47 protein-coding genes and 3 pseudogenes (2 of these 50 running past the window's edge) are annotated in these 57,671 nt (G+C 60.6%); 31 read left to right on the forward strand and 19 right to left on the reverse strand.

The window, feature by feature from the left end; translation table 11 throughout:
• Window positions 1-38 carry the 5' portion of a type VI secretion system Vgr family protein gene (locus AC1D2Q_RS10230; RefSeq protein WP_477813116.1) on the reverse strand. The gene continues 1,981 nt to the left of window position 1, outside the view, so the window shows 38 of its 2,019 coding nt (coding positions 1-38); its start codon is at window positions 36-38; the stop codon falls past the left edge of the window.
• A 252-nt stretch (window positions 39-290) separates the two neighbouring features.
• Complete coding sequence (gene putP / locus AC1D2Q_RS10235) at window positions 291-1,775, reverse strand: sodium/proline symporter PutP (protein ID WP_477813117.1); 1,485 nt, start codon at window positions 1,773-1,775, stop codon at window positions 291-293.
• Between the two features lie 460 nt (window positions 1,776-2,235).
• On the opposite strand from putP, the gene putA reads away from it, so the two are divergent.
• Both putA and AC1D2Q_RS10245 read left to right on the forward strand, forming a co-directional pair.
• The gene (putA, locus tag AC1D2Q_RS10240) at window positions 2,236-6,189 is read left to right on the forward strand and encodes a trifunctional transcriptional regulator/proline dehydrogenase/L-glutamate gamma-semialdehyde dehydrogenase (protein WP_477813118.1); all 3,954 of its coding nucleotides are present in this window, start codon (window positions 2,236-2,238) and stop codon (window positions 6,187-6,189) included.
• A 176-nt stretch (window positions 6,190-6,365) separates the two neighbouring features.
• Window positions 6,366-8,168: an acyl-CoA dehydrogenase gene (locus AC1D2Q_RS10245; RefSeq protein ID WP_477813119.1), complete on the forward strand. Its 1,803-nt coding sequence runs from the start codon at window positions 6,366-6,368 to the stop codon at window positions 8,166-8,168.
• Window positions 8,169-8,266: 98 nt separating this feature from the next.
• Here the strand turns inward: AC1D2Q_RS10245 and AC1D2Q_RS10250 are convergent, their stop codons facing one another.
• Window positions 8,267-8,983 carry a hypothetical protein gene (locus AC1D2Q_RS10250; RefSeq protein ID WP_477813120.1) on the reverse strand — a complete coding sequence of 239 codons (717 nt, stop codon included), beginning with the start codon at window positions 8,981-8,983 and terminating at the stop codon, window positions 8,267-8,269.
• 193 nt (window positions 8,984-9,176) lie between these two features.
• Between AC1D2Q_RS10250 and AC1D2Q_RS10255 the strand changes: the two are divergent.
• Window positions 9,177-9,278: pseudogene (locus AC1D2Q_RS10255) on the forward strand (hypothetical protein); the annotation flags it as partial.
• Window positions 9,279-9,402: 124 nt separating this feature from the next.
• Here AC1D2Q_RS10255 and AC1D2Q_RS10260 read toward each other — a convergent pair.
• The 3 genes from AC1D2Q_RS10260 to AC1D2Q_RS10270 all read right to left on the reverse strand — a co-directional run bounded on the left by AC1D2Q_RS10260 (window position 9,403) and on the right by AC1D2Q_RS10270 (window position 11,970).
• Window positions 9,403-11,340 carry a methyl-accepting chemotaxis protein gene (locus AC1D2Q_RS10260; RefSeq protein ID WP_477813121.1) on the reverse strand — a complete coding sequence of 646 codons (1,938 nt, stop codon included), beginning with the start codon at window positions 11,338-11,340 and terminating at the stop codon, window positions 9,403-9,405.
• A gap of 100 nt (window positions 11,341-11,440) precedes the next feature.
• The gene (locus AC1D2Q_RS10265; RefSeq protein WP_007936757.1) at window positions 11,441-11,743 is read right to left on the reverse strand and encodes a cell division protein ZapA; all 303 of its coding nucleotides are present in this window, start codon (window positions 11,741-11,743) and stop codon (window positions 11,441-11,443) included.
• Window positions 11,740-11,970 carry a hypothetical protein gene (locus AC1D2Q_RS10270; protein ID WP_018928577.1) on the reverse strand — a complete coding sequence of 77 codons (231 nt, stop codon included), beginning with the start codon at window positions 11,968-11,970 and terminating at the stop codon, window positions 11,740-11,742. Before AC1D2Q_RS10270 ends, AC1D2Q_RS10265 begins: the two co-directional genes overlap by 4 nt.
• 290 nt (window positions 11,971-12,260) lie before the next feature.
• Here AC1D2Q_RS10270 and AC1D2Q_RS10275 point away from each other — a divergent pair.
• The 5 genes and pseudogenes from AC1D2Q_RS10275 to selO all read left to right on the forward strand — a co-directional run.
• Window positions 12,261-13,016: pseudogene (locus AC1D2Q_RS10275) on the forward strand (MCP four helix bundle domain-containing protein); the annotation flags it as partial.
• Window positions 13,008-13,871 (forward strand): methyl-accepting chemotaxis protein, encoded by an 864-nt coding sequence (locus AC1D2Q_RS10280; protein ID WP_477813155.1) that lies wholly within the window; start codon window positions 13,008-13,010, stop codon window positions 13,869-13,871. The pseudogene AC1D2Q_RS10275 and the gene AC1D2Q_RS10280, both read left to right, overlap by 9 nt.
• Window positions 13,872-14,114: 243 nt before the next feature.
• Window positions 14,115-15,857: a potassium/proton antiporter gene (locus AC1D2Q_RS10285; RefSeq protein ID WP_018928579.1), complete on the forward strand. Its 1,743-nt coding sequence runs from the start codon at window positions 14,115-14,117 to the stop codon at window positions 15,855-15,857.
• Window positions 15,858-15,891: 34 nt separating this feature from the next.
• Window positions 15,892-19,242 carry a mechanosensitive channel MscK gene (mscK, locus tag AC1D2Q_RS10290; protein ID WP_477813122.1) on the forward strand — a complete coding sequence of 1,117 codons (3,351 nt, stop codon included), beginning with the start codon at window positions 15,892-15,894 and terminating at the stop codon, window positions 19,240-19,242.
• A 48-nt stretch (window positions 19,243-19,290) separates the two neighbouring features.
• Window positions 19,291-20,754 carry a protein adenylyltransferase SelO gene (selO, locus tag AC1D2Q_RS10295; protein WP_477813123.1) on the forward strand — a complete coding sequence of 488 codons (1,464 nt, stop codon included), beginning with the start codon at window positions 19,291-19,293 and terminating at the stop codon, window positions 20,752-20,754.
• A 6-nt stretch (window positions 20,755-20,760) separates the two neighbouring features.
• Here the strand turns inward: selO and AC1D2Q_RS10300 are convergent, their stop codons facing one another.
• Together AC1D2Q_RS10300 and AC1D2Q_RS10305 are read right to left on the reverse strand one after the other, a co-directional pair.
• Entirely contained in the window at window positions 20,761-21,162 is a 402-nt protein-coding gene (locus AC1D2Q_RS10300; protein ID WP_018928582.1) for a helix-turn-helix domain-containing protein, read from the reverse strand.
• Window positions 21,159-21,455, reverse strand: a complete 297-nt coding sequence (locus AC1D2Q_RS10305) for a type II toxin-antitoxin system HigB family toxin (RefSeq protein ID WP_477813124.1) — start codon at window positions 21,453-21,455, stop codon at window positions 21,159-21,161. The genes AC1D2Q_RS10300 and AC1D2Q_RS10305 overlap by 4 nt, the downstream gene beginning before the upstream one ends.
• Window positions 21,456-21,650: 195 nt before the next feature.
• On the opposite strand from AC1D2Q_RS10305, the gene trxC reads away from it, so the two are divergent.
• Window positions 21,651-22,085 (forward strand): thioredoxin TrxC, encoded by a 435-nt coding sequence (gene trxC / locus AC1D2Q_RS10310; protein ID WP_477813125.1) that lies wholly within the window; start codon window positions 21,651-21,653, stop codon window positions 22,083-22,085.
• Between the two features lie 21 nt (window positions 22,086-22,106).
• Here the strand turns inward: trxC and AC1D2Q_RS10315 are convergent, their stop codons facing one another.
• The gene (locus AC1D2Q_RS10315; protein ID WP_477813126.1) at window positions 22,107-22,877 is read right to left on the reverse strand and encodes a ParA family protein; all 771 of its coding nucleotides are present in this window, start codon (window positions 22,875-22,877) and stop codon (window positions 22,107-22,109) included.
• Between the two features lie 356 nt (window positions 22,878-23,233).
• Here AC1D2Q_RS10315 and AC1D2Q_RS10320 point away from each other — a divergent pair, with 356 nt between their 5' ends.
• The 21 genes and pseudogenes from AC1D2Q_RS10320 to AC1D2Q_RS10420 all read left to right on the forward strand — a co-directional run.
• Window positions 23,234-23,959 (forward strand): beta-ketoacyl synthase chain length factor, encoded by a 726-nt coding sequence (locus AC1D2Q_RS10320; RefSeq protein ID WP_019581883.1) that lies wholly within the window; start codon window positions 23,234-23,236, stop codon window positions 23,957-23,959.
• Window positions 23,935-24,747 (forward strand): lysophospholipid acyltransferase family protein, encoded by an 813-nt coding sequence (locus tag AC1D2Q_RS10325; protein WP_305410890.1) that lies wholly within the window; start codon window positions 23,935-23,937, stop codon window positions 24,745-24,747. The genes AC1D2Q_RS10320 and AC1D2Q_RS10325 overlap by 25 nt, the downstream gene beginning before the upstream one ends.
• Window positions 24,725-25,000 (forward strand): phosphopantetheine-binding protein, encoded by a 276-nt coding sequence (locus AC1D2Q_RS10330; protein ID WP_018928588.1) that lies wholly within the window; start codon window positions 24,725-24,727, stop codon window positions 24,998-25,000. The genes AC1D2Q_RS10325 and AC1D2Q_RS10330 overlap by 23 nt, the downstream gene beginning before the upstream one ends.
• A gap of 9 nt (window positions 25,001-25,009) precedes the next feature.
• Window positions 25,010-25,264 (forward strand): acyl carrier protein, encoded by a 255-nt coding sequence (locus tag AC1D2Q_RS10335; RefSeq protein WP_007936741.1) that lies wholly within the window; start codon window positions 25,010-25,012, stop codon window positions 25,262-25,264.
• On the forward strand, window positions 25,261-25,806 hold the full coding sequence (locus AC1D2Q_RS10340) for a COG4648 family protein (protein ID WP_019581882.1): 546 nt from the start codon (window positions 25,261-25,263) through the stop codon (window positions 25,804-25,806). The genes AC1D2Q_RS10335 and AC1D2Q_RS10340 overlap by 4 nt, the downstream gene beginning before the upstream one ends.
• Entirely contained in the window at window positions 25,803-27,485 is a 1,683-nt protein-coding gene (locus AC1D2Q_RS10345; protein WP_477813127.1) for an ApeI family dehydratase, read from the forward strand. The genes AC1D2Q_RS10340 and AC1D2Q_RS10345 overlap by 4 nt, the downstream gene beginning before the upstream one ends.
• A complete protein-coding gene (locus AC1D2Q_RS10350; RefSeq protein WP_477813128.1) occupies window positions 27,478-28,212 on the forward strand; it encodes a glycosyltransferase family 2 protein in 735 nt (244 codons plus the stop codon). Before AC1D2Q_RS10345 ends, AC1D2Q_RS10350 begins: the two co-directional genes overlap by 8 nt.
• A complete protein-coding gene (locus tag AC1D2Q_RS10355) occupies window positions 28,209-29,156 on the forward strand; it encodes an LpxL/LpxP family acyltransferase (RefSeq protein WP_477813129.1) in 948 nt (315 codons plus the stop codon). The genes AC1D2Q_RS10350 and AC1D2Q_RS10355 overlap by 4 nt, the downstream gene beginning before the upstream one ends.
• Window positions 29,137-30,681 (forward strand): HAL/PAL/TAL family ammonia-lyase, encoded by a 1,545-nt coding sequence (locus AC1D2Q_RS10360; RefSeq protein ID WP_477813130.1) that lies wholly within the window; start codon window positions 29,137-29,139, stop codon window positions 30,679-30,681. The genes AC1D2Q_RS10355 and AC1D2Q_RS10360 overlap by 20 nt, the downstream gene beginning before the upstream one ends.
• Window positions 30,674-31,099 (forward strand): acyl-CoA thioesterase, encoded by a 426-nt coding sequence (locus AC1D2Q_RS10365; RefSeq protein ID WP_477813131.1) that lies wholly within the window; start codon window positions 30,674-30,676, stop codon window positions 31,097-31,099. The genes AC1D2Q_RS10360 and AC1D2Q_RS10365 overlap by 8 nt, the downstream gene beginning before the upstream one ends.
• Window positions 31,096-31,698, forward strand: a complete 603-nt coding sequence (locus AC1D2Q_RS10370; protein WP_477813132.1) for an outer membrane lipoprotein carrier protein LolA — start codon at window positions 31,096-31,098, stop codon at window positions 31,696-31,698. Before AC1D2Q_RS10365 ends, AC1D2Q_RS10370 begins: the two co-directional genes overlap by 4 nt.
• The gene (locus AC1D2Q_RS10375) at window positions 31,682-34,021 is read left to right on the forward strand and encodes an MMPL family transporter (protein ID WP_477813133.1); all 2,340 of its coding nucleotides are present in this window, start codon (window positions 31,682-31,684) and stop codon (window positions 34,019-34,021) included. Before AC1D2Q_RS10370 ends, AC1D2Q_RS10375 begins: the two co-directional genes overlap by 17 nt.
• Window positions 34,021-35,178: a sodium:proton antiporter gene (locus AC1D2Q_RS10380; protein WP_477813156.1), complete on the forward strand. Its 1,158-nt coding sequence runs from the start codon at window positions 34,021-34,023 to the stop codon at window positions 35,176-35,178. The genes AC1D2Q_RS10375 and AC1D2Q_RS10380 overlap by 1 nt, the downstream gene beginning before the upstream one ends.
• Complete coding sequence (locus AC1D2Q_RS10385) at window positions 35,165-36,412, forward strand: NAD(P)/FAD-dependent oxidoreductase (RefSeq protein ID WP_477813134.1); 1,248 nt, start codon at window positions 35,165-35,167, stop codon at window positions 36,410-36,412. Before AC1D2Q_RS10380 ends, AC1D2Q_RS10385 begins: the two co-directional genes overlap by 14 nt.
• The gene (locus AC1D2Q_RS10390; RefSeq protein WP_477813135.1) at window positions 36,409-37,134 is read left to right on the forward strand and encodes a class I SAM-dependent methyltransferase; all 726 of its coding nucleotides are present in this window, start codon (window positions 36,409-36,411) and stop codon (window positions 37,132-37,134) included. Before AC1D2Q_RS10385 ends, AC1D2Q_RS10390 begins: the two co-directional genes overlap by 4 nt.
• Entirely contained in the window at window positions 37,134-37,631 is a 498-nt protein-coding gene (locus tag AC1D2Q_RS10395) for a hypothetical protein (RefSeq protein WP_477813136.1), read from the forward strand. The genes AC1D2Q_RS10390 and AC1D2Q_RS10395 overlap by 1 nt, the downstream gene beginning before the upstream one ends.
• Window positions 37,628-38,824, forward strand: a complete 1,197-nt coding sequence (locus tag AC1D2Q_RS10400; protein ID WP_477813137.1) for a beta-ketoacyl-[acyl-carrier-protein] synthase family protein — start codon at window positions 37,628-37,630, stop codon at window positions 38,822-38,824. The genes AC1D2Q_RS10395 and AC1D2Q_RS10400 overlap by 4 nt, the downstream gene beginning before the upstream one ends.
• The gene (locus tag AC1D2Q_RS10405) at window positions 38,821-39,279 is read left to right on the forward strand and encodes a hotdog family protein (protein WP_477813138.1); all 459 of its coding nucleotides are present in this window, start codon (window positions 38,821-38,823) and stop codon (window positions 39,277-39,279) included. Before AC1D2Q_RS10400 ends, AC1D2Q_RS10405 begins: the two co-directional genes overlap by 4 nt.
• A complete protein-coding gene (fabG, locus tag AC1D2Q_RS10410) occupies window positions 39,279-40,007 on the forward strand; it encodes a 3-oxoacyl-ACP reductase FabG (protein ID WP_019581870.1) in 729 nt (242 codons plus the stop codon). The genes AC1D2Q_RS10405 and fabG overlap by 1 nt, the downstream gene beginning before the upstream one ends.
• On the forward strand, window positions 40,007-41,233 hold the full coding sequence (locus AC1D2Q_RS10415; RefSeq protein ID WP_477813139.1) for a beta-ketoacyl-ACP synthase: 1,227 nt from the start codon (window positions 40,007-40,009) through the stop codon (window positions 41,231-41,233). The genes fabG and AC1D2Q_RS10415 overlap by 1 nt, the downstream gene beginning before the upstream one ends.
• 15 nt (window positions 41,234-41,248) lie before the next feature.
• Window positions 41,249-41,401, forward strand: a pseudogene (locus AC1D2Q_RS10420) (excinuclease); the annotation flags it as partial.
• Between the two features lie 342 nt (window positions 41,402-41,743).
• Here AC1D2Q_RS10420 and AC1D2Q_RS10425 read toward each other — a convergent pair.
• Window positions 41,744-42,127, reverse strand: a complete 384-nt coding sequence (locus tag AC1D2Q_RS10425) for a type II toxin-antitoxin system PemK/MazF family toxin (protein WP_477813140.1) — start codon at window positions 42,125-42,127, stop codon at window positions 41,744-41,746.
• Window positions 42,128-42,231: 104 nt separating this feature from the next.
• Entirely contained in the window at window positions 42,232-43,128 is an 897-nt protein-coding gene (locus tag AC1D2Q_RS10430; RefSeq protein WP_019650776.1) for a LysR family transcriptional regulator, read from the reverse strand.
• A gap of 118 nt (window positions 43,129-43,246) precedes the next feature.
• Between AC1D2Q_RS10430 and AC1D2Q_RS10435 the strand changes: the two genes are divergently transcribed.
• Window positions 43,247-44,521, forward strand: a complete 1,275-nt coding sequence (locus AC1D2Q_RS10435; protein WP_477813141.1) for an MFS transporter — start codon at window positions 43,247-43,249, stop codon at window positions 44,519-44,521.
• A 68-nt stretch (window positions 44,522-44,589) separates the two neighbouring features.
• On the opposite strand, the gene hemE is transcribed toward AC1D2Q_RS10435, so the two are convergent.
• From hemE to AC1D2Q_RS10475, 8 genes are all read right to left on the reverse strand, one after another.
• Window positions 44,590-45,657 (reverse strand): uroporphyrinogen decarboxylase, encoded by a 1,068-nt coding sequence (hemE, locus tag AC1D2Q_RS10440; protein ID WP_138866669.1) that lies wholly within the window; start codon window positions 45,655-45,657, stop codon window positions 44,590-44,592.
• A 233-nt stretch (window positions 45,658-45,890) separates the two neighbouring features.
• Entirely contained in the window at window positions 45,891-47,309 is a 1,419-nt protein-coding gene (locus AC1D2Q_RS10445; protein ID WP_007936832.1) for an FAD-dependent oxidoreductase, read from the reverse strand.
• Between the two features lie 33 nt (window positions 47,310-47,342).
• Window positions 47,343-51,788: a glutamate synthase large subunit gene (gene gltB / locus AC1D2Q_RS10450; protein ID WP_477813142.1), complete on the reverse strand. Its 4,446-nt coding sequence runs from the start codon at window positions 51,786-51,788 to the stop codon at window positions 47,343-47,345.
• Between the two features lie 353 nt (window positions 51,789-52,141).
• A complete protein-coding gene (locus AC1D2Q_RS10455; protein ID WP_477813143.1) occupies window positions 52,142-53,749 on the reverse strand; it encodes an AAA family ATPase in 1,608 nt (535 codons plus the stop codon).
• A 10-nt stretch (window positions 53,750-53,759) separates the two neighbouring features.
• Window positions 53,760-54,860: a 3-dehydroquinate synthase gene (aroB, locus tag AC1D2Q_RS10460; protein ID WP_019581861.1), complete on the reverse strand. Its 1,101-nt coding sequence runs from the start codon at window positions 54,858-54,860 to the stop codon at window positions 53,760-53,762.
• A gap of 150 nt (window positions 54,861-55,010) precedes the next feature.
• Window positions 55,011-55,529, reverse strand: coding sequence for a shikimate kinase AroK (gene aroK / locus AC1D2Q_RS10465; protein WP_477813144.1), 519 nt, complete (start codon window positions 55,527-55,529; stop codon window positions 55,011-55,013).
• Window positions 55,530-55,533: 4 nt separating this feature from the next.
• Complete coding sequence (locus AC1D2Q_RS10470; RefSeq protein ID WP_477813145.1) at window positions 55,534-57,609, reverse strand: type IV pilus secretin PilQ; 2,076 nt, start codon at window positions 57,607-57,609, stop codon at window positions 55,534-55,536.
• A gap of 13 nt (window positions 57,610-57,622) precedes the next feature.
• Window positions 57,623-57,671, reverse strand: the final stretch of a protein-coding gene (locus tag AC1D2Q_RS10475; protein ID WP_477813146.1) for a pilus assembly protein PilP. 479 nt of this gene lie beyond the right edge of the window; the window shows 49 of its 528 coding nt (coding positions 480-528); its start codon lies beyond the right edge, outside the window; it ends in the stop codon at window positions 57,623-57,625.

A 57,671-nucleotide genomic window follows, 5' to 3' on the forward strand; every position in this document is an offset into this window, starting at 1 on the left:
GTCAACGTGAAACGCGGTTGATTGGCAGGCGCGAACATCCGATGTGTCTCTGCAGAATGAAGGCGGGCGATTCTGCATGAGCGACAAGGGGTGTTGATGGAGGGACAAGGAAATCAGATTTACCCTGCTTTTTTAGGGATTTTTCCTTCAAAAAACTGGATAAAGCACTACAGACATTCCTGTCAGAAGCACCACCGAATAAATGTGGGAGCGCAAAAAAAGGCCCGCCTCCAAAAGGAAGCGGGCCGTTTTCATGTTCGGCGAAAGGTCAGAGCATCAGCTCATCCCCCTCACTGGTTCAGGCGGAAATCCTTTTCGGCCGCAGCGAAGCGCGAAAGCATGCCGCTGGTCGGTGCGCCCATTTTGCTGACGATGTAGATCGCCAGGCTGGCGAAGATGAAACCAGGGATAATTTCGTACAGGCCCAGCAGTTCGAAGTGTTTCCAGACGATCACAGTGATCGCGCCAACCAGGATGCCCGCCAGTGCGCCGTTGCGGGTCATGTTTTTCCAGATCACGGAGATCAGGACAACCGGACCGAACGCAGCACCGAAACCTGCCCAGGCGTAGCTGACCAGACCCAGTACGCGGTTATTCGGGTTAGCCGCCAGAGCGATAGCGATCAGGGCTACCAGCAGCACCATGGCGCGGCCGACCCAGACCAGCTCAACCTGGGAAGCACTTTTACGCAGGAAAGTTTTGTAGAAGTCTTCGGTCAGGGCGCTCGAGCACACCAGCAGTTGGCAGCTCAGGGTACTCATCACCGCCGCCAGAATGGCCGACAGCAACACACCGGCAACCCACGGGTTGAACAGGATTTTCGCCAGTTCGATGAACACGCGCTCGTGGTTCTCGCTCACCGGCATGGCCACGGCGGGGTTTGCCGAGAAGTAAGCAATGCCGAAGAAACCTACAGCGACGGTGCCGCCCAGGCACAGGATCATCCAGGTCATGGAGATGCGACGGGCGTTGGCGATCGACTTGACCGAATCCGCCGCCATGAAACGCGCCAGGATGTGCGGCTGGCCGAAGTAGCCAAGACCCCAGCCCATCAGCGAAATCACGCCGATGAAGGTGGTGTTTTTCAGCATGTCGAAGTTGCTTGGGTCTTGCGCTTCAATGGCCAGGAACGTGGTGTCGATGCCGCCAGTGGCCAGCAGCACGATGATCGGCGTCAGCAATAGGGCGAAGATCATCAACGTGGCTTGTACGGTGTCGGTCCAGCTCACTGCCAGGAAACCACCAACGAAGGTGTAGGCAATCGTCGCCGCAGCACCGGCCCACAGCGCGGTCTCGTAGGACATGCCGAAGGTGCTTTCGAACAGACGGGCACCGGCCACGATGCCGGAAGCGCAGTAGATGGTGAAGAACACCAGGATCACGACCGCGGAGATGATCCGCAGCAGGCCGCTTTTATCTTCGAAACGGCTGGAGAAGTAGTCCGGCAGGGTCAGCGCATCGCCGTTGTGCTCGGTCTGCACACGCAGACGGCCGGCGACGAACAGCCAGTTCAGGTAAGCACCGACGATCAGGCCGATGGCGATCCAGCTTTCGGAAAGACCGGACATGTAGATAGCGCCCGGCAGGCCCATCAACAACCAGCCGCTCATGTCGGAAGCACCGGCCGAGAGTGCGGTCACGACGCTGCCCAGGCTACGGCCGCCCAGAATGTAGTCAGAAAGGTTGTTGGTGGAGCGATAGGCCATGAAGCCGATCAGCACCATTGCTGCGATGTAGATCACGAACGTGATCAGGGTTGGATTGCTTACGCTCATTGAGTTACGCCCTGGCATTGTTTTTATGTAGCGGCGGCTGGTGAACCGCTCGCAAACGATTACGTTTGACAGACGATTCGGGGCCCGCGCATTTATGACTGATGTTTCCCCAGGAAAGCCATCAGCCGGTGCACCGATCTTTTTGACCAGGTTGCACCTTGGCCGCGAATGCTATTCAACAAAGCAAATAAGGTGCAACCAGTTTCGCTCGAAGAAGTTGCACCTAGTCGGATTTTATGGAAATGGGTCGGTTTTTGCTCCTTTTTAGGGCGTTTTTCGGGTTGCGCTAGAAGCAAAAGCACCAAACAGGCGCGGGATGGATGTACCAGAATTTATTTCCTGACGAGCTGCTTATTATTCCGACAAAAAAGGGTTGCACCCGGTTGCACCTCGACCAGAGCAAGGCTAATCTTGCCGCCAGCTGATGCCACTCGGTCGTGGCAAACATGAGGATAAAAATATGGCTACCACCACCCTTGGGGTCAAACTTGACGACCCGACCCGCGAACGCCTCAAGGCCGCCGCGACCTCGATTGATCGCACGCCGCACTGGCTGATCAAGCAGGCAATTTTCAATTACCTGGAAAAACTCGAGGGTGGTGCAACCCTGTCCGAGCTGAACGGTTTGAACGGCAAGGAAGTTGACGAGGTGGGCGAGGTCCACGTCGATCACGCGCACCAGTGCTTCCTGGAATTCGCTGAAAGCATCCTGCCGCAATCGGTGCTGCGCGCCGCGATCACTGCCGCTTACCGTCGCCCGGAACCTGAAGTGGTGCCGATGCTGATCGAACAGGCTCGTCTGCCGGCACCGATGTGCGACGCCACCAACAAGCTCGCCGCCTCGATTGCCGAGAAACTGCGCAACCAGAAGAGCGCCGGCGGCCGTGCCGGGATTGTTCAGGGCCTGCTGCAGGAATTTTCCCTGTCGTCCCAGGAAGGCGTGGCGCTGATGTGCCTGGCCGAAGCGTTGCTGCGCATCCCGGACAAAGGCACCCGCGACGCGCTGATCCGCGACAAGATCAGCACCGGCAACTGGCAGCCACACTTGGGCAACAGCCCGTCGCTGTTCGTCAACGCCGCCACCTGGGGCTTGCTGCTGACCGGCAAACTGGTCGCCACCCACAACGAAGCCGGCCTGACCTCGTCCCTGAGCCGCATCATCGGCAAGAGCGGCGAGCCGATGATCCGCAAGGGCGTCGACATGGCCATGCGCCTGATGGGCGAGCAGTTCGTCACCGGCGAAACCATCGCCGAAGCCCTGGCCAATGCGAGCAAGTTCGAAGCCAAAGGCTTCCGCTATTCCTACGACATGCTGGGTGAAGCCGCCCTCACCGAACATGACGCCCAGAAGTACCTGGCCTCGTACGAACAAGCCATCCATGCGATCGGCAAAGCCTCCCACGGTCGTGGGATTTACGAAGGCCCGGGCATTTCGATCAAGCTGTCCGCCTTGCACCCGCGTTACAGCCGCGCCCAGTACGAGCGCGTGATGGACGAGCTGTACCCGCGCCTGCTGTCGCTGACCCTGCTGGCCAAGCAATATGACATCGGCCTGAACATCGACGCCGAAGAAGCTGACCGTCTCGAGTTGTCGCTGGATCTGCTGGAGCGCCTGTGCTTCGAGCCGCAACTGACTGGCTGGAACGGCATCGGTTTCGTGATCCAGGCTTACCAGAAGCGCTGCCCTTACGTGATCGACTACGTGATCGACCTGGCTCGCCGCAGCCGTCATCGCCTGATGATCCGTCTGGTAAAAGGCGCGTACTGGGACAGCGAGATCAAACGCGCCCAGGTCGAAGGCCTGGAAGGCTATCCGGTCTACACCCGCAAGGTGTACACCGACGTTTCCTACATCGCCTGCGCGCGCAAACTGCTGTCGGTGCCGGAAGTCATCTACCCGCAATTCGCCACGCACAACGCCCACACCCTGTCGGCCATTTACCACATCGCTGGCCAGAACTATTACCCCGGTCAGTACGAGTTCCAGTGCCTGCACGGCATGGGCGAACCGCTGTACGAACAGGTAGTGGGTAAAGTGTCCGAAGGCAAGCTGAACCGTCCGTGCCGCGTGTACGCACCGGTCGGCACCCACGAAACCCTGCTGGCGTATCTGGTGCGTCGTCTGCTGGAAAACGGCGCGAACACCTCGTTCGTTAACCGCATTGCCGACCAGTCGATCTCGATTCAGGAACTGGTGGCCGATCCGGTGGCCAGCATCGAGCAGATGGCGACGCTGGAAGGCGGCTTCGGCCTGCCGCACCCGCGCATCCCGCTGCCACGTGACCTGTACGGTGCCGAGCGCGCCAACTCCAGCGGCATCGACATGGCCAACGAACATCGTTTGGCATCCCTGTCGTGCGCCCTGCTCGCCACCGCTCACAACAACTGGAAAGCCGCGCCGATGCTCGGTTGCGCCTCCAGCACTGAAACCCCTGCGCCAGTCCTGAACCCGTCCGATCTGCGTGACGTGGTGGGCCATGTGCAGGAAGCCACCGTCGAAGACGTCGACAACGCGATCCAGTGCGCCTTGAATGCTGCGCCGATCTGGCAGGCCACGCCGCCGGCCGAACGCGCGGCGATTCTGGAACGTGCCGCCGATTTGATGGAAGGCGAGATCCAGCCGTTGATGGGCCTGCTGGCGCGCGAAGCCGGCAAGACCTTCGCCAACGCCATCGCCGAAGTGCGTGAAGCCGTGGACTTCCTGCGTTATTACGCAGTGCAGGCCCGCAACGATTTCACCAACGACGCCCACCGCCCGTTGGGCCCAGTGGTGTGCATCAGCCCGTGGAACTTCCCGCTGGCAATTTTCAGTGGCCAAGTGGCTGCTGCTTTGGCCGCCGGTAATCCGGTGCTGGCCAAGCCGGCCGAACAAACCCCGCTGGTCGCTGCTCAAGCCGTGCGCCTGCTGCTCGAAGCCGGGATTCCGGAAGGCGTGCTGCAACTGCTGCCGGGCCGCGGCGAAACTGTCGGCGCCCGCCTGGTCGGCGACGATCGGGTCAAAGGCGTAATGTTCACCGGTTCCACCGAAGTCGCGCGCCTGCTGCAACGCAACATCGCCGGTCGTCTGGATGCCCAGGGCCGCCCGATCCCGCTGATCGCCGAAACCGGCGGCCAGAACGCGATGATCGTCGACTCCTCGGCACTGACCGAACAAGTTGTGATCGACGTGGTGTCGTCGGCGTTCGACAGCGCCGGTCAACGCTGCTCGGCGCTGCGGGTGCTGTGCTTGCAGGAAGATTCCGCTGATCGTGTCATCGAAATGCTCAAGGGCGCCATGGCGGAATGCCGTCTCGGTAACCCGGAGCGCCTGTCCGTGGACATTGGCCCGGTGATCGACGCCGAAGCCAAGGCCGGCATCGAGAAGCACATCCAGGCCATGCGCGACAAAGGTCGCAACGTGTACCAAGTGGCGATCGCCAACAGCGAAGAAGCCAAACGCGGCACCTTCGTGATGCCGACCCTGATCGAGTTGGAAAGCTTCGACGAGCTGCAACGGGAGATCTTCGGCCCGGTGCTGCACGTGGTGCGCTACAAGCGCAAAGACATCGACCAACTGATCGGCCAGATCAACGCATCCGGCTACGGCCTGACCCTCGGCGTGCACACTCGCATCGACGAAACCATCGCCAAGGTGATCGACAACGTCAACGCCGGTAACGTCTACGTCAACCGCAACATCGTCGGTGCCGTGGTCGGCGTGCAACCGTTCGGCGGCGAAGGCCTGTCGGGTACCGGTCCGAAGGCCGGTGGTCCGCTGTACCTCTACCGTCTGCTGTCGACGCGCCCTACCGATGCGATCGAACAATCCTTCGCTCGCGGCGACGCCATCGCCGCACCGGACGTGCGTCTGCGTGACGCCATGAGCAAACCGCTGACCGCGCTGCAAGCCTGGGCCGACAGCAACAAGCTCACGGACCTGAGCGCCCTGTGCGTGCAGTTCGCGGCGCAATCGCAAAGCGGGATCACCCGCGTGCTGGCCGGCCCGACCGGCGAGCGCAACAGCTACGCCATCCTGCCGCGCGAACACGTACTGTGCCTGGCGGACGTCGAAGGCGATCTGCTGACTCAACTGGCGGCGGTATTGGCCGTCGGCGGCTCGGCGGTGTGGCCGGACGCGGAACCGGGCAAGGCCTTGTTCGCACGTCTGCCGAAAGAAGTGCAGGCACGGATCAAGCGGGTGGCCGACTGGACCAAGGACGAAGTGGTGGTTGATGCAGTTCTGCATCATGGCCATTCCGATCAGCTGCGCGCGGTGTGCCAGCAAGTGGCCAAGCGGGCGGGGGCGATTGTCGGGGTTCATGGTTTGTCGCAAGGTGAGACCAACATTGCACTGGAGCGTCTGGTGATCGAGCGGGCGTTGAGCGTGAACACCGCCGCGGCCGGTGGTAATGCCAGCTTGATGACTATCGGTTAACTCCCTCGTGATCGTTTCTACGCTCTGCGTGGGAACGATCATCCGTCAGCAACATAAAAATGGGCGCCCTCACCGGCGCCCATTTTTTTGGCCTCTCCATCACCGTTATCAATCATCCTGTTCAGCCTCTATTCCCACGCCTAGACTCGGTCCATCCCAATTAAAGGTAGGCCGCCATGTCCGAGACGTTGCTCAGTTCCCGCAATCTGGCTTTCGAGCTGTATGAAGTCCTTGATGCCGAGGGCCTGACCCAGCGTGAGCGTTTCGCCGAGCACAATCGCGAGACCTTTGATGCCGCCATCAGCACCGCCCGCAGCATCGCCGAAAAGTTCTTCGCCCCGCACAACCGCAAGGGCGACGAGAACGAGCCGCGCTATGAGGACGGCCGGGCGATTCTGATTCCGGAAGTGAAACCGGCGGTGGATGCCTTCCTCGAAGCCGGTTTCCTCAACGCCGCGCGCAGCTTCGATGCCGGCGGCATGCAACTTCCTACGCTGCTGTCCCAGGCTTGCTTCGCGCACTTTCAATCGGCCAACGCGGCGTCGACCTCCTACCCGTTCCTGACCATGGGCGCGGCCAACCTGATTGAAAGCTTCGGCACCGATGAGCAGAAGCAGCGTTTTCTGCAGCCGATGATCGACGGTCGCTTCTTCGGCACCATGGCGCTGACCGAGCCCCACGCCGGCTCGTCACTGTCGGATATTCGTACCCGCGCCGAGCCGGCGTCCGACGGCACCTATCGACTCAAGGGCAACAAGATCTTCATCTCCGGCGGTGATCACCCGCTGTCGGAAAACATCGTGCACATGGTGTTGGCCAAGTTGCCGGACGCGCCGGCCGGGGTGAAGGGGATCTCGCTGTTTATCGTGCCCAAGTTTTTGGTCAACGATGACGGCAGTCTCGGCAAGCGCAACGATGTGCTGCTGGCCGGGCTGTTCCACAAGATGGGCTGGCGCGGCACCACCTCCACTGCGCTGAACTTCGGCGATAACGGCGAGTGTGTCGGTTATCTGGTGGGCAAGCCGCATCATGGCTTGAGCTACATGTTCCAGATGATGAACGAAGCGCGGATCGGCGTCGGCATGGGCGCGGTGATGCTGGGTTACGCCGGGTATCTGTATTCCCTGGAATACGCCCGCGAGCGTCCGCAAGGTCGGGTGCCGGACAGCAAGGATCCGACCACCGCACCGGTTGCGATCATTCAGCACGCCGACGTCAAACGCATGCTGCTGACCCAGAAAGCCTACGTCGAAGGCGCGTTCGACCTCGGGTTGTACGCCGCGCGGCTGTTCGACGACACCACGACGCTTGAAAGCGAAGCCGAGCGCAAGCAGGCCCACGAGCTATTGGATCTGCTGACGCCGATCGTCAAATCCTGGCCGTCGGAGTTTTGCCTGAAGGCCAACGAATTGGCGATCCAGATACTCGGCGGTCACGGCTACACCCGTGAATACCCGGTGGAGCAGTATTACCGCGACAACCGCCTGAACCCGATCCATGAAGGCACCCACGGCATTCAGTCCCTGGACTTGCTGGGGCGCAAACTGGCGCAGAACGGTGGCGCGGGGCTCAAGCAACTGATCCGTCTGATCGCCGACACCGCTGAGCGGGCGCAGGCGCATGAGTCGCTGACTCCATTGCGTGAACCGCTGGAAAAACTGGTGGCTCACCTGCAAACCGTGACCATCGGCTTGCTGACCGATCTGGCCCAGGGCAAGGTCAACAGCAGCCTGGCGAACTCGGCGCTGTACCTGAAAGTGTTCGGTCATACGGTGATCGGCTGGCGCTGGCTGGAACAGGCGATTCGTGCCGAGGAAGGGTTGACCAAGGGTAATGCGGCGGATGTGAGCTTCTATAAAGGCAAGCTACAGGCGGCGCGGTATTTCCTGACGTGGGAAGTGCCGGGTTGCCACCATGAATTGGCGATTCTTGAGGCGCGGGATGATGTCTGTCTGAGCATGCAGGATGAGTGGTTCTAACGCAAATAAATAAGAAATAGCAACAATGAAACAACAAGAACCTTATTAAACAATGCCATTTGACCGTACAAATGGCACTGAAAAAGAAGCAGATCAACTCAAACTACTTGCAAGCTATTTTTAAACACACCACCTACACTAGGAAAATCCTTTAGAGCAACATGACCTCGAGCCTTACCTTCATTTAATATAAGCACATCACCATGAGAAATCACAGCAGCCATACAATCATAATCAACGCCTACGTCACCGATATAATTCCCGGAACCTGTAGCCAAACTTATGTCGTAAGTGCACTCTTCGTTCTCTCTAAATATCCTTTCTAAAACAACCCCCGACAAATCTTGCTCTATAAGTACCGACCCACTCCGGGCTGCCAGAATTACGCCATTGAGGCCTAGAACATGGGAAAACTCGAATTCCAATTTTTCACCAGACGAATCACTGAGTAAAAGAGACGGAATCCAACCTCCCTCTGCCTTTTTGAACTGTTTCCTCAAGACCCTCCACGTTCTTGACTGGTGCCAAAATCCATTGTTATTTTCTATCGCCTCAAATACTTCAGGATTCGACGCAAGCTCAGACAATGCATCTGTATCCGACACCCAGGCAAACACCCTGAAATCCGTTGGCGAGTTCTTTTCATAATTTTTTCGCAATACTCTTAAATGACTTCCATAGTCCCAGAACCAATCGCCCACTCTTAAAGCTTTTGCGCAATATTTGACGTCAACGTCTTTACCTGGAAGTATCACCAACTGTTCGTTCTGAGTTATTGGCTTGGCCAAGGACTCAACAAAAGTCTTAATATTCATAACAACCCCCTTTCAACAGTCCAATAAAATGATCAAACCATCCTGTACGACCAAAATTCAGGATCGGAAAAAGGTACCTCATTTAAACCAACTGCGAACCTGTCAAATATAACAGGTACATATCAGTTCTATAGACTCGCAAAAGAACACCTGCAAGATCCGACTGAGGCAGGGTTGGCCAAAAGAAATGCGGCGGTATTTCCTGACGTGGGAAGTGCCGGGCTGTCATCCTGAGCTGGCGATTCTTGAGGCTTGGGATGATGTGTGCCTTGGGATGCAGGATGAGGGGTTCTGATCCTTGTTTTTTTGTTGCTGCTGAAATCCCATCTCGAGCAGGCTCACTCACAGGGTCAAGTGTTCACAGATCCGATGTGGAAGCGAGCCTGCTCGCGATGGCGTCAGCTCAGGCAACACATTTATCAGCTCAGCTTGAACCCACCCATCTGCCGCGCCAAATCATCGGCCAAACGCTGCAACGTCTGACAGTCTTCACGACAAGCCCTGACCTCCCCCGCCGTGGCCCGCGCCAGGTCGGAAATCCCCTGCACATTGCGATTGATTTCCTCGGTCACCGCCGATTGCTCTTCAGTCGCCGTGGCCACCTGACGGTTCATGTCGCTGATGTGCTCGACCTGCCCGGTAATCGCCGTCAACGACGCCCCGGTGCGCTGGCTCGACTCAACCCCCGTGCCGGTCGCCGCTTGCCCGGCGTGCATTGAAGACACCGCATACTCCGCGCCCTGCTTGAGGCTGCCGATCATCTGCTGAATTTCGTCGGTGGACGACTGAGTCCGCCGCGCCAGGGTCCGCACTTCATCGGCCACTACCGCAAAGCCGCGCCCCATGTCCCCGGCCCGCGCCGCTTCGATGGCGGCGTTGAGCGCCAGCAGATTGGTCTGCTCGGAAATCCCGCGAATCACCGCCAGCACCTGATCGATGGACGCCACCTGCTGGGCCAACTCACCCACCGCTGCGGCGGCGACGCCAATTTCATCGGACATACTTTCGATGTGCCGGATCGACCCGCCCACCACTTCCCGCGCCTGCAGCGCTTCATCCCGCGCGGATTGCGAAGCGACCGCCGCATTGCCGGCATTCTGGGCGATTTCCTGCACGGTCAGGCCCATCTCATGAACGGCGGTGGCAACCATGTCGGTCATTTCCTGCTGACGTCCGGAACGTTCAGCGGTGTTTTCCACCACCCGCGCCACCTGGCCGACCGCCGTGCGCAAACGCTCACTGGTGGCCAGCACTTCGCCGATCATCTCGCGCTGACTTTCCAGGAACCGATTGAAGCCGCGAGCCAGGTCACCCAGCTCATCGGCGCGGCTGGAATCCAACCGGTGGGTCAAATCTCCACCACCGCTACCGATGGCCACCAACGCCGCTGTTACCTGACGAATCGGTCGCACCAATCCACGAGCCAGCAATACCACCAATAAAAGACAAACCAACGCCACCGCCAGACCAATGCCGCCGCTCATCCACATCGCCCGGCGAGCTTCGGCGTAGATCTGCGACTGCGGCACTTCGGCCACCAAAGTCCAGCCCAGATCACGCAGCGGCAGGCTCAACGCCAGAAACTCTTCGCCATCGCGGGCAAAACTGCTGCTGCCAGACGCGGTGGAGGTCATCACCGCTTGCGCCGCCGAAGCGCCGATCTGTTCGACCAGCGTACGTTTGCCGCTGAACTGTGCCTCGGGATGAACCTGGATCAAACCGTCGGAACGCACGAGATAGACCTTGCCGCGCTCACCGAAGTTGAAGTTGTGGATCAGCTCCGACAGCTCTTTCATGCTCAGGCCCAGCCCGGCCACGCCCACGACTTTGCCGGCCTGCTCGACCTTGAGGTCGATGAACAGCGCCAACTCGCCGGTGGCGGTGTCATGGTCGATATTGAGGGTGCGCGGTTGATTACTGTCGAGGAACGAATAGAACCAGGCGTCATTGGGATTGGAGCGGCTGAGCGTACGGTCAAGGCCCCTTTCGGTGAAGTAATGGTTTGAAGCGGTGCCGATGATCAGCGCGGTAAAGGCTTTGTGCTCGGCGCGGATGCCTTCCAGGTAACTGACGAAACCGGCGGTCTGGGCGCTGTTTTCGCCCCCGGCCAGCCAGTCGCGCACCATGCTGTTACTGGCGATGTCCTTGGCGGCGGTGAGGGGTTGAACGAGGATGCGCTCGATGTCGTTGCGCATCGCTTCGATGCTCGACGGTAGCGCCTGCTCGACCAGATAGCGCTGGGCGAGGCGGTTGACCACGAGGGTATAAATGCCAACCACGATCAGAATACTGACCAGCAGGGCGGTGCCCATGCTCAGGATCAACTGCCACTGAATACTGCGTCGCCAGAACTGCATGGAGCACCCCCAAAGAATAAAGGGCTGAAACACTGCAACAGCCATGCCGATTGTATACAACTAAATCGACAATTTATTCTTTGGTTGTGCGCAAAGCCGCTCAGGCCTGGTTGATCGTCTTGGCGATCACTTCAACCGTGGCGCTGACTTGCTCTTGGTAACGGTCGAGTTCCTGCTGGTGACGCTTTTGCATTTCGATCTGCTGCGAGCACAGATTCATCGCCGCCAGCACCAGCAAGCGGTCACCGATCAGCGCCGGGTATTTCTTTTTGGTCTCGGCCAGAGCGGCCTTCAACATTAAGGCGGCGTCCAGCAGGGTCTGCTCTTCCCCGGCCGGCGCCTTGATTGAATAGTCTTCACCCAGAATCGAGACGACTTTTACCCCTGCGGCGCCGTAACTCATGCGCTGACAGGGCCGGCGCTGACGCGCTCAACCAAGGCCTGAATGCGTGCAACGGTGGCGCCTTGTTTCTCTTCCTGTTCCATCAGGCTCAGTTGCAAGCTTTCGTTTTCATCCTTGACCTGGGCCAGCTCCGCACTCAGGGATTGATTGGTGCCGAGCAGCGCCTGGTTCTGTTGCACCAGGTCGCTGACCAGTTGTTCCAATTGGCTTAGGGTTGCTTCTAACATTTTGATTTTCCGGGCATTTTCGAAGGGCGCGTACGATAAAGAAAAGTCACTGTGGATGCCAGGGTTATGCAGGCGCAAGGCCTTGATTTTCCTGGCGGTCGACCTTCCTCGCGAGTTTTAAAGACTGCGATTGACGGCTCTGGTTCCTGCACTTCGTCGTCGCGGCCCTTCTGCGACAAATGCGCGCAGCGATTCAAGACTTTAGTCGTATGACCGATAAGTCATTCATACAACAGTCTCAGCCTCGCACGGAGGCGCTTTTTTCGGTGAACACCATGTCCCTACGAAATATGAATATCGCACCGCGGGCGTTCCTCGGTTTCACCCTGATTGGCGCCATGATGCTGATCCTGGGTGTGTTCGCCCTGAACCAGATGAGCAAAATTCGCGGTGCCGCCGAGGAGATCACCTCAAACAGCGTACCGAGCATCAAAAGCCTCGACGAATTCACTCAGCTGACCCTGCGCCTGCGCGTACTGTCTTATCGCCTGTTGGTGAATCGTGAGCCGGACGTCCAGCAGAAAACCATCGAGCTGCTGGAAACCCGTAACCAGCAGATCCGAGCGGCTCAGACAGCCTACGAAAAACTGATCGCCAGCCCGCAGGAGCGTGCAGCCTATGATCAGTATGTGCAGTTGCTGGCTCAGTACCGCCAGATCGAAGACCGGATGAAGAGCCTGTCGCGCAACAATCAGGTCGAAGAACTGCGCACGCTGCTCAACACCGATTTGCTGAACAATTCTGAAGCCATCAACTCCGTGCTCAACCGCTTGCTGGAGATCAACACCCAGCAGACCGTCGACACCAACCAGCAAGCCGCCGACCAGTACTCCTCGGCGTTCAACCTGGTGGTGACCCTGTTGGTCATCGCCACTGGCCTGACCCTGCTGTTCGCCTGGCTGCTGACCAACAGCATCACCAAACCGATCGCCAACGCCCTGAGCGCCGCCGAAGAAATCGCCGAAGGCAACCTGACGCGCCCGATCACGGTCGATGGTGAAGACGAAGCCGGTCGTCTGCTGGCCGCCATGGCGAAGATGCAGGACAAACTGCGCGACACCCTGCAACGGATTTCCGGTTCGGCTACGCAACTGGCGTCTGCCGCGGAAGAGCTCAACAGTGTCACCGACGAAAGCGCCCGTGGCCTGACCCAGCAGAACAACGAAATCGAACAGGCCGCCACCGCCGTCAACGAAATGACCAGCGCCGTGGAAGAAGTCGCGCGCAATGCCGTGAGCACTTCCGAAGCCTCGAAAAACGCCACCACTTCGGCGGGCGACGGTCGTGACCTGGTACAGGAAACCGTCAGCGCCATCGAACGCATGAGCGCCGACGTGCAGAGCACCGCCACCCTGATCGGCGATCTGGCTAACGAGTCGCGAGACATCGGCAAAGTGCTGGACGTGATTCGCGGCCTGGCCGACCAGACCAACCTGTTGGCGTTGAACGCTGCCATCGAAGCGGCCCGTGCCGGTGAAGCCGGTCGTGGTTTCGCGGTGGTTGCCGACGAAGTGCGTGCCCTGGCCCATCGCACCCAGCAGTCGACCAGCGAAATCGAACGCATGATCGGCAGCATCCAGAGCGGCACCGAACACGCCGTGGATTCGATGCGTAACAGCACCGAGCGCGCCGAGTCGACCTTGAACATCGCGCGCGGTGCCGGCCTGTCGCTGGACACCATCAACAGCGCCATCGTCGAAATCAACGAGCGCAACCTGGTGATCGCCAGCGCGGCCGAAGAGCAGGCGCAAGTGGCCCGTGAAGTGGACCGCAATCTGGTGAACATTCGTGACCTGTCGGTGCAATCGGCCACCGGCGCCAACCAGACGAGTGCGGCCAGCAGCGAACTGTCGCGCCTGGCGCTGGACCTGAACAACATGGTTGGGCGGTTCAGCCTGTAACCTGCAACCGATCGTTCCCACGCTCCGCGTGGGAATGCCTCAATGGACGCTCCGCGTCCGCAGTTGGGACGCAGAGCGTCCCGGGTTGCATTCCCACGCAGAGCGTGGGAACGATCATCGACGTGACTGACTTTTGATCTGCAAAAGCTTTTTGACAGCATCACATTTCAACAGGTTAGAATTGCTGGCACGCGGACTGCATGGTCAGTTTGCGCCCGCCTTTACGCTTCCGGAGTACTGCCTTTGAATGCGACGACCATCAACAGCCTGTTCTTGATCGGCGCGTTGCTGGTAGGTGCGAGCATTCTGGTGAGCTCACTTTCATCGCGCCTCGGGATCCCGATTCTGGTGATCATCCTCGCGGTGGGCATGTCGGCCGGTGTCGACGGCGCCGGCATTATTTTCGATAACTACCCCACGGCTTATCTGGTCGGCAACCTCGCCCTGGCAGTGATCCTTCTCGACGGCGGCTTGCGCACCCGGGTGGCGAGTTTTCGCGTGGCGTTATGGCCGGCGCTGTCTCTGGCCACGGTCGGCGTGTTGATCACCACCGGGCTGACCGGGATGGCGGCGGCGTGGTTGTTCGACCTGAACCTGATTCAGGGCCTGTTGATCGGCGCCATCGTCGGCTCCACCGATGCCGCGGCCGTGTTCTCGCTGCTTGGCGGTAAAGGCTTGAACGAGCGGGTGACCGCGAGCCTGGAGATCGAATCCGGCAGCAACGACCCGATGGCAGTGTTTCTCACCGTCACCCTGATCGACATGCTCGCCAGCGGCCAGACCGGCCTGCACTGGAGCCTGCTCGGGCACTTACTGCGTGAGTTCGGTATTGGCGGCGTCATCGGCCTCGGCGGCGGTTGGCTGATGCTGCAACTGGTCAACCGCATCCACCTGGCCACCGGCCTTTATCCGATTCTGGTGATTGCCGGCGGCCTGGTGGTGTTCGCCCTGACCAACGCCCTGCACGGCAGCGGCTTTTTGGCGGTGTACCTGTGCGGCCTGGTGATCGGCAACCGCCCGGTGCGCAGCCGTCACGGCATTTTACATATGCTCGACGGCATGGCCTGGCTGGCCCAGATCGGCATGTTCCTGGTGCTGGGGCTGCTGGTCACGCCCCATGACCTGCTGCCGATCGCTTTGCCGGCACTGGGCCTGGCGCTGTGGATGATTCTGTTTGCCCGTCCGCTGTCGGTGCTGGCTGGCCTGCTGCCTTTCAAGGCGTTCCATGGACGCGAGAAGGCATTCATTTCCTGGGTTGGCCTGCGCGGTGCCGTACCGATCATTCTGGCGGTGTTCCCATTGATGGCGGGGCTGCCCAACGCGCAGCTGTATTTCAATCTGGCGTTCTTTATCGTGCTGGTGTCGCTGTTGGTGCAGGGCACAAGCCTGCCGTGGGTCGCCAAGCTTTTAAAAGTGACCGTCCCGCCGGAGCCCCTGCCGATCTCCCGATCGGCGCTGGAAGTGCATGTCACCAGCGAGTGGGAACTGTTCGTGTATCGCCTCGGTGCCGAAAAATGGTGCATCGGTTCACCCCTTCGCGAGCTGAAAATGCCCGAAGGCACCCGTATCGCGGCCCTGTTTCGTGGCCAGCAACTGCTCCATCCGTCGGGTAGTACGGTGCTCGAAGTCGATGATTTGCTCTGCGTGATCGGCCATGAACACAACCTTCCTGCCCTCGGAAAACTCTTCAGCCAGGCACCGCAACGGGGGCTGGATTTGCGCTTCTTCGGCGACTTCGTACTCGAAGGAGACGCCCAGCTGGGCGCGGTTGCTGCCCTGTACGGATTGAAAGTCGAAGGCATCGATCCGAACATGTCCCTGGGCCACTTCATTGCCCAAAAAGTGGGCGGCGCTCCAGTCGTCGGTGACCAGGTGGAGTGGAACAACACCCTCTGGACCGTCGCGGTCATGGAAGGGAACAAGATTGGCAAAGTGGGCGTCAGATTCCCCGAAGGAAGTCGCCCCGGCCCCGGCCTGTTCCTCTAAACTCCACACTTCGTCTCGTTTTCGATCGGTCTCTATGTCAACTCTGCGTACCTTTTTCATCATGGCCCTGCTGGGCTTGAGTCTTTCCATCAACACGCTGCAAGCCGCCGAGCCGCCGTCCAGCGAAGCCGTGCAAGCGAGCCTGGACAAGATCGCCGACCGCAAACTGCCGGAGGCCGATCAAAAAGCCCTGCAAGCGGTCCTGCAGAGCACGCTCACCCAGCTCAACAACCGGCGTGATTACGACCAGAAACTGATCGATCTCAAGCAGCAGTTGACCAACGCTCCAAGGCAGAACATCGAGAACCAGCGCGAACTGAGCCGCCTCAAGGCCACCAAAGTGGTGCCGGTGGGGCAACGCTATACCAAAGAGACGATTCAGCAGCTCGAACAACTGTTGACCGAACGTTCCACTCAACAAAGCGACCTGCAGAAAGCCCTGGCCGAAGCGAACAGCCTGATCATTACCGCCCAGACCCGCCCCGAGCGCGCCCAGGCCGAGATCTCTGCCAGCCAGACGCGCATCCAGCAGATCAACAACATCCTCAAACTTGGCAAGGACAGCGGCAAGACCCTGACCGCCGAGCAACGCGATCAGCTCAACGCCGAGCTCGCGGCACTGAACGCCTTGATCCCGTTGCGTCGCCAGGAACTGGCCGGCAACAGCCTGTTGCAGGACCTGGGCAACAGCCAGCACGACTTGCTGTCGGAAAAATCCGATCGCCTGGATCAGGAGATCCAGGACCTGCAAACCCTGATCAACCAGAAACGCCTGGCCCAGTCGCAAGAGACCGTGACCCAGCAGTCCATCGAGGCGCAGAAGGCCGGTGGCAGTAGCCTGCTGGCCACCGAAAGCGCGGCCAACCTGAAGCTCTCCGACTACCTGCTCAAAAGCACCGACCGCCTCAACGAAGTCACTCAACAGAACCTGCAGACCAAGCAGCAACTGGACAGCGTGACCCAGAGCGATTCGGCGCTGGACGAACAGATCAATGTGCTCAAGGGCAGCCTGCTGCTCTCCAAGATTCTCTACAAACAGAAACAGGCCCTGCCGCGTCTCAGACTTGACCGCGATCTGGCCGACCAGATTGCCGACATTCGCCTGTATCAGTTCGAAGTCAGCCAGCAACGGGAACTGCTCAGCAACCCGATCACCTACGTCGATAACCTGCTGGCGACTCAGCCACCCGAGCAAGTCACCCCGCAACTGCGCAAGAGCCTGCTGGACCTGGCCAACACCCGCGCGGACCTGTTGGAGCGCTTGAATCGCGAACTGAGCGCGGTGCTCAACGAATCCATCACGTTGCAACTCAATCAGAAACAACTGCTCAGCACCGCGCAAAGTCTGCGGGCTACGCTGGACGAGCAAATGTTCTGGATTCCCAGCAACAAGCCGCTGGATTTTGAGTGGATGCACGGCGTGCCGGAACGCCTGCAACGCCAGGTCACGACCTTGCCGTGGGCTTCGAGCCTGAGCGAATTGACTGATGGCCTGACGCAACGGCCGCTGCTGTTCCTGCCACTGGCCCTGCTGATCGGCGCGCTGCTGTGGCGCCGCAAAAATCTCTATGCCCGTCTGAACAAAGTTCACCAGGACATCGGCCATTTCAAACGCGACAGCCAGTGGCACACCCCGCAAGCGATTCTGATCAATATCCTGCTGGCGATGCCGGTTTCCCTGGGCCTGGCGTTGTGCGGCCTGGCGTTGCAGATCGACGCCCGCGGGCAGAACGCCAACATGGGCGCGGCGCTGTTGCAGATGGCCCAGGCCTGGCTGGTGTTCTACACCGCCTATCGCATCCTCGCGCCGGGTGGCGTGGCCGAACTGCATTTCCGTTGGGAAAAGCCCCAGGTCGAATTCCTTCAAGGCTGGATTCGCCGGCTCGGGCTGGTGGTGATGGCCCTGGTGACGGTAGTGGCGGTCGCCGAGCTGCAACCGGCGGCGCTGGCCGATGACGTGCTTGGCATGCCGGTGGTGCTGACCTGCTACGCCTTGATGGCCTGGCTGCTCAGCCGCCTGCTGGTCAGCAGCCCAACCCATGAAAACGCCTCGCTGTTCCGCAAGGCCGTGGGAGTCATGTTCACCGTTCTGCCGATCGCGCTGTTCGTCGCCGTGTGCTTCGGCTACTACTACACCGCGCTGAAACTCAGCGACCGCTTGATCAACACCCTGTACCTGCTGATGTTCTGGCTGGTGATCGAAGCCACCTTCGTGCGCGGCCTCAGCGTTGCGGCACGGCGCCTGGCCTATCAGCGCGCCCTGGCCAAACGCCAGGCCGCGAAAGAGGCCGGCGACGGTGAAGCGGTGATCGAAGAACCGACCCTGGACATCGAAAAGGTCAACGAACAGTCCCTGCGACTGATCCGCCTGGCCCTGCTCGGCGGCTTCATCGCGGCGCTGTACTGGGTCTGGTCGGACCTGATTTCGGTGTTCTCGTACCTGGACAACATCACCCTCTACGAATACACCAGCGGCACCGGCGCCAACATGAGCATGGTGCCGATCAGCATCGGTGACATGCTAGGCGCGCTGATCATCATCGGCATCACCTTCGCGCTGGCGCGCAACTTGCCGGGTCTGCTGGAAGTGTTTGTGCTGTCGAAGCTGAACCTGGCCCAGGGCAGTTCCTACGCCACGACCACGTTGCTGTCCTATGTGATCGCCGGTGTCGGTTTCGTCTCGACCCTGTCCACGCTCGGCGTGAGCTGGGACAAGTTGCAATGGCTGGTGGCAGCGCTGTCGGTGGGTCTCGGTTTCGGGATGCAGGAAATCTTCGCCAACTTCATCTCCGGCATCATGATCCTGTTCGAACGCCCGGTGCGGATCGGCGACACCATCACCATCGGCAACCTGTCGGGCACCGTGAGCAAGATCCGCATCCGCGCCACGACCATCACCGACTTCGACCGCAAGGACATCATCGTCCCGAACAAGACGTTCATCACCGGGCAACTGATCAACTGGTCGCTGACCGACACCATCACCCGGGTGACCCTCAAGCTCGGCGTCGACTACGGCTCGGATCTGGACCTGGTGAAAGAACTGTTGCTCAAGGCCGCCCGCGATAACCCGCGCGTGCTGAAGGACCCGGAACCCCACGTGTACTTCCTGAACTTCGGCGAAAGCACCCTCGATCACGAGTTGCGCATGCATGTGCGTGATCTCGGTGACCGTAACCCGGTGCTCGATGAGGTCAACCGCTTCATCAATCGCGAGTTCAAGAAGCAGCACATCAACATCTCGTTCCGGCAAATGGAGGTCTATCTCAAGAACCTTCAGGGCCAGGAATACAAAATGGTCCCGGTTGAGCCGGAAACCAAAACCATTGTTCCGCCCCCCACCAGCAAACCGCGGCAAGAGCCACCGCCTGTCGAACTCGACTAAGCGCGCTATCCCTAGCAGAATGCTCGGACATTCTGCTGGAGATGGCCGTTGAAAGCCCTCGACGAACTGACCTTCGACAATCGCTTCGCCCGCCTGGGCGATGCGTTCTCAACCCACGTACTGCCCGAGCCCATTGCGGCTCCGCGACTGGTGGTCGCCAGCCCCGCCGCCATGGCACTGCTGGACCTGGACCCGGCCGAGGCCGAAACACCCGTGTTCGCCGAGCTGTTCGGCGGCCACAAGCTGTGGGCCGAAGCCGAGCCGCGGGCGATGGTCTATTCCGGGCATCAGTTCGGCTCCTATAACCCGCAGTTGGGTGACGGTCGCGGCCTGTTGCTGGGCGAGGTCTATAACGAAGCCGGCGAGCATTGGGACCTGCACCTCAAGGGTGCCGGTCAGACGCCTTACTCACGCATGGGCGATGGACGGGCGGTGCTGCGCTCCTCGATCCGCGAGTTCCTTGCCTCCGAAGCCCTGCATGCCCTGAACATTCCCACCACGCGCGCACTGTGCGTGATCGGCTCCGACACGCCGGTCTGGCGCGAGAAACAGGAACGTGCGGCCATGGTTCTGCGCCTGTCGCCGAGCCATGTGCGTTTCGGGCATTTCGAATTTTTCTACTACACCAAGCGCCCCGAGCAACAGAAAACGCTCGGCGAGCACGTGCTGTCCATGCATTTCCCGCACTGCCTGGAACAGCCGGAACCGTACCTGGCAATGTTCCGCGATATCGTCGAGCGTAATGCCGAACTGATCGCCAAATGGCAGGCCTATGGGTTCTGCCACGGCGTGATGAACACCGACAACATGTCGATCCTCGGCATCACTTTCGACTTCGGCCCGTTCGCCTTCCTCGACGACTTCGACGCCCACTTCATCTGCAACCACTCCGATGACCAGGGCCGCTACTCCTTCAGCAACCAGGTACCGATCGGCCAGTGGAACCTCAGCGCCCTCGCCCAGGCCCTGACACCGTTCATCAGCGTCGAAGCCCTGCGCGAAACCCTCGGCCTGTACCTGCCACTGTTCCAGGCCCACTACCTGGACCTGATGCGCCGCCGCCTCGGTCTTACTACCGCCGAAGACGACGACCAGAAACTGCTGGAGCACCTGCTGCAACTGATGCAGAACAGCGGCGTCGATTACAGCCTGTTCTTCCGCCGCCTGGGCGATGAGTCACCGGAACTGGCTGTCGCCCGGTTGCGCGATGACTTTGTCGACATCAAGGGTTTCGATGCGTGGGGCGAGCTTTACGCCGCCCGGGTTGCCCGTGAAGGCGTGATTGATCAGGAGCAGCGCCGCAAACGAATGCATGCGGTCAATCCGCTGTACATCCTGCGCAATTATCTGGCGCAAAAAGCTATCGATGCGGCGGAAAGCGGCGACTATTCAGAAGTTCGTCGTTTGCACGCGGTATTGAGCAATCCGTTCGAGGAGCAACCTGGAATGGAGAGCTACGCCGAGCGGCCACCGGAATGGGGCAAACATCTGGAGATCAGTTGTTCGTCGTGAGGCTTGTCAGATAAAGGTCTCTACGGACACACCAAAGCGCTCGGCCAACCAGCGAACCTGCCGCAGGTTGAGCTGGCGCTTGCCGCTTAAGATCTCCGAGACTACCGATTGCGTGCCCACACCGGGCAGCTCGCTCTGGCTCAGGCCGTGTTCGCGCATCATATAGCCAAGAACCTCTGCACCAGAGGCTTCGCGCATGGGGTGATGGTTGCGATCCCACTCCGCAATCCAGTCACCGATGATGTCCACCAAGCTCATCAACGGGTGCGACTCATCATCGCCGGTCATCTCAAGCAATTCATCGAGTGCCCGCGCCAACATGTCATAGTCGTCTTCGTTTTTCGGTTTTCGAAGCAATGGCGAGACGAACTCCCAATGCTCGGCAGCTTTTTTGATTAGAACACTCATACCCTTCCCTCCTTCCATTTACCTCGCTCATATTCACTGTGATCCAGCACATGCTTGATATACAGCTTTTGAGACCGATACCTGACAAAAGCGATTAGCCGCAATTTGTTGCCATCGATATCGAACACATGAAACTCGCCGACTTTGTCGGTTGCGGGAAAAATAGACTTCATTGCAGCGAAGTCTCCCGGGTTACTCCCTTTGGCGAGTCGATACCACTGCTCCAATGCATTGGCTGCCCGCGGCCACTTTTCCTTGGCCTCACGAATTGGTTTTTCGGTGAACACATGCATGCAACATCCTTATCGCATTCTGCTATGGGGAGTTAATCACAGATCCAAAATATCGCAAATTGCGATAATCTTCAGCAGACCAACGGTCTCGCTCAGTACGATTCAGCCTAGTTTCATCGCTATACGCTGCACGATTGAAAATATGAGCAAACGTCTCCACATAGGAGTGATCGGCTTCTTAACAGGACCTCCCTCATGACCGCCCCACTCCTCATCCCCTGCCCCCACTGCAACGGCCTGAACCGCATCCCCGCCGAGCGCCTCAACGATCATCCAAAGTGCGGCCGTTGCAAGGCCGAGGTCTTGCTGAACAAGCCGTTCGAATTGAAGCAAGGCGATTACGCCAGTCAGATCAAGGGTGACCTGCCGTTGCTGGTGGATGTGTGGGCGGACTGGTGCGGGCCGTGCAAGTCGTTTGCGCCGGTGTTCGAGCAGGCGGCGGGGCAGTTGGCGGGCAAGTGTCGGCTGGCCAAGCTGGACAGCGAGGCGAATCAGCAGTTGTCGGCGCAGCTGGGGATTCGCTCGATCCCGAGCCTGATTCTGTTCAAGAACGGCCGGGAAGTGGCTCGTCAGAGCGGGGCCTTCCCGTTACCGCAGTTGATGAGCTGGTTGCGCAGTCAGGGGATCTGAAGCCCCTTCAACAAGAGCGATTCAGGTATTTTCCAGCAGAGCGTGCAGTTCGACGAATTGCTGGGTCAGCTTGTGCCGCGGGTCGAGGTGGATCAGCGGCGTGTTGGCCTGATGGGATTCGCGCATGCGCACCGAACTCGCTAGGTACACCGGCAGTACCGGCAGCCCTTCGGCAATCAGTTCGTCGAGAATTTGCTGCGGCAGACTGGCGCGAGCCTGGAACTGGTTGACGACGATGCCTTCGACTTCCAGCCCTTCATTGTGGTCGTCCTTCAACTCTTCGATTTCCGCCAGCAGACCATACAGCGCCTGGCGCGAGAAGCTGTCGCAGTCGAAGGGAATCAGCACACGATCAGCGGCGATCAAGGCCGAGACGGCATAGAAGTTCAGCGCTGGCGGGGTGTCGAGGTAGATCCGGTCGTAATCACCGTCCAGCTCCTCGAGCAATTTACGCAGCTTGTTGATCTTGTGTTTGGCCTCAAGCTTGGGCTGCAAGTCTGCCAGCTCGGCGGTGGCAGTGATGACGTGAAGGTTGTCGAACGGAGTTTCGTAGATGTCGACCTGACCTTTCTTCGAGAACGGCCCGGAGGACAGGGTCTGCTTGAAGAAGTCGGCGATACCCATCGGGATATCCTCACCGGTGAGCCCCGTCAGGTATTGAGTGGAGTTGGCCTGGGCATCGAGATCCACCAATAACGTGCGATAGCCTTCGCTGGCGCTGACCGCCGCCAGATTGCAGGCAATGCTTGATTTGCCCACGCCACCTTTCTGATTGAACACCACGCGCCGCATGTCTAAACCTCCGTGTATCAAAGAATGACCGAGTGTAGTAGTCCACATCGCTGCTTAGCTACCTCGCCAGCATCTAGACTACACAGTCATAGGCAAATCTCTGGCCGGAAAAGCTGCCAACTCGTCCATTGATAGCCGACAGTGCCGACAGACATGTCCGCCGCATTGTGGATAATGGCCAAACGACAGCTTTTCGCGAACCAGACGGTACATTTCGTTGCGCAAAATGTAACCAGCATTTGCTACACGCCCGCAGCACCGGGATAATGCGCGCCATTCGGCGTTAAGCGCCACGTCAGGTCAGCCGCGGTTCTTGCGACTCACCGCGTTAAAGGAAGCCCGCAGGGGCGGGATGAATGTCTGTGATCAACTTCAACATCGCCCAATGGCGCGCTTGGGCCCCTGGGCTTGAAAGCGTGGATGATTGGCAGGCCTGGAGCCGACAACCGGTCGTGCTCGAGCCCAGCGATGCCGCCCCGGATGTGTCGTTTCTGCCGGCCATGCAGCGTCGGCGACTCAGCCGTCTGGCGCGGATGGCGTTCAGTGTCGGCTGGCCCTTGGCCGATGGTCATCCGGATTTACCGTTGGTCTTTATTTCTCGCCACGGCGAAACCCCGCGCACCTTCGAAATTCTCAGCGACCTGGCGACCGACCAACCGTTGTCGCCCACCCAGTTCAGCCTGTCGGTGCACAACGCGGTCATCGGCCTGTGGTCGATCATGCGTGGCGAAACCAGCGAAATGACCGCCCTCGCCGCCGCCGGCGATGGCCTTGAACACGGCATGCTGGAGGCCGCGGCGCTGCTTGAGGAAGGCGCGCCCGCGGTACTGCTGATCGTCACCGAAGAACAACCGCCCGCCGCCTACTCGGCCTGGATCGATGATGTGCCTTTCCCTTATGCGGTCGGCCTGTTGATCACCCCCGGTAATCAGTGGCAACTGTCGCTGAACAGCGCCCCGCACACGTTGTCCAAAGCCCGCTGGCCCCATGCCCTGAATCTGTTGCGTACGCTGCTCGGCCAGCAAACAACCTGCCAACATGCCTGGAAAAATCGTGTATGGACCTGGCAACGCAACCCGTAACCGATAAAAACCGCGACGCCTACTACTGGCGCCTGCTGGCCACTGCCGCAAGCTTCACCCTGTTCGGGTTGAGCAGCCTGTGCCTGCGACTGGTGGTGTTCCCGCTGTTGAATTGCCTGCCGGGAGGCGCCCAGGTCCATCGTCAGCGCGCGCGACATACGGTCAGCCGGTGTTTTTGGTTTTTCATTCGGTTCATGGCGCGCAGCGGTGTGCTGACCTATGACATACAGGGGGCGGAAAAACTCGGGCGCCCAGGCCAAATGATCGTCGCCAACCACCCCTCGTTGATCGATGTGGTGTTTTTGATCGGCCTGGTGCGCCACGCCAACTGCGTGGTCAAGAAAAGCCTCTGGGAAAACCCGTTCACTCGCGGTCCGCTACGCTGTACCGAATACATCAGCAACGATGGCAGCATGGACATGCTCGACGCCGCTGCCGACGCGCTGAAAAGCGGTCAGACCCTGATCATCTTTCCCGAGGGCACCCGGACCCGACCCGGCCAACCGCCGGCCTTTCATCGGGGGGCGGCGGCAATCGCCCTGCGCGGTGCGAGAATCCTCACCCCGGTGATCATCAAGGTCAACCCGACCACATTGACCAAGGCCGAACCCTGGTATCGGATCCCCAAACGCCGCGTGCACTTCAGTTTTCGCGTCGGGGCCGATATAGACCCACAGGCCTTCGCTACGCAAGGCCCTGCACCCCAGGCCTCGCGCAAGCTCAACGACTATTTGCACTCTTACTTTATCAAGGAGCTCGCCGAAGATGAGCGATCAGAACACCGTTAGCCTGATGCAGGAAATCAAAGAGCTGATCATCGAAGCCCTGGGCCTCGAAGACATCAGCGTCGACGACATCGGCGACAACCAGACGCTGTTCGGCGAAGGCCTGGGCCTGGACTCGGTAGACGCGCTGGAACTCGGCCTGGCGATCCAGAAAAAGTACGGCATCAAAATCGATGCCGACGCCAAGGACACCCGTAATCACTTCAGCAACGTGGCGAGCCTTGCGGCGTTCGTCACTGCAAAACAGGCAGCTTGAGACCGGACCATGCAAACTCGTGACGATATTTTCAACACCCTGCGCGATGCTCTGGTCGAACTCTTCGAGCTGGACCCCGAGCGCATCAGCCTGGAATCCAACCTGTACCAGGATCTGGAAATCGACAGCATCGATGCGGTCGACCTGATCGATCACATCAAACGCCAGACCGGCAAGAAAATCGCCGCCGAAGAATTCAAATCGGTGCGTACCGTCAGCGACGTGGTCGAGGCGGTTTACCGTCTGGTTCAGCCCGCCGCATGAGCCGACTGATCGGCCTTGGCCTGCTGCTCGCAGGCCTGCTGTACCCCTTTGCGGTGTATTTCGGCATGGAACATTTTGCCCCGTGGCAGTTCGGTCTGCTGCTGGGCAGCCTGTGGCTGGCGCGAGCGCTGACCGGCGAACGGCGCCCCGGCAGCCTGTGGATGTCCACGGCCGCCATCGCGTTCTGCCTGTTGCTGGCAGTGTTCGACAGCCCGGTGCTGCTGCGCTGGTACCCGGTGCTGATCAGCGCGTTCATGCTGGCGCTGTTCGGTCTTAGCCTGAAATACGGCCCGCCGATGGTCGAACGCCTGGCCCGCCTGCGAGAACCGGAACTACCGCCCAGGGCCATTCGCTACACCCGCCAGGTGACCATTGCCTGGAGCGTGTTTTTTCTTTGCAACGGTTTGTGCGCCGCCGCCCTGACCCTTTGGGCGCCGCTGAGCTGGTGGATGTTGTACACCGGCCTGATCTCCTATGGATTGATCGGCCTGATGTTCGCCATTGAATGGCTGATACGACAACGGGTACGAGGCCACCCATGAATTGGATAAAACTTGAGCAACTGCTGCTCAAGGCTCAGCCGGAGCGTGCCGTAACGGCCGAGCCGGCGTTGAATCACGCGCAATTGTGCGACCGGGCCCTGAGCCTGGCTGCCGGCCTGCAAGCCCAGGGTGTGCAGCGCATCGCCGTGCACCTTGAAGACGCCGCCGACCTGGCCATTGCCCTGCTCGGCGCCTGGCGTGCCGGGGTCAGCGTACTGCTGCCCGCCGACCTGCAAGCGCAGACACGCCAGCGCTGGTCGAGCGAGGTCGATCTGTGGCTGACCGATCAAGCCGACGATGCACACCTGAGCGATTATCGGCATCCGCCGCTGCCGGCCCACCCGCTGGACCTGGATCGTTGTCAGCTGAGCCTGTGCACCTCCGGCTCCAGTGGCGAACCCAAGCGCATCGACAAAACCCTGCGCCAACTGGCCAATGAAGTCGAAGCGCTGGAGCACGTGTGGGGCGCAGATCTGGGCGAAGCCTGCATCATCGGCAGCGTCGCCACCCAGCACATCTACGGCTTGTTGTTTCGGGTGCTGTGGCCGCTGTGCGCCGGGCGTTCGTTCGTGCGCAAGCAACTGGCGTTCCCGGAAGACTTGCAACGCGCCAGCCGCGTACACCCGGCCTTCGCCTGGGTCGCCAGCCCGGCGTTGCTCAAGCGCATGGGCGACAACCTCGACTGGCCAGCGCTGAGCGCGGTACGCCGAGTGTTCTCCTCCGGTGGCGCGTTACCCGCCGAAGCGGCGCAGAGCCTGCACGAACGCCTGCAACAATGGCCGACCGAGATCCTCGGCAGCTCGGAAACCGGCGGTATCGCCTGGCGTCAGGGCCAGGATCTCTGGCAGCCCTTCGCCGGCGTGGAGCTGAGCCAGGACAGCGATGGCGCCCTGCTTATCGCATCGCCATACCTGCCGGCAGGTCATATCGAACACACCGCCGATGCCGCGCGCATCGCCGCCGACGGCCGTTTCGAGCTGTTGGGGCGGCTGGACCGGATCGTCAAACTGGAAGAAAAACGTATCTCGCTACCCATGCTCGAACACGCGCTGATGGCGCACGCCTGGGTCGCCGAAGCGCGCCTGGGAGTGGTTCAGGAAAACCGCGCCTCATTGGGGGCGCTGCTGGTGCTCAGCGAGCGAGGTATGCACGCGTTGCGCAATCAGGGACGACGCAGCCTGACGCAAGCGTTGCGTCAGCATCTGAGCCAGCACTGTGAAACGCTGGCCCTGCCACGACGCTGGCGCCTGTTGCGGCAGTTGCCGCTGAACGCGCAGGGCAAACTGCCCCAGGCTGAGGTTGAAGCCTTGCTGCTGGCGCCCCGCCCAAAGGCGCCGCAAGTGCTGGAGCAGGTCGAAGCCGATGGTGAGTGGAGCCTGCAACTGGCCGTCCCGCCGGACCTGGCGTATTTCAGCGGACACTTTCCCCGGGCCCCGGTATTGCCCGGCGTGGTGCAAGTGGAGTGGGCATTGAGCCTGGGCCAGCAATTGATGGACCTGCCGGCAAAATTCGCCGGCATGGAAGTGCTGAAATTCCAGCAACTGGTGCGCCCTGGTGATGAAATCCAGTTGCACCTGCGCTTCGACCCGGCGCGCGGCAAATTGTATTTCGCCTATCGCAACGAAACCGCCACCTGCTCCAGCGGGCGGATTTTGCTGGAGGCTGCCAGCGATGCATAACCCCTGCGCCGTAATCCCGGTCTACAACCACGAAACCGCCATCACTGCCGTGGTCGATGCGCTGCTTGCCTGTGATCTGCCGTGCATTCTGGTGGACGATGCCAGCAGCCCCGCCTGCGCCAAGGTGCTCGACCAACTGGCGCAGCGCGACAGGGTTTATCTGATCCGGCTCACCGTCAATCAGGGCAAGGGCGGCGCAGTGATGACCGGTCTGCGGGAGGCCTCGCGCCTGGGCTTCAGCCATGCCTTGCAGGTGGACGCCGACGGCCAGCACGACCTGCAAGACGTCAAGGTGTTCATCGAACACTCACGCGCCCATCCCGAGGCAGTGATCTGCGGCTATCCGCAATACGACGCCAGCGTGCCGAAAGGTCGTTTGTACGCCCGTTACCTGACTCACGTCATGGTGTGGATCAACACCCTGTCGCTGCAGATTCGCGACTCCATGTGCGGCTTCCGCCTCTATCCATTACCACCGACCCTGGCACTGATCGACTCGGCCAGGATCGGCAAACGCATGGACTTCGACTCCGACATCCTGGTGCGCCTGGCCTGGCGCAATCTGCCGATGCAGTGGCTGAAAACCAGGGTCCGTTACCCTCTGGATGGCGTTTCGCATTTCCGGCTGTTCTACGACAACGTACTGATTACGAGCATGCATACCCGGCTGTTCTTCGGCATGTTGCTGCGGGCACCGGTGATCCTTTGGCGACGGTGGCGGGCATGAACGGCAACGCAGACGAACAGCACTGGGCCAACCGCCAGGAACGCGGCAGTTTCTGGCTGATGAAATTCACCGCGCTCTGCGCAAAAATCTTGGGCCGCCGACTGCTGAGCCCGCTGCTGTACGGCATCGTGCTGTACTTTTTCCTGTTCGGACGCAGCGCCCGCCAAAGCGCCTGGCAATACCAGCAGCGGCTCGCCGACTGGAGCGGGCGCAGCGAATTGCGTCCGACTCATTGGCGGGTGTTCGGTCAGTTCATGGCCTTCGCCGATTCCATGCTCGACAAACTCGACGTGTGGAACGGCAAGCTGAGCATCGAGCAGATCGAAATCATCGACCCGGCGCTGCTGCGCAATAAGCTGCGCGGCACCCGCGGGCAGATGCTGGTGGGCGCGCACCTGGGCAATCTCGAGGTCTGCCGGGCACTGGCCGAGATCGGCGAGAAAGTCACCATGAACGTGCTGGTGCACACCAAGCACGCCGAACAGTTCAACCGTCTGCTGGGCGAAGCCGGGGCGACCAATCTGCGGCTGATTCAGGTCAGCGAGCTCGACCCGATGATCATGTTGCAGCTGCATGAACGCCTGGAACGCGGCGAATGGCTGGCGATTGCCGGCGACCGCGTGCCACTGCATGGCGGGCGCAGCGTGACAGTGGATTTTCTCGGTCATCAGGCAGCCTTCCCTCAGGGCCCTTGGCTATTGGCCGGTCTGCTGAAATGCCCGGTCAATCTGCTGCTGTGCCTGAAGAAACCCACGGGCGACTATCGACTGACCCTCGAGCCGTTCGCCGAGGCGGTGGTATGGAAACGCAACGAGCGCGAACAGGTCATTCATCAGTGCGCTTCTCGCTACGCCGAGCGCCTGGGTCACTATTGCCTCGAAGCGCCCCAACAATGGTTCAACTTTTACCCTTTCTGGAAGACCGATGACGACGCCAACGCTTGAGCCGGTAACCTTCGGCGAACTCCCTTTGCGCATCGAAGACGTGCTGGCCCTGGCCAACCGTCAGGTGCCGACGCAGTTGCAGGGCGACTCCGAGTTTCGCCAGCGCATTGCCAAGGGTCCGCAGTTCCTTGACTCCCTGCTGGACAAGGAAGGCGTGATCTATGGCGTGACCACCGGTTATGGCGATTCCTGTGTGGTGGCGGTGCCGCTGCACCACGTCGAAGCCCTGCCTCGTCATCTGTACACATTCCACGGCTGCGGCCTGGGCAAACTGCTCGACGCCCAAGCCACCCGTGCGGTGCTGGCGGCACGTTTACAGTCTCTGTGCCAGGGCGTGTCCGGGGTGCGCGTGGAACTGCTGGAGCGCCTGCAAGCGTTCCTTGAACACGACATCCTGCCGCTGATTCCGGAAGAAGGTTCAGTGGGCGCCAGCGGCGATTTGACGCCGCTGTCCTACGTCGCCGCGACCTTGTCCGGCGAGCGCGAAGTGATGTTCCGCGGCGAACGCCGGCAAGCGGCTGATGTGCACAAGGAACTGGGTTGGCAACCGCTGGTATTGCGCCCCAAGGAAGCCTTGGCACTGATGAACGGCACCGCCGTGATGACCGGCCTTGCGTGCCTGGCTTACGCCCGTGCCGATTACCTGCTGCAACTGGCCACGCGCATCACCGCGCTGAACGTGGTCGCTTTGCAGGGCAACCCGGAGCACTTCGACGAGCGCCTGTTCGCCGCCAAACCCCATCCAGGGCAGATGCAAGTCGCCGCGTGGTTGCGCAAGGATCTGGCGATCGACGCGCCGACCGCGCCGCTGCATCGCCTGCAAGACCGTTACTCCCTGCGTTGCGCGCCACACGTGCTCGGTGTACTGGCCGACAGCCTGAACTGGCTGCGCTCGTTCATCGAGATCGAACTCAACAGCGCCAACGACAACCCGATCATCGACGCCGAAGCAGAACGCGTGCTGCACGGCGGGCACTTCTACGGCGGCCACATTGCGTTCGCCATGGACAGCCTGAAAAACCTGGTGGCCAACGTCGCCGACTTGCTCGACCGTCAACTCGCGCTGCTGGTGGACGAACGCTACAACCATGGCTTGCCGAGCAACCTGTCCGGCGCCACCGCCGACCGCGCGATGCTCAACCACGGCTTCAAGGCCGTGCAGATCGGCACCAGCGCCTGGACCGCCGAAGCCCTGAAAAACACCATGCCGGCCAGCGTCTTCTCGCGCTCCACCGAGTGCCACAACCAGGACAAAGTCAGCATGGGCACCATCGCCGCCCGCGACGCCATCCGCGTGCTGGAGCTGACCGAACAGGTTGCCGCCGCCACGCTGCTGGCCGCCAATCAAGGCGTGTGGCTGCGCGGCCAGGCTGAAGACGCGCGCCCACTGCCACCGGCCCTGGCCGCGATGCACGAAGAATTGGCCAAAGACTTCCCGCCGGTCATCGAAGACCGTGCCCTGGAAGGCGAATTGCGCCTGTGCCTGCACCGCATTGCCGAGCAACACTGGAGGCTGCATGCGTAGCAAGGGAGTGCTTCACACCGATACGGAAATCCTCGTCCCGTTCTTTGACGTCGACACCATGAACGTGGTCTGGCACGGTCATTACGTCAAATACCTGGAAATCGCCCGCTGTGCGCTGCTGGACAGGATCGGCCACAACTACGACGCCATGGTTGCGTCGGGTTACGCCTGGCCTGTGATCGACTTGCAGTTGCGCTATGTGCGCGGCGCCGTGTTCGGCCAGAAGTTGAATGTGCGCGCCAGCCTGGTGGAATGGGAGAACCGACTGAAGATCAATTACCTGATCAGCGATCTCGCAACCGGCGAACGTCTGACCCGCGCTGTTTCAGTGCAGGTTGCCGTCGACATGAGCAGCCGCGAAATGCAGTTGGCTTCGCCCAAGGTGTTTACCGATGCGGTTGAAAGGGTGCTGCCATGAATTCGCTTTTCAAATGCCTTGGCGCTTTAGCGTTGCTCGGGCTTTCATCGTTGGCCCAGGCCTTCGATCTGCAGCAACTGAGCGATCAGCTGGCCAAACCCGATGTGATCCACGGCAGCTTTACCCAGGAAAAACACCTGCGCGCCCTGCCCCAGCCGTTGACCAGCAAGGGCACCTTCGTTCTGGCGAAAAATCACGGCCTGCTCTGGCTGCTGAAAACACCCCTGCAACAGGACTACCGCATCAGCGACAAGGGCATTGCCCGGCGGGATGCCAGCGGTTGGCAAATGCTGCCTAACAAGAGTGCCGGTGCCGAACAGAACCGTTTGTTCCTCGCCGTGCTGCAAGGCGACAGCAGTGGCCTGCAACGGGATTTCGAGCTGTCGCTGAGCGGCGACGCACAGAACTGGAAGCTGACCCTGACCCCGCGCTCGATGCTGCTCAAGCAGGTGTTCAATCAAATCAACATTGACGGCGGCGAACTGGTGCACAGCATCGAGCTGCTTGAAACCCAGGGTGACCGAACCCTGTTGCGCATGCAGGACAGCACCAGCGCCCAACCTTTGAGTGATGCGGAGCAACATGACTTTGCCGAGTGAACGGATGCTGCCGCGGCTGTTTCTGGTCCTGCTGCTGGCAGTGCTCGCACTTGCCGGTTGGCAGTGGCGCGACGGCACTCCGCTGTCGGCCAACCTGATGGAACTGGTGCCCGGCACCGCGCCGGACGCGCTGGAGCTGCGCGCCGAACAACGCATGCAAGAACCGTTGAACCGGGAAATGCTGGTGCTGGTCGGCCATAAAGACCGTCAGCAAGCCATCGCCATGGCGCAAAAACTCGGCGAGCAGTGGCAGGCCAGCGGCGTGTTCGAAAAGGTCCAGTGGAACCTGCAAGCCGACTTGCCAGCGCTGCGCACGCAATTGCTGCAAGGCCGACTGGCGATGCTGTCCGCGGCCGACCGCCAGCAACTCATCGAGCATCCCGACGCCTTTATCCAGCAACGGGTACAAGCCCTGTTCGACCCCTTCACCGGGTTCAGCCTGGTGCCGAGCCAGGATGACTGGCTCGGCCTGACCGGGCGCATCCAGAACAGCCAGCCACAGCGCGGTTCGGTGCAGTTGGACATCGGCAGCGGCGTGCTGGTCGCCGATGCCGACGGCAAGAGCTGGGTGATGCTGCGGGCGCGAACCGTCGGCAACGCATTCGACATGAACCTGCCACTGCAAGTGGCTGACCTGCTCCAGCACAGTCGCGAAGAAGCCGCCCGGGCGGATGTGCAACTGCTCGCCGCCAGCGGCCTGCTGTATGCCGCCAGCGGTCAACGGCAAGCCGCGCGCGAGATCACCTGGGTCGGTGGCGGCGCCACCGTGGGGATTCTGTTGCTGCTGTTGCTGGCCTTCCGGCGTTGGCGGGTGGTGCTGGCGTTCGTCCCGGTGCTGGTGGGCATGCTGTTCGGCGCGGTGGCCTGCGTGGCGCTGTTCGGTCAGATGCATGTGATGACGCTGGTGCTGGGCTCAAGCCTGATCGGCGTGGCGGTGGATTACCCACTGCATTACCTGTCCAAAAGCTGGAGCCTGAAACCCTGGCACAGCTGGCCGGCCTTGCGCCTGACCCTGCCGGGGCTGACGCTGAGCCTGATCACCAGTTGCATCGGCTACCTGGCCCTGGCCTGGACGCCGTTCCCGGCCCTGACCCAGATAGCCGTGTTCTCCGCCGCCGGCCTGCTCGGCGCTTATCTGTCGGCGGTGTGCCTGCTGCCGGCGCTGCTCAAGGGCGCGCAGCTGCGTCCGGCGCAATGGCCGATGCGCATTGCCGAGTCTTTGCTGGCGCTGCGCGAGTCGCTGCTCAAATACGTACGCACACCGGTGCTGCTGGCGCTGTTGATCGCCTTCTGTGTTGGCGGTCTGTTGCAACTGCAGACCAAAAACGACGTTCGCCAATGGGTTGGCACACCACAGCAGTTGACCGACGAAGCCCAGGCCATCGCACACATCACTGGCTATCAACCCACCAGCCAATTCTTCCTGGTGCGCGCGGCCAATCAGCCGGAGTTGCTCGAACGCCAGACGGCACTGAGTGAGCGCCTGGATCAGTTAGTCAATCTGGAAAAACTCCAGGGCTACCTGTCGCTCAACCAGTTGGTCAGCCCGCCGAGCGAACAGCGCAAAGTGCGTGATGCACTGGGCAAGCTGCCGCAGTTCTGGCAACCGTTGCTCGACCTTGGCGTGCCTGCTGACGCCTTGCAAGCCGAGTTGGCGAAGTTGCAGGCACTGCCCGTCGAAGACATCGACACAGCGCTGGCCGGTCCATTGGCCGAGCCTTATCGCACCCTGTGGCTGGGGCCCACCGATGACGGCGTGGCCGCGATGGTCAGCCTGCAAGGCTTGAACAATCCCGCGCTGTTGCGGATCCAGGCGCTGGACTTGCCGGGCGTGCAACTGGTCGACCGCCTCGGCGACCTGAACAAGGTATTCGCCGCGACTCAAATCAGCGCGGCTGAATTGAAACTCGCCTCCTGCGTGTTGATCGTGCTGGTGCTGATCCTGCCATTCGGTCTCGGTGGCGCACTGCGAATTGTCTCTCTGCCACTGCTGGCGGCCCTGTGCAGCCTGGCAAGCCTCGGCTGGCTCGGGCAGCCGCTGACGCTGTTCAGCCTGTTCGGCCTGCTGCTGGTGACAGCCATCAGCGTCGACTACGCGATCCTCATGCGCGAACAGATCGGCGGCGCCGCCGCGAGCCTGTTGGGCACCATGCTGGCAGCCGCGACCACATGGTTGTCGTTTGGCCTGCTGGCGGTATCCAGCACACCGGCAGTGAGCAACTTCGGCCTGTCGGTGAGCCTCGGCCTGGCGTACAGCTTCATCCTGGCGCCGTGGGCCGGACGCCAAGCCCACGCCGCGCCGGTTGCGGAGCCTGCAGCGTGATGGTCGCGGCGTTCTGGGTCATGGCCCTGGTGTTGTTTGCCGTGGCCACCCGTGTCGGTCGACGTTTCGGGCTGATTCCGATCGTCAGCCAGTTGTTGCTGGCAACCTTCGGCCTGCCGCTGCTGATGTATTTCTGGATCGAACCGGGCTGGCATCTCAGCGGTGCCGACCTGATCTCGCCGGGTTGGCTGAAGAACCTCTACAGCCTGAGCTTTGCCTTGCTGCTGGGGCACATCCTCAGCGACGTGATCGACCTGCGACTGGATCGCCAGAGCCTGAAAATCGCCCTGCCGAGTTTCTGCATTCCGTTTGCCTGCGGGCTGGCGACAGCGGTCTGGCTGCTGCCGCCACAGCCGTGGATCAGCTCGCTGGCGGTCGGTCTGTTGTTCGCCATCACCGCGATTCCGGTGTTGTACCTGTACCTGCGCCACATCAACTACCCGCCCGTCGCCACCCGGCGCCTGGTGCAGACCGCGATCCTGATCGACCTGACCTGCTGGACCCTGTTCGCGTTCGCCCAGGGCAGCCTGCACTTGAGCAGCCTGTTGCTGCCGCTGGCCGGTGCCTGCCTGCCGTTGTTGCTGCGACTGCTCGGCTTGCGCCAACCGTTGCTGTACAGCGGCTGCTTCTTTGCACTGCTGGTGGTTGCCGAACACTTCAAGCTCAATGCGCTGATTTTCGGCATCGGTTACCTGCTGTGTATGGCCGCGCTCAAGGTGCCATTGGTGCTGCCATTGCCGACGGCGTGGATGAGTCGTTTGCAGACCTGGATCGCCATCCCGTTGATCCTCACGTTCGGCATCGTGCAGATCAACGCGCACAGCGCCCTCGACAGTCTCGGTGGGGTGCAACTGGCCGCGCTTCTGTTGTTGCCGATCGCCAGTAAACTGTTGGGCAACTGGCTGGGCCTCGGCTGGGCCGGCGTCTCGTTTGAAGGTGCCAGCCGCTGGCGGGAAAGCCTTTTACTGAATATCCGCGGCTTGAGCGAGATCGTCTTTCTCAACCTGCTGCTGCAACAACAACTCATCAGCCCCGAGCTGTATTTCGCGCTGATGTTGATGGGCCTGGTCGCAACCCTGCTGCCGGCACTCGCCGGCATGCACCGAATTCCTTTGAACATCGCCGCCCCGGCAAGGAGCACCCGTGCCAACAGTTGAAATGGAACGTCGTCAGGTGGTGGTGATCGGTGCCGGCCCCTCGGGCGCCATCGCCGCCGCGCTGCTCAAGCGCAAAGGCCATGATGTGCTGATGATCGAACGCCAGCATTTCCCACGGTTTTCCATCGGAGAAAGCCTGCTGTCCCACTGCCTGGATTTCGTCGAAGAAGCCGGCATGCTCGAGGCGGTCAACGCGGCCGGTTTCCAGTTGAAGAACGGTGCGGCATTCGCCTGGGGCGATCAGTACAGCACCTTCGATTTCGGTGAGACGTTCAGCAACGGCAAGCCGACGACCTTCCAGGTCCAGCGCGCCGATTTCGACAAGCTGCTGGCCGATCAGGCTGAATTGCAGGGTGTCGACGTCCGTTACGGCGAAGCCATCGTCAGCGTCGATTTCAGCCTGGCGAAACCGCAGCTCGATGTGCTTCGCGAAGATGGCAGCCAATACCGCGTCGAGGCCGATTTCGTGCTCGATGCCAGCGGCTACGGTCGCGTACTCCCGCGTTTGTTGGACCTTGAAGCGCCGTCGAATTTTCCGGTGCGCCAGGCGGTGTTCACCCACGTCGAAGACTGTATCGACAGCCCGGCTTTCGATCGGGAAAAAATCCTCATTACCACCCATCCGACCCAGCGCGACATCTGGTTCTGGACCATTCCGTTCAGTAACGGTCGTTGCTCGGTGGGCGTGGTGGCCGCTGCCGAACACTTCGCAGGCCGCACCGAGAATCTCGACGATTGCCTGCGCGGCTTCATCAATGAAACCCCAAGCCTGGCCGGGGTGCTGAACAATGCGGTGTGGGATACCCCCGCGCGGACTATCGGCGGCTATTCGGCCAACGTCAAAACCCTGCACGGCCCTGGCTTCGCCTTATTGGGCAATGCCGCAGAATTTCTCGACCCGGTGTTCTCCTCCGGTGTGACCATCGCCATGCGTTCGGCGAGCATGGCCGCCGGGGTGCTGCACCGCCAACTGCAAGGTGAAAGCGTCGACTGGCAAACCGAATTCGCCGAACCGCTCAAGCGCGGCGTCGACACCTTCCGTTGCTACGTCGAAGGCTGGTACGCCGGGACCTTTCAGGACGTGATTTTCTATCAGGGCGGCACAGAGGATATTCGCCGCATGATCAGCTCGATCCTCGCGGGTTACGCCTGGGATGAACGCAACCCGTTCGTCAGCGAACCTAAACGTCGACTGCGGATGATCTCGGACCTGTGCGCAAAGGATGCGACATGAGTTATTGGAGCGACAACTACGTCGAAGAAACCCGTTTCGGCTTCTGGTTCCTGCGCAGCCACACCTGGCAGCACCACGTATTGCGAGTGGCGATCAATGACTTGCGCAGCCTGTTCAGCACACCGTTGCCCAGCAATCCGGTCTTGCTGGACGCCGGTTGCGGCCAGGGCAAGTCGTTCCAGTACCTGCGCCAGACCTTCGCGCCCAAGCATCTGATCGGGCTGGATGCCGACCCTCACAGCCTGAACCTGAGCGGTGAAGAAGCGGCCCGCCAGGGCATGGAGGTAGAGCTGATCGGCAGTGACTGCGCCAGCATCAACGTGCCGGACGCCAGCGTCGATCTGCTGTTCTGCCACCAGACCTTCCATCACCTGGTCGAGCAGGATCAAGCCCTGGCCGAGTTCTACCGGGTGCTCAAGCCGGGCGGCTATTTACTGTTCGCCGAGTCCACCGAGGCTTACATTGATACGTGGGTGATTCGCTGGCTGTTCCGCCACCCGATGCACGTGCAAAAGAGCGCCGCTGGCTACCTGGAGATGATTCGTCGGCAGGGTTTTGAATTCGGCCCGCAGAACGTGTCTTACCCTTACTTGTGGTGGAGTCGCGCCAAGGATTTCGGCCTGCTCGAACGCTTCGGCCTGCGCCAGCCAAAACCCTTTGGCCAACGGGAAGAAACCCTGGTCAATGTGGTCGCGCGCAAGCCCCTTGAAGAGAGTGTCTGATGATCCGTTTCCTGCTTCTGGGTTGTGTCCTGCTGCTGAGCGCCTGTGCCAGCCAGACGCCGCTGCCCGAGCGAACCCCGAACCTGGCGTTGCCGCTGCAATTGCACATCGAACGGCAGATGGCCGAGCAGCGTCAGGACTGGCTGCTGGTGATCCAGCGTGAAGGCCCGGGCATTCGCTGGTCGATGATGGACCCGCTGGGGATTCCCGTGGCACGACAGAAACTGATCGATGGCCAATGGCAAGCCGACGGGCTGCTGCCACCCAATCCGGAAGCCCGGGAGCTGTTCGCCGCCCTGTTGTTTGCATTGACCCCCGAAGGCGAGTTGCACGGCAACTATCCCGCCGCCCGGCAGAATGACGGGCAACGGTCATTGTCAGCGCGCTGGAACATCCGCTATTCACAACCAAGTCTTTCGCAACCACCGAGCTTTGAATTGAACGTGTCCCAAGGCCCGCACTATCGCGTCACCCCGTTAGGCGAAAACACGCCATGACCGCTTACCTGAATGCCCTCGGGGTAATCTGCGCCCTCGGCCGCGACAAGCAGGAAGTCGCCCGCAACCTGTTTGCCGGCGATTGCTCGGGCATACGCAGCGAGGCCGGCTGGGTAGCGGAGCGCTCGTTGCCAGTGGCGGCGGTGCGTGGTGAGCTGGCACCGATTCCGGCTGAGCTGGCTCATCAAAGCAGTCGCAACAATCAATTGCTGCTGGAGGCCGCGCTGCAAATTCGCCAAGACATCGAGCAGGCGATCCAGACCTACGGCCGCGACCGTATCGGCGTCATTCTGGGCACCAGCACCTCAGGCATCGATGAGGCCAGCCGCGGCCTGGCCCATTACATCCGTGAACATCACTTCCCGGCCGATTATGACTATCAGCAGCAAGAGCTCGGCGCTCCGGCGACGTTTCTCGCCGACTGGCTGCAATTGAGCGGCCCGGCCTATGTGATCTCCACCGCCTGCACCTCCAGCGCCCGCGCTCTGATGAGTGCCCAACGACTGCTCGACCTGGGCATGTGCGATGCCGTGTTGTGCGGTGGTGTCGACAGTTTGTGCAAGCTGACCCTCAATGGCTTCTCAGCCCTGGAAGCGGTGTCCGAGCAGCGCTGCAACCCGTTCTCGGCGAACCGCAACGGCATCAACATCGGCGAAGCCGCGGTGCTGTTTCTGATGAGCAAAACCGCCGGCGGCGGCCAACCGATTGCTTTGCTCGGCAGTGGTGCCAGCTCCGATGCGCACCATATTTCCGCGCCGGAACCCACCGGCCGTGGCGCCCGGCAAGCCATGCACAAAGCCTTGAACCGCGCGGGCCTGCAACCCCAACAGATCAGCTATCTGAACCTGCACGGCACCGCCACCCAACACAACGACGCCATGGAAAGCCAGGCCGTGACGGCGCTGTTTCCGCAAGGCGTGCCTTGCTCATCGACCAAACCGATGACCGGCCATACCCTCGGCGCCGCTGGTGCCCTGGAAGCGGCGTTCTGCTGGTTGAGCCTGAGCGCGGATAACCACGAACATGCCCTGCCGCCCCATGTCTGGGACGAGCAGCCCGACCCCGAGTTGCCGGCATTGCATTGGGTGACCCCGACCGACCACCTGACGTCCATTGCACCCCGCTACCTGATGAGTAATTCCTTTGCCTTTGGTGGCAATAACGTCAGCCTGATTATCGGAGACGCCTCATGATTACCTGGCCGATCGCCGAATTGCTGCCCCATGCCGGCGACATGATCCTCATCGATCAGATCCTGTCGTTCGACGACGAGCAGATCTATACTCGACTCACCGTCAAACCCGACGGCCTGTTCAATCGCCCCGACGGCAGTCTGCCGGCCTGGGTCGGCATCGAACTGATGGCCCAGAGCGTCGCCGCTTACGCCGGCTGCCATGCGCGCCAGAAAGGCAATGCGGTGGAACTGGGCTTCCTGCTTGGCAGCCGCAAATTCGAATGCAACGTGGAACACTTCCCTGCCGGCACCGAGCTGACCATCCATGGGATACGCTCGCTGGAAGACGACAACGGCATGGGCGTGTTCGAATGCCACATCACCGCCCCCGGCATCCACGCGACCGCCCGGTTGAACGTGTTCCGCCCGCCTCAAGCCGCTCAATATCTGCATGAATCCCAAGGAGTCGAGTGATGACTGAATCCGTACTGGTCACCGGCTCCAGCCGTGGTATTGGCCGCGCCATCGCATTGCGTCTGGCCCGGGCCGGGCATGACATCGTGCTGCACTGCCGCAGCGGCTTGGCGGACGCCGAAGCCGTCAAAGCCGAAGTGGAAGCCTTGGGCCGCAACGCGCGCATCCTGCAATTCGACGTCAGCAACCGCGCCAGCTGCAAAGCCATTCTTGAAGCCGATGTCGAAGCCCATGGCGCCTATTACGGCGTGGTGCTCAACGCCGGCCTGACCCGCGACGGTGCTTTTCCGGCCCTGAGCGAGGAGGATTGGGATGTGGTGATGCGCACCAACCTCGACGGTTTCTACAACGTGCTGCACCCGGTGATGATGCCGATGATCCGTCGTCGCGCCGCCGGGCGGATCGTCTGCATCACCTCGGTGTCCGGGCTGATCGGCAATCGCGGGCAGGTCAATTACAGCGCGTCCAAGGCCGGTCTGATCGGCGCGGCCAAGGCGTTGGCGATTGAGCTGGGCAAGCGCAAAATCACGGTTAACTGTGTCGCACCCGGCCTGATCGACACGGCGATGCTCGATGAAAACGTGCCGGTGGAAGAACTGATGAAAATGATCCCCGCACAACGCATGGGCACCCCGGAAGAGGTGGCCAGTGCAGTGAATTTCCTGATGTCGGCGGAAGCCTCGTACATCACCCGGCAGGTTCTGGCCGTCAATGGAGGCCTGTGCTGATGAAGCGCGTCGTCGTCACCGGCATGGCCGGCATCACCTCACTGGGCAGCGACTGGGATACCATCGCCGGCAACTTCGCCGCCAACCGCAGCGGCATCCGTCGCATGCACGAGTGGGATCGCTTTACCGAACTCAACACCCGCCTGGCCGGGCCGATCGACGACTTCCAGGTGCCCGGCCACTGGACGCGCAAGCAACTGCGCAGCATGGGCCGGGTATCGCGGCTGGCCGTCGGCGCGGCGGAAAAAGCCCTGGCGGACGCCTGGCTGCTGGGTGACGAGTCGATCAAGGACGGGCGCATGGGCGTATCCTGCGGCTCGTCCACCGGCAGCACCGACGAGATCAAGGCGTTCGGCAAAATGTTGCTCAATTCGGTGGCCGAAGGCCTGAACGCCAACTCCTACGTGCGGATGATGCCGCACACCACGGCAGCGAATATCAGCATCTTCTTCGGCCTCACTGGCCGACTGATCCCCACCTCCAGCGCCTGCACCAGCGGCAGCCAGGGCATCGGTTACGCCTACGAGTCGATCAAGTTCGGCCGCCTCCCGCTGATGCTCGCCGGCGGTGCCGAAGAGCTGTGCCCGACCGAGGCCATGGTGTTCGATGCGCTCTACGCCACCAGCCTGAAAAACGATGCCCCGCAAACCAGCCCGCGCCCTTACGACAGCGGCCGCGATGGTCTGGTGATCGGTGAAGGCGGCGGCATGCTGGTGCTCGAAGAGCTCGAACACGCCCTGGCGCGTGGCGCCCGCATCCACGCCGAGATCGTCGGTTTCGGCAGCAACGCCGACGGCCAGCATGCCACCCGCCCCGAGCTGATCACCATGCGCCGTGCGATGGAACTGGCCCTGGAAGACGCCGGGCTCGACCCAAGCGCCATCGGCTATGTAAACGGTCACGGCACGGCGACAGAACAGGGCGACATTGCCGAAACACTGGCGACCAACAGTTTGTTCGGCGAACACATGCCGATCAGCTCGCAGAAGAGTTTCCTCGGCCACACCCTGGGAGCCTGCGGCGCGCTGGAATCCTGGTTCAGCATCGAAATGATGAACCGCGACCTGTACGTGCACACCTTCAACCTCGATGAGATCGATCCGCAGTGCGGCAAGCTCGATTACCTGCGCGGTGAATTCCGGCAGATGAGCAACCAGTACGTGATGAACAACAATTTCGCTTTTGGTGGGGTCAACACCTCGTTGATTTTCCGCCGCTGGTCGTAAACGAAATACCAGGGTCAAGGAGACCAGCATGCCGGCGCCAACGCCGTGACCAACATCGTCAGCTTCTACAAGCGCAATGAGCGCAAGGATGCCAAGACCTATGAGTGCCACACAGGGGCGATCATGGCCGGGGTTGCGTTGAAGGGGGATTTGGCGAAGGTTCAGTAAAAGCAGTGATGAGTTGAACGCGATCCTGTGGCGAGCGAGCTTGCTCGCGCCGGTCTGCGCAGCAGCCCCCAAAAACTCTGGAATTCATTGCTGATTTTTGTGAGCGCTGCGCACTCAAGCGGGAGCAAGCTCCCTCGCTACAACGACAAAGGGCGCCTTTCGGCGCCCTTTCACAAACAGGTCGGCTTGTCATCGCCCAGTACCTGCCTGGCTCTGCGATGGCTGGTTACCCAGGATCCTCAGAGTCTCACAAGCCCCTTTCGGGAACGCGGTCAGTATTGCTTGAAACTGAATGGGAGACAACGGGTGGCGACTTGCCCAACTGCGCCATATCTGATGACATCACAGACCAAGAGCGCTACGTACCGCGGCTTTGATTGCGTAAAACTCATCTGTTGCAAGTTGTGAAATGAGGTACACACGCTTTCCATGACGGTCTCGACTTTTTATCCGGTCAAGTCTGGACAGACTCACTGTCGCAACCATATCGCATTTTGCCCAGCAGGTTGGACTGGCTCCCTGCAGATGACTCTGAAGCTCCAGGTGATGTTGAAGCACACAATTCGGCGCAGTGGTACTCAACGGGACAACAGTCACTAATAGGCTGTTGGTTCTGTGCTTGCGTATGACAACAACGGGGCTGACCTTGATCATTTCAGGAACTTCGTAACCCCTGAAATCACAAATCAGCACGCTGCCTTCCTTGGGCTGGTATCGAAGTGGCATCCATGGCACTCGTTTTAAAGAAATCAATTCTGCGCAAGAATTGGCTAAATCACTAAGACGGATCCATTACTTGAAGTGTCCTGAGTGCGGTGATTTGCTCGCTTTCACTTCCCTTCAACCTTACGCGTCAACAACTCCACAAACGCCTTGGCCATCGGCGACTTCTGATCCTTGCGCTGCACCAACCACACTGCCGAAATCGCCTCTGGATCGAGCAACGGCCGATACACCACGCCATCAATGCGCATCCGCTGATAAGACGCCGGCAACACCGATACCCCCAGACCCGCCGCCACCAGCCCGATGATGGTCATCGCCTCGCCAGCCTCCTGAGCAAAGTGCGGGCTGAAGCCGGCGTCCCGCGCCAGGCTGAGCAGTTGTGCGTACAGACCGCTGCCATAGCTGCGCGGAAAAAATACGAACGGCTCGAGGGCCAGAGCGGACAGGAACAGACCTTCTTCGCTGCCATCCACCAGCGGATGCTTGGAGCTGAGCACCGCCACCAATGGCTCACGCATCAGTTCCACCACGCTGAGGGAGTCCGGTAAGCCCAACGGTCGCATGATGCCGACTTCGATCGACTCGTCCACCAGCGCATCGGCCACTTGGGTGCTGCTCATTTCCCGCAGGTTCAGGTGCACCGCCGGGAAGCGCTGGCGAAATGAGAAAATCGCCTGGGGAATGGTCGAGTTGAACGGCGCCGACGAGGTGAAGCCGATCTTCAGTTCACCCAACTCACCGAGTTGTGCACGCCGGGCAACATCTGCCGCTTTGTCGACCTGAGCCAGCGCCAGCCGCGCCTCTTCCAGAAACAGCCGACCGGCCTCACTCAGCTCGACCCGACGATTGGTCCGCTCGAACAGACGCGCCCCCACTTCCTGTTCCAGCGCCTGAATCTGCTGGCTCAGCGGCGGCTGCGAGATGCCCAGCACTTGGGCGGCGCGGCCGAAATGCAGCTCTTCGGCGACGGCAATGAAGTAGCGCAGGTGACGCAATTCCATGAAAACCCCATTAGGTCGTTAAAGCTATCAAACAGGTCGAACAATATATTGGATAGAAACATTAGCCAGCTATATGATTTTTTCATTGCCTGACCGGCTGCGTCCTCCGAGGTCCGAAGTGAAAACTGCTGTCGCCCCACTCGCCCATGAAATTCCACCCGCCGCGCTCAATGATGTCGTCGCTGAACGCAACGAGATCTACATCGAGAAAGGCACACCGATGTTCATGCGCACGGTACTGGCGCTGTTTTCCGGAGGCTTCGCGACCTTTGCCCTGCTCTACTGCGTACAGCCGATGATGCCGCTGCTGTCCCGCGAGTTTTCCATCAATGCGGCCCAGAGCAGCCTGATCCTGTCGGTCGCCACCGGCATGCTTGCTATCGGCCTGCTGATCACCGGCCCCATCTCCGATCGCATCGGGCGTAAACCGGTGATGGTCGCCGCACTGTTCGCTGCCGCACTGTGCACCATGGCCAGCGCGATGATGCCGAGCTGGCAAGGCGTGCTGGTGATGCGGGCGCTGGTGGGGCTGTCGTTGAGCGGTCTGGCGGCGGTCGCGATGACTTACCTGAGCGAAGAGATCCACCCGCAGCACATCGGCCTGGCGATGGGCTTGTACATCGGTGGCAATGCCATCGGCGGCATGTGCGGACGATTGATTGTCGGGGTGCTGATCGACTTCGTCAGCTGGCACACGGCAATGCTGATCATCGGCGCCCTGGCGCTGATTGCCGCCGCGGTGTTCTGGAAAATCCTTCCCGAGTCGCGCAACTTTCGCGCCCGCTCGCTGCACCCGCGTAGCCTGCTCGACGGCTTCACCATGCACTTTCGCGACGCCGGCCTGCCACTGTTGTTTGTCGAAGCGTTCGTGCTGATGGGCGCGTTCGTTACCCTGTTCAACTACATCGGCTATCGCCTGCTGGCCGAGCCGTATCACATGGACCAGGCCTTCGTCGGGCTACTCTCGGTGGTGTACCTGTCGGGCATCTACAGCTCGGCGAAAATCGGCGCCCTGGCCGACCAGCTCGGCCGGCGCAAAGTGCTCTGGGCAACCATTGTGGTGATGCTCGCGGGCCTTGCGTTGACGATGTTTACGCCCCTGCCAGTAGTGATCTTCGGCATGCTGGTCTTCACCTTCGGCTTCTTCGGCGCGCATTCGGTGGCCAGCAGCTGGATCGGTCGTCGCGCGACCAAGGCCAAGGGGCAGGCGACGTCGTTGTACCTGTTCAGCTATTACGCCGGGTCGAGTATCGCGGGTACGGCGGGCGGTATGGCCTGGCATCTGGGTGGCTGGAACGGGATCGGGCTGTTCATCAGCGGATTGCTGGTGATTGCGCTGTTGGTGGCGTTGAAATTGGCGAAGTTGCCGCCGTTGGAGAATTTGAAAGCTTAAGGCTGCGATCTTTTGATTTTGATGCAAAAACGCCCGGCAAATGCCGGGCGTTTTTTATCGGGCGACGATCACTCGTGATACTGCGCCGACAATTCATGCACCGCACGCAGGAACGCACCAGCGTGCTCCGGGTCGACTTCCGGGGTAATGCCATGGCCAAGGTTGAACACGTGACCGCTGCCCTTGCCGTAGCTGGCGAGGATCCGGCCGACTTCGGTGCGGATGGCCTCTGGCTTGGCGTAAAGCACGGTCGGGTCCATGTTGCCTTGCAGAGCGACTTTGTTGCCGACGCGTTGGCGGGCTTCGCCGATGTCGCAAGTCCAGTCCAGGCCCAGCGCATCAGCGCCGGCGTCGGCGATGCTTTCCAGCCACAGGCCGCCATTCTTGGTGAACAGGATGACCGGCACTTTGCGGCCTTCATGTTCGCGGATCAGGCCGCTGACGATTTTGCGCATGTAGGCCAGGGAGAATTCCTGGTACGCCGCCGCCGAGAGATTGCCGCCCCAGGTATCGAAGATCTGCACCGCTTGCGCGCCGGCCAGGATCTGGCCATTGAGATACGAGGTGACCGACTGCGCAAGCTTGTCCAGCAGCAGGTGCATGGCTTGCGGGTTGTCGTAGAGCATGGCCTTGGTCTTGCGGAAGTCTTTCGACGAGCCGCCTTCGACCATATAGGTGGCCAGCGTCCACGGGCTGCCGGAGAAACCGATCAGCGGCACGCGGCCGTTCAGTTCGCGGCGTATGGTACTGACTGCGTCCATGACGTAGCCGAGGTCTTTCTGTGGATCAGGAATCGGCAAGGCTTCGATGTCGGCCAGGGTGCTGACGACTTTTTTGAAGCGCGGACCTTCGCCGGTCTCGAAGTACAGGCCCTGGCCCATGGCATCGGGGATGGTCAGGATGTCGGAAAAGAGGATCGCCGCGTCCAGTTGCGGATAGCGGTCGAGCGGCTGCATCGTGACTTCGCAAGCGAACGCCGGGTTCATGCACAGGCTCATGAAGTCACCGGCCTTGGCACGGCTGGCGCGGTATTCAGGCAGGTAGCGACCGGCCTGACGCATCATCCACACGGGGGTGACGTCTACGGGTTGCTTGAGCAGGGCGCGAAGGAAACGGTCGTTCTTCAGGGCAGTCATGTCGGCATCCGGAAAAAAAGTGCGGGCATTTTCTCAGAGCGCGACGCAAAAGGCACGGCAAGAGCCGATCCTTTTGTCTATCGGGTCAATTTGTCGCGGTGAAATGCAGACTTTGCAGCACCACAAAACACTGTAGGAGCCGGCTTGCTGGCGATTCAGACGACGCGGTGTATCAGGTACACCGCGTTATCGTTCATCGCCAGCAAGCCGGCTCCTACAGGGTCAGGCGTCGATCAGACGCCCAGGTAATCCAGGATCCCTTCGGCGGCATTGCGGCCTTCGAAGATCGCCGTCACCACCAGGTCGGAACCGCGCACCATGTCACCACCGGCGAAGATTTTCGGGTTGCTGGTCTGATGCTTGTACTGGCCTTGTTCCGGGGCCACGACGCGGCCCTGGCTGTCGGTCTGGATGCTGAACTGCTCGAACCACGACGCCGGGCTTGGGCGGAAACCGAACGCGATGACCACGGCGTCGGCCGGGATGATCTCTTCGGAACCCGGGATCGGCTCGGGGCTGCGACGGCCACGGGCATCCGGTTCGCCGAGACGGGTCTCGACCACCTTCACGCCTTCGACACGGTCTTCACCGACGATTGCGATCGGCTGGCGGTTGTAGAGGAACTTCACGCCTTCTTCCTTGGCGTTCTTCACCTCTTTGCGCGAGCCCGGCATGTTCGCTTCGTCACGACGATAGGCACAGGTCACCGCCTTGGCCCCCTGGCGAATCGAGGTGCGGTTGCAGTCCATCGCTGTGTCGCCGCCCCCCAGCACCACCACTTTCTTGCCTTTCATGTCGACGAAATCTTCCGGCGACTTTTCAAAGCCCAGGTTGCGGTTGACGTTAGCGATCAGGAAGTCCAGCGCGTCGTGCACGCCCGGCAGGTCCTCGCCGGCGAAGCCGCCCTTCATGTAGGTGTAGGTGCCCATGCCCATGAAGACCGCATCGAATTCTTCGAGCAGTTGTTCCATGGTCACGTCCTTGCCCACTTCGGTGTTCAGGCGGAACTCGATGCCCATGCCGGTGAAGACTTCGCGGCGATTGCTCAACACAGTCTTTTCCAGCTTGAACTCAGGAATGCCGAAGGTCAGCAGACCGCCGATTTCCGGGTTCTTGTCGAACACCACCGGCGTCACGCCGCCACGCACCAGCACGTCGGCACAGCCCAGGCCCGCAGGGCCCGCACCGATTACCGCAACACGCTTGCCGGTCGGCTTGACCTTGGACATGTCCGGGCGCCAGCCCATGGCGAACGCGGTGTCGGTGATGTACTTCTCGACCGAACCGATGGTCACCGCACCGAAACCGTCGTTGAGGGTGCAGGCACCCTCGCACAGACGATCCTGTGGACACACCCGACCGCAGACTTCCGGCAGGGTGTTGGTCTGGTGCGACAACTCGGCGGCCTGGAGGATGTTGCCCTCGGCCACCAATTTGAGCCAGTTGGGAATGAAGTTGTGTACCGGGCACTTCCATTCGCAATACGGGTTACCGCAGCCCAGGCAGCGGTGGGCCTGGTCGGCCGACTGCTGGGGTTTGAACGGTTCGTAGATTTCCACGAACTCTTTCTTGCGTTGACGCAACAGTTTCTTCTTCGGATCCTTGCGCCCGACATCGATGAACTGGAAGTCGTTATTCAGACGTTCAGCCATTGTTAAAACCTCATCAAACTCTTCAGGCGCATATCACTGCGGGTTGGCACGGGTGCTGGAAAGCAACGATTTCAGGTTGGCAGCCTTGGGCTTGACCAGCCAGAAACGACGCAGATAGTCATCGAGGTTTTCAGCGAGGTTACGACCCCACTCGCTGTCGGTTTCCTCGACGTATTCGTTCAGCACGCGTTGCAAGTGGCTGCGATAGGCTTCCATCGCCTCACCGCTGATCCGCTGGATTTCCACCAGTTCGTGGTTGACCCGGTCAACGAAGGTGTTGTCCTGGTCGAGCACGTAGGCGAAACCGCCGGTCATGCCTGAGCCGAAGTTGTAACCGGTCTTGCCCAGAACGCAGACGAAACCACCGGTCATGTACTCGCAGCAGTGATCGCCTGTGCCTTCCACCACAGTGTGAGCACCGGAGTTACGCACCGCGAAACGCTCGCCCGCGGTGCCGGCGGCGAACAGCTTGCCGCCGGTGGCGCCATACAGGCAGGTGTTGCCGATGATGGCACTGTCCTGCGTCTTGTAGACGCTGCCTTTCGGCGGAACGATGACCAGTTTGCCGCCGGTCATGCCTTTGCCGACGTAGTCGTTGGCATCGCCTTCCAGGTACATGTTCAGACCGCCGGCGTTCCACACGCCGAAGCTCTGACCCGCCGTGCCTTTGAAGCGGAAGGTGATCGGCGCGTTGGCCATGCCCTGATTGCCATGCTTGCGAGCGATTTCACCGGAGATCCGCGCGCCGATGGAACGGTCGCAGTTGCAGATATCCAGGGCGAATTCGGCACCGCTCAGGTCGTTGATCGCCGAGGTGGCCATGTCGACCATTTTCTCGGCCAACAGGCCTTTGTCGAACGGCGGGTTGCGGTCGACCTGGCAGAATTGAGGCTTGTCTGCCGGGATGTGATCGCTGCCGAGCAACGGGGTCAGGTCCAGGTGGTTCTGCTTGGCGGTCTGGCCTTCGAGGACTTCCAGCAGATCGGTACGACCGATCAGCTCTTCGAGGGAGCGCACGCCCAGCTTGGCCAGCCACTCACGGGTTTCTTCGGCGACGTAGGTGAAGAAATTCACCACCATGTCGACGGTCCCGATGTAGTGATCCTTGCGCAGCTTCTCGTTCTGAGTCGCGACGCCGGTGGCGCAGTTGTTCAGGTGGCAGATGCGCAGGTATTTGCAGCCCAGGGCGATCATTGGCGCGGTGCCGAAGCCGAAGCTTTCAGCGCCGAGGATCGCGGCCTTGATCACGTCGAGGCCGGTTTTCAGGCCACCGTCGGTTTGTACCCGGACTTTGCCGCGCAGGTCGTTGCCACGCAGGGTCTGGTGGGTTTCGGCCAGGCCGAGTTCCCACGGCGCACCCGCGTATTTGATCGAGGTCAGTGGTGATGCACCGGTGCCGCCGTCGTAGCCGGAGATGGTGATCAAGTCCGCGTAGGCCTTGGCCACACCGGCCGCGATGGTGCCGACGCCCGCTTCTGCCACCAGCTTCACCGAAACCAGCGCCTGCGGGTTGACTTGTTTCAGGTCGAAAATCAGCTGCGACAAGTCTTCGATCGAATAGATGTCGTGGTGCGGCGGAGGCGAAATCAGGGTCACGCCCGGCACTGCGTAACGCAGCTTGGCGATCAGACCGTTGACCTTGCCGCCTGGCAACTGACCACCTTCGCCGGGCTTGGCACCCTGGGCGACTTTGATCTGCAGCACTTCGGCGTTGACCAGGTATTCCGGGGTCACACCGAAGCGGCCAGTGGCGACTTGCTTGATTTTCGAGCTCTTGATGGTGCCGTAGCGCGCCGGGTCTTCGCCGCCTTCGCCGGAGTTCGAACGCGCACCGAGGCGGTTCATGGCTTCGGCCAGGGCTTCGTGGGCTTCCGGCGACAGGGCGCCCAGCGAAATACCAGCGGAGTCGAAGCGCTTGAGCACCGACTCCAGAGGCTCGACTTCGCTGATGTCCATCGGCGTGTCGAGGGTCTTGACCTTGAGCAGGTCGCGGATCATCGACACCGGGCGGTTATCCACCAGTGACGTGTATTCCTTGAACTTGCTGTAGTCGCCCTGCTGCACTGCGGCTTGCAAGGTGTTGACCACGTCAGGGTTGTAGGCGTGATATTCGCCACCGTGGACGAACTTCAGCAGACCGCCTTGCTGGATCGGCTTGCGCGGGCTCCAGGCTTCGGCCGCCAGGGCTTTCTGCTCGGCTTCGATGTCGACGAAGCGTGCACCCTTGATGCGGCTTGGCACACCACGGAAGCTCAGTTCGCAGACTTCTTCGGACAGACCGATGGCCTCGAACAGCTGCGCACCGCGATACGACGTGATGGTCGAGATGCCCATCTTCGACAGGATCTTGAGCAGGCCCTTGGTGATGCCTTTGCGGTAGTTCTTGAACACCTCATAGAGGTCGCCCAGCACTTCACCGGTGCGGATCAGGTCACCCAGCACTTCATAGGCCAGGAACGGGTAGACCGCCGAGGCGCCGAAACCGATCAGCACCGCGAAGTGGTGCGGATCACGAGCGGTCGCGGTTTCCACCAGAATGTTGGAGTCGCAACGCAGGCCTTTTTCGGTCAGGCGATGGTGCACGGCACCGGTCGCCAGCGAAGCGTGGATTGGCAGCTTGCCCGGAGCAATGTGACGGTCACTCAGCACGACCTGGGTGCGACCGGCGCGAACGGCTTCTTCAGCCTGATCGGCGACGTTACGCACTGCGGCTTCGAGACCGACGCTCTCATCGTAGTTGAGGTCGATGATCTGACGCTCGAAACCTGGGCGATCGAGGTTCATCAGCGAGCGCCACTTGGCCGGGGAAACGACCGGCGAGCTGAGGATCACGCGCGAGGCGTGCTCCGGCGACTCCTGGAAGATGTTGCGCTCAGCACCAAGGCAAACTTCCAGCGACATGACGATGGCTTCGCGCAGCGGGTCGATCGGCGGGTTGGTGACCTGCGCGAACTGCTGACGGAAATAGTCGTACGGCGTACGCACGCGCTGGGACAGCACGGCCATCGGCGTATCGTCGCCCATCGAGCCGACGGCTTCGTAGCCTTGCTCGCCGAGCGGACGCAGCACCTGGTCGCGCTCTTCGAACGTGACCTGGTACATCTTCATGTACTGCTTGAGCTGGTCGACGTCGTAGAACGCTGAACCGTGGTCGTTGTCTTCCATGGTCGCCTGAATGCGCAGGGCATTCTTGCGCAGCCATTGCTTGTACGGATGACGGGACTTCAAGCGGTTGTCGATGGCGTCGGTGTCGAGGATCTGACCGGTTTCGGTGTCCACGGCAAAGATCTGGCCCGGGCCGACACGACCCTTGGCGATCACGTCCTCAGGCTGGTAGTTCCAGACACCGATTTCCGAGGCCAGGGTGATGAAGCCGTTCTTGGTGGTCACCCAACGCGCCGGACGCAGACCGTTACGGTCGAGCAGGCACACCGCGTAACGACCGTCGGTCATTACTACGCCAGCCGGGCCGTCCCACGGTTCCATGTGCATCGAGTTGTATTCGTAGAACGCACGCAGATCCGGGTCCATGGTTTCGACGTTCTGCCACGCAGGCGGAATGATCATCCGCACGCCACGGAACAGGTCGATGCCACCGGTGACCATCAGCTCGAGCATGTTGTCCATGCTGGAGGAGTCGGAACCGACACGGTTCACCAGCGGGCCGAGTTCATCCAGATCCATCAGATCATTGGTGAACTTGGTGCGACGGGCCTGCGCCCAGTTGCGGTTGCCGGTGATGGTGTTGATTTCGCCGTTGTGGGCAAGGAAGCGGAACGGCTGCGCGAGCGGCCATTTCGGCAGCGTGTTGGTCGAAAAGCGCTGGTGGAACACGCAGATCGAAGTTTGCAGGCGTTGGTCGCTGAGGTCTGGATAGAAGGCGGTCAAATCCGCCGGCATCATCAGGCCTTTGTAAATAATGGTCTTGTGGGAAAAGCTGCAGATGTAGTGATCGACATCGGCGGCGTTGGCCACGGACGAACGACGACGGGCGCTGAACAGCTTGATCGCCATGTCCTGATCGCTCAGGCCTTCACCACCGACGAACACTTGCTCGATCAGCGGCAGGCGCTCGAGGGCCAGGCGGCCGAGGACGCTGGTGTCGATCGGCACTTTGCGCCAGCCGACCAGGGTCAGGCCTTCGGCCAGGATCTCGCGGTTCATGTTCTCGCGAGCGGCTTCGGCTTTCACCGGATCCTGGTTGAAGAAGACCATGCCCACGGCATATTGCTTGGGCAGTTCGACGCCGAAGGTTTCCTGGGCGATGGCACGCAGGAACACATCCGGCTTTTGAATCAGCAGACCGCAACCGTCACCGGTCTTGCCGTCGGCGTTGATCCCACCGCGGTGGGTCATGCAGGTCAGGGCCTCAATGGCCGTTTGCAAAAGGGTATGACTGGGCTCGCCCTGCATATGGGCTATCAGGCCAAAACCGCAGTTATCCTTGAATTCATCTGGTTGGTACAGACCTGCTTTCATAGACACTTTCTCACCAGGCTGCCTCTTATCGAGGCAAATTTCTTTTCAATTCAACCAGTTACCATCCACGCCGAACGTACGCCAGCTTTGCGGGGGCAAAAGGGAGGTCATTGTACACACCGACACAGAGGCTCACAAATTTGACGACGAAATGTCGCAAATCTATGTCGCATTTGTGAAAGGTTTAAAGCGATACGCTGTGCTAGTCAAAACTTTTTTTAATTTTGACCGCAGCGACTCAAAGACTACTGTGACGCAGACACCACAAGGCACGCGGTCTATAGAGACAGCGCGCGCACTTGTAGAAATTTTGAGGTGCTTGGAGAGGCGGCCTGGGTAAGGCCGCCGAATCTTCAGCGAGTTGTTGCCAGTTCCTGTTGGACGCTGGCGACAGTGCGAGGCCAAGGTTTACCAGCCTGAACCTTCGCTGGCAAGGCCTTGATGGCAGTAACGGCTGCATCGCGGTTGGCGAAGCTACCGTAGGTGATGACGTAAAGCGGCTTGCCGTTGAGCACTTTCTTGAAATAACGGTACTCGCCGCCCTGCTCCTTGACGAAGTTTTGCGCGGTCGATTCGGAGCTGGTGCCAAGGATCTGCACCACATAGTTGCCCGGTGCCTGGCCCGCGTACCAGCCGCCACCGGCAGCTTTGGCTACGGCAGCTGGCTTCTCGGCGGGTTTGGCCACGACGGCCGGTTTGGCGGGCGCTGGAGCCGGTTTGGCAGCCGGTGCAGGCGCTGGCTTAGCCACAGGCGCGACAGGCTTGGCGGTCGCGACTTGAGCCGGCGCAGGCGTCGGCTTGGCAGCCGGTGTCGGCGCGGGCCCCGCTGGAACGCCTGCCGGTGGCGCAGTGGTGGTCACGGTCGGCGGTGTGGCGCTGGAGCCTTCGACCGGTACGCCATCATCGCCTTCGGTAATGCCTCCAGCCGCTTCGGCCAACGGACCACGCATCACTGGCTGCGAGTTACCGACCAATGGCAATGGCATCGGTTGCGTATTACCGGCGAACTCCACGGAGGGAGCGCCTGCACTGTTAGGTTTTGGCGTGCCCTGGCCCAGCGGCAGTTGTGCCTGTTCGTTGGCAGGCGCGCCGGTGGTCGGTGCTTTGTTGCGACCTGGCATCAACCAGGCGGCAGCTACCGCGACCACGACGACGGCGGAAATTGCCAATACGTGTTTCTTCGGCATGTTGAACCCCATACTTGGACGCTTGACCGCTGAGCGGCTGGCAATCATGGCTTCGATCATTGCATCGCGGGCGACCTGGTTGATGTTGCCAGGCCAACCGTCGGAGCTTTCGTGAATATCAGAGATCTGATCCGCGGTGAAAAGTTCGATTCCCCGACCGGCACCTTCGAGACGCTGATCCAGATATTCACGGGTTTCTTCTTCGGTGTAGGGCTGCAACTCGATGACGTGAAAACGCTCTTCCTCGAGGCTCAGCGCATCAAGTTGAGCAATCAGCGAGGACTCACCGAACAGGAATACGTGCGGACGACCTTCCGGCGCGCCGGCAGCCAGGGCCAACAAGGCTTCCAGTGCAGACTCGTCGAGTTGCTCGGCGTCATCCACCAGCAAATAGACTTCCTGCCCCGTGAGCGCAAGCTGCACCACTTGAGCCAGGATCGCACCGACCTCGGCCTGGACAACGTTCAGCGCCTGAGCCACTTGACTCAGCACGCCAGCGGCATCGCCGGCGCCACGGGCGGAAACCACCACGCTCTGCACTGACTGTTTGTTGGTGCTGGCCACCAGGGCCTGACGCAACAGGGTTTTGCCGCTGCCTTGCGGGCCGGTGACCACCAGCAGCAACTGGCTGTAACGAGCCAGGTGGTGCAGTTGCCCCAGCACCGGTTTGCGCTGGGCCGGGAAGAATTTGAAGCCAGGCACCCGTGGAGCGAAAGGGTCATGACTTAACTGGTAATGGCCGAGGAAAGCCTCGTCGGCATGCAAACTAGTCATCGGGATCTTATTAACCTTTAAGCTGAGCCAGGGCGCGGTAATCCGCTCCCAGCGTGGCCTGTAAAACCTCTTTCGGATAATCGTCGGTCACCACTGCTTCGCCCATGTGGCGCAGCAGCACCAGGCGCAAACGACCGTCGATCACTTTCTTGTCAATTGCCATGTGTTCGAGAAAATCGGCTTCGGTCATCTCTTCCGGCGGGATGACCGGCAGGCCGGCGCGCTGGAACAGGCGAATACCGCGATCACGTTCCTCTTCACTGATCCAGCCCAGGCGCGCGGACATTTCCAGAGCCATCACGGTGCCAGCAGCGACTGCTTCACCATGCAACCAGACACCATAGCCCATATGGGTTTCGATCGCGTGGCCGAAGGTATGCCCCAGGTTCAACGTGGCACGCACGCCGGTCTCTTTCTCGTCGGCACCAACCACTGCAGCCTTGGCCGCGCAGGATCGTTCGATGGCGTAAGTCAGGGCGGCCTGGTCCAGGGCGCGCAGGCGATCGACGTTTTCTTCGAGCCAGGTCAGGAACGGCTCGTCGCAGATCAGCCCGTACTTGATGACTTCCGCCAGCCCGGCAGAAAGTTCGCGGGCCGGCAGGGTGTTGAGGGTGGCGGTATCGATCAGCACCACGTTGGGCTGATAGAAGGCGCCGACCATGTTCTTGCCCAGCGGATGATTGATCCCGGTCTTGCCGCCCACCGAAGAATCGACTTGCGACAGCAACGTGGTCGGCACCTGGATGAAATCGACGCCCCGCTGGTAGCAGGCCGCGGCAAAACCGGCCATGTCACCGATCACGCCGCCACCGAGGGCAATCACCGTGGTGCGACGGTCGTGCCGAGCGGTCAGCAGGCCATCGAAAATCAATTGCAGGGTTTCCCAGGTCTTGAAGGCTTCGCCATCGGGCAGCACCACGGAAATGACCGAGAACTGCGCCAGACTGCGGGTCAGACGCTCGAGGTAGAGCGGCGCGACGGTCTCGTTGGAGATGATCGCCACCTGCCGCCCGCGGATATGCGGGGCCAGCAGCTCAGGCTTATCCAACAAACCTTCGCCAATATGAATCGGGTAGCTGCGCTCGCCTAGATCGACCTTGAGTGTCTGCATGTGTCCCCACAGTGAAGATGGAATCAGGCGTCCTGCCTTGAGTTTACGAATTCCATGGCGTCTGCTGGTGTGACGCCGTCCGGTAGCCATCCGCCACAACCTTGAGCGGCTGCGACAGGACGCCGAGGATAGCGCATTTCGCCCCGCGCATTAACGGGGCGGCAGCTGCTGCAAGCGTTCGAGGATATCGAGCACCACCATCCGCGGTGGCCGCTCATCGGTTTCCACCACCAGGTCGGCGATTTCCCGATACAGCGGGTCACGGATCGCCAGCAAGTCCCGCAGGGTCTTGGCCGGATCGGCGGTGCGCAACAGTGGCCGATTGCGATCGCGAGCCGTTCGGCCCACTTGCTGCTCGACAGACGCGTGCAGATAGACCACCCGACCACCGGCGTGCAGCGTCCGACGATTGGCTTCGCGCATTACCGCTCCGCCACCGGTCGCCAGCACCACGCCATCAGACGCGCACAGCTCGGCAATCATTGCCTGCTCGCGATCACGAAAGCCCGGTTCGCCTTCTTTATCGAAAATCCACGGGATATTGGCGCCCGTGCGCAATTCAATTTCCTTATCGGAATCTTTGAACGGCAGGCGCAGCTCTTTGGCCAGCAACCGGCCGATGGTGCTTTTTCCAGCCCCCATCGGTCCAACAAGAATCAAATTTCGCACAGAATCAATGACTCACAGCAATCGCCTGATTGTTCATGATACGCGGAGTGAGAAATACCAGCAGCTCGGATTTTTTCTCCGAAACCACATCACGCCGGAAAAGGCGGCCAAGATACGGCACATCACCGAGAAATGGCACCTTATCTACAACCTTGCTCTGAGTATTTGAGAAAACCCCACCAATCACGATGGTCTCGCCGTCGTTGACCAATACCTTGGCGTTGACCTCGTTTTTCTTGATCGGCGGTACATCCTGCACTTTGTTCAGGTAGTCCGGTTCGTCCTTGGTGACTTTGACCTCCATGATGATGCGGTTGTCCGGGGTGATCTGCGGCGTCACTTCCAGGGACAGCGAGGCCTCCTTGAACGACACCGAAGTGGCACCGCTGGAGCTGGCTTCCTGATAGGGGATTTCGGTGCCCTTGAGAATTTTCGCGGTTTCCTTGTCGGACGTGACCACCTTGGGCTGCGAGACGATTTCCCCGTTGCCGGTTTTTTCCATGGCCGTCAGCTCAAGGTCCAGCAGCACATTGTCGGTAATGAAGGCGATGCCTATCCCCGAGGTGTTGGAGGAAGTCCCAAGGTCGACGAACGGCGAGTTGGTGCTGGTGCTGCCCGGCGTGCCGACGGTGGTCGAAGAGCCGTTGACCCCGGAGCCGTTCCAATTACCCTTCTGCACCGAACCGCCCCAGCGCACGCCGAGGCTTTTGTCGTAATCGACGTTGGCTTCAACGATGCGCGCCTCGATCATCACCTGGCGCACCGGAATATCCAGTTGTGYAACGATGCGACGCAGCTCGTCGAGGCGGTCCTGGGTCTGGTAGGCAATGATGTTGTTGGTCCGCTCATCGACAGTGATTGAACCGCGCTCGTCGACTTTCGCCTCGGCGCTGGTCACTGACTGGAACAGCTTGGCGATATCGGCAGCCTTGGCGTAGTTGACCTGCAACAGTTCGCGACGCAGAGGTGCCAGTTCGGCGATTTGCTTCTGCGACTCCAGCTCCTGACGCTCCCGGGCGGCGATTTCATCGGCCGGCGCCACCAACAACACATAGCCAATCTTGCGCTTATCCAGGCCTTTGGTTTTCAACACCAGGTCCAGCGCCTGATCCCACGGCACATTCTGCAGGCGCAACGTGATACCACCCTGCACCGTGTCACTGGCCACCAGATTGAGGTTGGTGAAATCGGCGATCAGTTGCAGCACCGAGCGCACATCGATGTCCTGAAAATTCAACGAGAGCTTTTCGCCGCTGTAGGCAAAACGTTCGGCGTTGCGTTTTTGCAAGTCATCGACAGTCATCGGCCGGATGCTGACGGTCAGTTTGTTATCGGTCTGGTAGGTCGAATAATCGAAGGCGCCGCTGGGCTCGATGCTGATGATGGCCCGGTCGCCCGTGGCGCTCGCGTTGACGAACTGCACCGGGGTAGCGAAATCCTTGACGTCGAGGCGTACGCGCAACCGTTCAGGCAATTGGGTTTTGGTGAAGCCAACGATGATCTTGCCATCGCGCTCCTGGATGTCCGGGGCGATGGAGGGATCCGACAAATCGATGACCACGTTGCCTTCACCCTGGGTGCCGCGCTGGAAATCCACGCCACGGATGGCCTTGCCCACGGGAGCACTGGCTCTGGCGGGCGCGGGTACCGCCGTGGCCGCGCGTGGTGCGCTGGCAATCGGTTTGGACGCCTTGTTACCGGCCGCCTGCCCGACAACCACAAACAGGTTGTTGCCTTCGACACGTGCGCTATACGGAGTCAGTTGAGTCAGACCGATGATCAGCCGCGTGCGGTCCTTGGCTTCCACCACCGTGGCGCTGCGGGCATTACCGCCGCCCAGGTCACGACTCTTGTTCGCCAGCTGGCTGGTAACTCCCGGCAAATCCAGCGCAATCCGCGCAGGCTGCTCCGTCGTATAGCCATGAGGCTGCGGTGGCGGCCCGTCGAACGACAACTTCAGCTCGACACGGTCACCAGGCAGCGCGGCGACATCCAGCGCTTTGAGGTTGGCCGCCTGTACCAACGGCGACAGAAACGCTATCCATAGCGAAATACCGAAGGTTGAGAAAATCCTGTTCATTGTTCGAGTTCCACTATGAGTGCTCTTTCAAAGGGATGGTCCGCGGCCGCTCCAGCCAGGCG

The sequence above is a fragment of the Pseudomonas sp. P1_A1 genome, from assembly GCF_056406935.1.

Coding starts and splice junctions, on each gene's coding strand:
- putP (WP_477813117.1), bottom strand. CDS start 1,775: ATGAGCGTAAGCAATCCAACCCTGATCACGTTCGTGATCTACATCGCA.
- putA (WP_477813118.1), top strand. CDS start 2,236: ATGGCTACCACCACCCTTGGGGTCAAACTTGACGACCCGACCCGCGAA.
- AC1D2Q_RS10245 (WP_477813119.1), top strand. CDS start 6,366: ATGTCCGAGACGTTGCTCAGTTCCCGCAATCTGGCTTTCGAGCTGTAT.
- AC1D2Q_RS10250 (WP_477813120.1), bottom strand. CDS start 8,983: ATGAATATTAAGACTTTTGTTGAGTCCTTGGCCAAGCCAATAACTCAG.
- AC1D2Q_RS10260 (WP_477813121.1), bottom strand. CDS start 11,340: ATGCAGTTCTGGCGACGCAGTATTCAGTGGCAGTTGATCCTGAGCATG.
- AC1D2Q_RS10265 (WP_007936757.1), bottom strand. CDS start 11,743: ATGAGTTACGGCGCCGCAGGGGTAAAAGTCGTCTCGATTCTGGGTGAA.
- AC1D2Q_RS10270 (WP_018928577.1), bottom strand. CDS start 11,970: ATGTTAGAAGCAACCCTAAGCCAATTGGAACAACTGGTCAGCGACCTG.
- AC1D2Q_RS10280 (WP_477813155.1), top strand. CDS start 13,008: ATGCAGGACAAACTGCGCGACACCCTGCAACGGATTTCCGGTTCGGCT.
- mscK (WP_477813122.1), top strand. CDS start 15,892: ATGTCAACTCTGCGTACCTTTTTCATCATGGCCCTGCTGGGCTTGAGT.
- AC1D2Q_RS10300 (WP_018928582.1), bottom strand. CDS start 21,162: ATGAGTGTTCTAATCAAAAAAGCTGCCGAGCATTGGGAGTTCGTCTCG.
- AC1D2Q_RS10305 (WP_477813124.1), bottom strand. CDS start 21,455: ATGCATGTGTTCACCGAAAAACCAATTCGTGAGGCCAAGGAAAAGTGG.
- trxC (WP_477813125.1), top strand. CDS start 21,651: ATGACCGCCCCACTCCTCATCCCCTGCCCCCACTGCAACGGCCTGAAC.
- AC1D2Q_RS10315 (WP_477813126.1), bottom strand. CDS start 22,877: ATGCGGCGCGTGGTGTTCAATCAGAAAGGTGGCGTGGGCAAATCAAGC.
- AC1D2Q_RS10320 (WP_019581883.1), top strand. CDS start 23,234: ATGTCTGTGATCAACTTCAACATCGCCCAATGGCGCGCTTGGGCCCCT.
- AC1D2Q_RS10325 (WP_305410890.1), top strand. CDS start 23,935: ATGGACCTGGCAACGCAACCCGTAACCGATAAAAACCGCGACGCCTAC.
- AC1D2Q_RS10330 (WP_018928588.1), top strand. CDS start 24,725: ATGAGCGATCAGAACACCGTTAGCCTGATGCAGGAAATCAAAGAGCTG.
- AC1D2Q_RS10335 (WP_007936741.1), top strand. CDS start 25,010: ATGCAAACTCGTGACGATATTTTCAACACCCTGCGCGATGCTCTGGTC.
- AC1D2Q_RS10340 (WP_019581882.1), top strand. CDS start 25,261: ATGAGCCGACTGATCGGCCTTGGCCTGCTGCTCGCAGGCCTGCTGTAC.
- AC1D2Q_RS10345 (WP_477813127.1), top strand. CDS start 25,803: ATGAATTGGATAAAACTTGAGCAACTGCTGCTCAAGGCTCAGCCGGAG.
- AC1D2Q_RS10350 (WP_477813128.1), top strand. CDS start 27,478: ATGCATAACCCCTGCGCCGTAATCCCGGTCTACAACCACGAAACCGCC.
- AC1D2Q_RS10355 (WP_477813129.1), top strand. CDS start 28,209: ATGAACGGCAACGCAGACGAACAGCACTGGGCCAACCGCCAGGAACGC.
- AC1D2Q_RS10360 (WP_477813130.1), top strand. CDS start 29,137: ATGACGACGCCAACGCTTGAGCCGGTAACCTTCGGCGAACTCCCTTTG.
- AC1D2Q_RS10365 (WP_477813131.1), top strand. CDS start 30,674: ATGCGTAGCAAGGGAGTGCTTCACACCGATACGGAAATCCTCGTCCCG.
- AC1D2Q_RS10370 (WP_477813132.1), top strand. CDS start 31,096: ATGAATTCGCTTTTCAAATGCCTTGGCGCTTTAGCGTTGCTCGGGCTT.
- AC1D2Q_RS10375 (WP_477813133.1), top strand. CDS start 31,682: ATGACTTTGCCGAGTGAACGGATGCTGCCGCGGCTGTTTCTGGTCCTG.
- AC1D2Q_RS10380 (WP_477813156.1), top strand. CDS start 34,021: ATGGTCGCGGCGTTCTGGGTCATGGCCCTGGTGTTGTTTGCCGTGGCC.
- AC1D2Q_RS10390 (WP_477813135.1), top strand. CDS start 36,409: ATGAGTTATTGGAGCGACAACTACGTCGAAGAAACCCGTTTCGGCTTC.
- AC1D2Q_RS10395 (WP_477813136.1), top strand. CDS start 37,134: ATGATCCGTTTCCTGCTTCTGGGTTGTGTCCTGCTGCTGAGCGCCTGT.
- AC1D2Q_RS10400 (WP_477813137.1), top strand. CDS start 37,628: ATGACCGCTTACCTGAATGCCCTCGGGGTAATCTGCGCCCTCGGCCGC.
- AC1D2Q_RS10405 (WP_477813138.1), top strand. CDS start 38,821: ATGATTACCTGGCCGATCGCCGAATTGCTGCCCCATGCCGGCGACATG.
- fabG (WP_019581870.1), top strand. CDS start 39,279: ATGACTGAATCCGTACTGGTCACCGGCTCCAGCCGTGGTATTGGCCGC.
- AC1D2Q_RS10415 (WP_477813139.1), top strand. CDS start 40,007: ATGAAGCGCGTCGTCGTCACCGGCATGGCCGGCATCACCTCACTGGGC.
- AC1D2Q_RS10425 (WP_477813140.1), bottom strand. CDS start 42,127: ATGCCACTTCGATACCAGCCCAAGGAAGGCAGCGTGCTGATTTGTGAT.
- AC1D2Q_RS10430 (WP_019650776.1), bottom strand. CDS start 43,128: ATGGAATTGCGTCACCTGCGCTACTTCATTGCCGTCGCCGAAGAGCTG.
- hemE (WP_138866669.1), bottom strand. CDS start 45,657: ATGACTGCCCTGAAGAACGACCGTTTCCTTCGCGCCCTGCTCAAGCAA.
- AC1D2Q_RS10445 (WP_007936832.1), bottom strand. CDS start 47,309: ATGGCTGAACGTCTGAATAACGACTTCCAGTTCATCGATGTCGGGCGC.
- gltB (WP_477813142.1), bottom strand. CDS start 51,788: ATGAAAGCAGGTCTGTACCAACCAGATGAATTCAAGGATAACTGCGGT.
- AC1D2Q_RS10455 (WP_477813143.1), bottom strand. CDS start 53,749: ATGACTAGTTTGCATGCCGACGAGGCTTTCCTCGGCCATTACCAGTTA.
- aroB (WP_019581861.1), bottom strand. CDS start 54,860: ATGCAGACACTCAAGGTCGATCTAGGCGAGCGCAGCTACCCGATTCAT.